Annotated in this window: 50 protein-coding genes (2 of these 50 cut by a window edge); 24 read left to right on the top strand and 26 right to left on the bottom strand. The window is 54.6% G+C overall.

The window, feature by feature from the left end:
- Nucleotides 1-427: the beginning of an ethanolamine permease gene (gene eat, locus ACKQAD_RS09345; RefSeq protein ID WP_409159918.1), read on the bottom strand. Its footprint begins 935 nt before the window's first position; only the first 427 of its 1,362 coding nucleotides appear in the window; it begins with the start codon at nt 425-427; the stop codon falls past the left edge of the window.
- A 258-nt stretch (nt 428-685) separates the two neighbouring features.
- On the opposite strand from eat, the gene ACKQAD_RS09340 reads away from it, so the two are divergent.
- Nucleotides 686-1,693, top strand: coding sequence for a phosphotransferase enzyme family protein (locus ACKQAD_RS09340; RefSeq protein WP_409159902.1), 1,008 nt, complete (start codon nt 686-688; stop codon nt 1,691-1,693).
- Between the two features lie 157 nt (nt 1,694-1,850).
- Nucleotides 1,851-2,909, top strand: a complete 1,059-nt coding sequence (qhpR, locus tag ACKQAD_RS09335) for an AraC-like transcriptional regulator QhpR (protein ID WP_409159901.1) — start codon at nt 1,851-1,853, stop codon at nt 2,907-2,909.
- Nucleotides 2,910-2,915: 6 nt separating this feature from the next.
- Here the strand turns inward: qhpR and bcsC are convergent, their stop codons facing one another.
- The 6 genes from bcsC to bcsR form a co-directional block, all read right to left on the bottom strand.
- Nucleotides 2,916-6,410: a cellulose synthase complex outer membrane protein BcsC gene (gene bcsC / locus ACKQAD_RS09330; RefSeq protein ID WP_409159900.1), complete on the bottom strand. Its 3,495-nt coding sequence runs from the start codon at nt 6,408-6,410 to the stop codon at nt 2,916-2,918.
- Nucleotides 6,392-7,507 (bottom strand): cellulose synthase complex periplasmic endoglucanase BcsZ, encoded by a 1,116-nt coding sequence (gene bcsZ / locus ACKQAD_RS09325; protein WP_409159899.1) that lies wholly within the window; start codon nt 7,505-7,507, stop codon nt 6,392-6,394. The genes bcsC and bcsZ overlap by 19 nt, the downstream gene beginning before the upstream one ends.
- A 6-nt stretch (nt 7,508-7,513) precedes the next feature.
- Nucleotides 7,514-9,832 carry a cellulose biosynthesis cyclic di-GMP-binding regulatory protein BcsB gene (bcsB, locus tag ACKQAD_RS09320; RefSeq protein ID WP_409159898.1) on the bottom strand — a complete coding sequence of 773 codons (2,319 nt, stop codon included), beginning with the start codon at nt 9,830-9,832 and terminating at the stop codon, nt 7,514-7,516.
- A 116-nt stretch (nt 9,833-9,948) separates the two neighbouring features.
- On the bottom strand, nt 9,949-12,606 hold the full coding sequence (gene bcsA / locus ACKQAD_RS09315) for a UDP-forming cellulose synthase catalytic subunit (RefSeq protein ID WP_409159897.1): 2,658 nt from the start codon (nt 12,604-12,606) through the stop codon (nt 9,949-9,951).
- Nucleotides 12,603-13,340: a cellulose biosynthesis protein BcsQ gene (bcsQ, locus tag ACKQAD_RS09310; RefSeq protein ID WP_409159896.1), complete on the bottom strand. Its 738-nt coding sequence runs from the start codon at nt 13,338-13,340 to the stop codon at nt 12,603-12,605. The genes bcsA and bcsQ overlap by 4 nt, the downstream gene beginning before the upstream one ends.
- A 2-nt stretch (nt 13,341-13,342) precedes the next feature.
- Nucleotides 13,343-13,552, bottom strand: coding sequence for a cellulose biosynthesis protein BcsR (gene bcsR / locus ACKQAD_RS09305; RefSeq protein WP_409159895.1), 210 nt, complete (start codon nt 13,550-13,552; stop codon nt 13,343-13,345).
- 331 nt (nt 13,553-13,883) lie between these two features.
- On the opposite strand from bcsR, the gene bcsE reads away from it, so the two are divergent.
- The 4 genes from bcsE to ACKQAD_RS09285 all read left to right on the top strand — a co-directional run bounded on the left by bcsE (nt 13,884) and on the right by ACKQAD_RS09285 (nt 18,890).
- Nucleotides 13,884-15,488, top strand: coding sequence for a cellulose biosynthesis protein BcsE (bcsE, locus tag ACKQAD_RS09300; RefSeq protein WP_409159894.1), 1,605 nt, complete (start codon nt 13,884-13,886; stop codon nt 15,486-15,488).
- On the top strand, nt 15,485-15,703 hold the full coding sequence (gene bcsF / locus ACKQAD_RS09295; RefSeq protein WP_409159893.1) for a cellulose biosynthesis protein BcsF: 219 nt from the start codon (nt 15,485-15,487) through the stop codon (nt 15,701-15,703). Before bcsE ends, bcsF begins: the two co-directional genes overlap by 4 nt.
- A gap of 1 nt (nt 15,704) precedes the next feature.
- Entirely contained in the window at nt 15,705-17,366 is a 1,662-nt protein-coding gene (gene bcsG / locus ACKQAD_RS09290; protein ID WP_409159892.1) for a cellulose biosynthesis protein BcsG, read from the top strand.
- Between the two features lie 378 nt (nt 17,367-17,744).
- Nucleotides 17,745-18,890 carry an adenylate/guanylate cyclase domain-containing protein gene (locus ACKQAD_RS09285; RefSeq protein ID WP_409159891.1) on the top strand — a complete coding sequence of 382 codons (1,146 nt, stop codon included), beginning with the start codon at nt 17,745-17,747 and terminating at the stop codon, nt 18,888-18,890.
- Nucleotides 18,891-19,101: 211 nt separating this feature from the next.
- Here the strand turns inward: ACKQAD_RS09285 and ACKQAD_RS09280 are convergent, their stop codons facing one another.
- The 3 genes from ACKQAD_RS09280 to ACKQAD_RS09270 form a co-directional block, all read right to left on the bottom strand.
- A complete protein-coding gene (locus ACKQAD_RS09280; protein WP_409159890.1) occupies nt 19,102-20,007 on the bottom strand; it encodes an SDR family oxidoreductase in 906 nt (301 codons plus the stop codon).
- 123 nt (nt 20,008-20,130) lie between these two features.
- Nucleotides 20,131-21,021 (bottom strand): SDR family oxidoreductase, encoded by an 891-nt coding sequence (locus ACKQAD_RS09275; protein ID WP_409159889.1) that lies wholly within the window; start codon nt 21,019-21,021, stop codon nt 20,131-20,133.
- Between the two features lie 66 nt (nt 21,022-21,087).
- Complete coding sequence (locus ACKQAD_RS09270; protein WP_409159888.1) at nt 21,088-21,849, bottom strand: SDR family oxidoreductase; 762 nt, start codon at nt 21,847-21,849, stop codon at nt 21,088-21,090.
- Between the two features lie 240 nt (nt 21,850-22,089).
- Here ACKQAD_RS09270 and ACKQAD_RS09265 point away from each other — a divergent pair, with 240 nt between their 5' ends.
- From ACKQAD_RS09265 to ACKQAD_RS09250, 4 genes are all read left to right on the top strand, one after another.
- On the top strand, nt 22,090-22,518 hold the full coding sequence (locus ACKQAD_RS09265; protein WP_409159887.1) for a winged helix-turn-helix transcriptional regulator: 429 nt from the start codon (nt 22,090-22,092) through the stop codon (nt 22,516-22,518).
- A gap of 386 nt (nt 22,519-22,904) precedes the next feature.
- Nucleotides 22,905-24,197 (top strand): dicarboxylate/amino acid:cation symporter, encoded by a 1,293-nt coding sequence (locus ACKQAD_RS09260; protein ID WP_409159886.1) that lies wholly within the window; start codon nt 22,905-22,907, stop codon nt 24,195-24,197.
- Nucleotides 24,198-24,560: 363 nt separating this feature from the next.
- Complete coding sequence (locus ACKQAD_RS09255) at nt 24,561-26,048, top strand: M16 family metallopeptidase (protein ID WP_409159885.1); 1,488 nt, start codon at nt 24,561-24,563, stop codon at nt 26,046-26,048.
- A 217-nt stretch (nt 26,049-26,265) separates the two neighbouring features.
- Nucleotides 26,266-26,430, top strand: coding sequence for a hypothetical protein (locus ACKQAD_RS09250; protein ID WP_409159884.1), 165 nt, complete (start codon nt 26,266-26,268; stop codon nt 26,428-26,430).
- 96 nt (nt 26,431-26,526) lie between these two features.
- Here the strand turns inward: ACKQAD_RS09250 and kdgK are convergent, their stop codons facing one another.
- On the bottom strand, nt 26,527-27,459 hold the full coding sequence (kdgK, locus tag ACKQAD_RS09245) for a 2-dehydro-3-deoxygluconokinase (protein ID WP_409159883.1): 933 nt from the start codon (nt 27,457-27,459) through the stop codon (nt 26,527-26,529).
- 146 nt (nt 27,460-27,605) lie between these two features.
- The gene (gene yhjD, locus ACKQAD_RS09240) at nt 27,606-28,622 is read right to left on the bottom strand and encodes an inner membrane protein YhjD (protein ID WP_409159882.1); all 1,017 of its coding nucleotides are present in this window, start codon (nt 28,620-28,622) and stop codon (nt 27,606-27,608) included.
- A 140-nt stretch (nt 28,623-28,762) separates the two neighbouring features.
- Between yhjD and ACKQAD_RS09235 the strand changes: the two genes are divergently transcribed.
- Nucleotides 28,763-29,959 (top strand): MFS transporter, encoded by a 1,197-nt coding sequence (locus tag ACKQAD_RS09235; RefSeq protein ID WP_409159881.1) that lies wholly within the window; start codon nt 28,763-28,765, stop codon nt 29,957-29,959.
- A 40-nt stretch (nt 29,960-29,999) separates the two neighbouring features.
- Here ACKQAD_RS09235 and ACKQAD_RS09230 read toward each other — a convergent pair whose 3' ends face one another.
- Together ACKQAD_RS09230 and ACKQAD_RS09225 are read right to left on the bottom strand one after the other, a co-directional pair.
- Nucleotides 30,000-30,566, bottom strand: coding sequence for a DcrB family lipoprotein (locus tag ACKQAD_RS09230; RefSeq protein WP_409159880.1), 567 nt, complete (start codon nt 30,564-30,566; stop codon nt 30,000-30,002).
- 185 nt (nt 30,567-30,751) lie between these two features.
- Nucleotides 30,752-31,429 (bottom strand): 7-cyano-7-deazaguanine/7-aminomethyl-7-deazaguanine transporter, encoded by a 678-nt coding sequence (locus ACKQAD_RS09225; RefSeq protein ID WP_409159879.1) that lies wholly within the window; start codon nt 31,427-31,429, stop codon nt 30,752-30,754.
- A 216-nt stretch (nt 31,430-31,645) separates the two neighbouring features.
- Here ACKQAD_RS09225 and tusA point away from each other — a divergent pair, with 216 nt between their 5' ends.
- Nucleotides 31,646-31,891, top strand: coding sequence for a sulfurtransferase TusA (gene tusA / locus ACKQAD_RS09220; RefSeq protein ID WP_409159917.1), 246 nt, complete (start codon nt 31,646-31,648; stop codon nt 31,889-31,891).
- Between the two features lie 116 nt (nt 31,892-32,007).
- On the opposite strand, the gene ACKQAD_RS09215 is transcribed toward tusA, so the two are convergent.
- Both ACKQAD_RS09215 and ACKQAD_RS09210 read right to left on the bottom strand, forming a co-directional pair.
- The gene (locus ACKQAD_RS09215; protein WP_409159878.1) at nt 32,008-34,374 is read right to left on the bottom strand and encodes a zinc/cadmium/mercury/lead-transporting ATPase; all 2,367 of its coding nucleotides are present in this window, start codon (nt 34,372-34,374) and stop codon (nt 32,008-32,010) included.
- Nucleotides 34,375-34,465: 91 nt separating this feature from the next.
- On the bottom strand, nt 34,466-35,095 hold the full coding sequence (locus ACKQAD_RS09210; protein ID WP_409159877.1) for a lysoplasmalogenase: 630 nt from the start codon (nt 35,093-35,095) through the stop codon (nt 34,466-34,468).
- A gap of 193 nt (nt 35,096-35,288) precedes the next feature.
- Between ACKQAD_RS09210 and ACKQAD_RS09205 the strand changes: the two genes are divergently transcribed.
- Together ACKQAD_RS09205 and ACKQAD_RS09200 are read left to right on the top strand one after the other, a co-directional pair.
- Nucleotides 35,289-35,609 (top strand): DUF1820 family protein, encoded by a 321-nt coding sequence (locus ACKQAD_RS09205; protein WP_409159876.1) that lies wholly within the window; start codon nt 35,289-35,291, stop codon nt 35,607-35,609.
- Nucleotides 35,609-35,968 (top strand): DUF2500 domain-containing protein, encoded by a 360-nt coding sequence (locus ACKQAD_RS09200; protein ID WP_409159875.1) that lies wholly within the window; start codon nt 35,609-35,611, stop codon nt 35,966-35,968. The genes ACKQAD_RS09205 and ACKQAD_RS09200 overlap by 1 nt, the downstream gene beginning before the upstream one ends.
- A 3-nt stretch (nt 35,969-35,971) precedes the next feature.
- Here the strand turns inward: ACKQAD_RS09200 and ACKQAD_RS09195 are convergent, their stop codons facing one another.
- Together ACKQAD_RS09195 and rsmD are read right to left on the bottom strand one after the other, a co-directional pair.
- Nucleotides 35,972-36,241, bottom strand: coding sequence for a DUF1145 family protein (locus tag ACKQAD_RS09195; RefSeq protein ID WP_409159874.1), 270 nt, complete (start codon nt 36,239-36,241; stop codon nt 35,972-35,974).
- A gap of 26 nt (nt 36,242-36,267) precedes the next feature.
- Nucleotides 36,268-36,846, bottom strand: coding sequence for a 16S rRNA (guanine(966)-N(2))-methyltransferase (gene rsmD, locus ACKQAD_RS09190; protein WP_409159873.1), 579 nt, complete (start codon nt 36,844-36,846; stop codon nt 36,268-36,270).
- A gap of 338 nt (nt 36,847-37,184) precedes the next feature.
- On the opposite strand from rsmD, the gene ftsY reads away from it, so the two are divergent.
- The 4 genes from ftsY to rpoH all read left to right on the top strand — a co-directional run bounded on the left by ftsY (nt 37,185) and on the right by rpoH (nt 41,547).
- Complete coding sequence (gene ftsY, locus ACKQAD_RS09185; protein ID WP_409159872.1) at nt 37,185-38,723, top strand: signal recognition particle-docking protein FtsY; 1,539 nt, start codon at nt 37,185-37,187, stop codon at nt 38,721-38,723.
- Between the two features lie 5 nt (nt 38,724-38,728).
- On the top strand, nt 38,729-39,400 hold the full coding sequence (gene ftsE / locus ACKQAD_RS09180; protein ID WP_225086445.1) for a cell division ATP-binding protein FtsE: 672 nt from the start codon (nt 38,729-38,731) through the stop codon (nt 39,398-39,400).
- Complete coding sequence (gene ftsX, locus ACKQAD_RS09175) at nt 39,390-40,358, top strand: permease-like cell division protein FtsX (protein WP_409159871.1); 969 nt, start codon at nt 39,390-39,392, stop codon at nt 40,356-40,358. Before ftsE ends, ftsX begins: the two co-directional genes overlap by 11 nt.
- A 331-nt stretch (nt 40,359-40,689) precedes the next feature.
- Entirely contained in the window at nt 40,690-41,547 is an 858-nt protein-coding gene (gene rpoH / locus ACKQAD_RS09170; protein ID WP_409159870.1) for an RNA polymerase sigma factor RpoH, read from the top strand.
- A 90-nt stretch (nt 41,548-41,637) separates the two neighbouring features.
- On the opposite strand, the gene panM is transcribed toward rpoH, so the two are convergent.
- Nucleotides 41,638-42,084: an aspartate 1-decarboxylase autocleavage activator PanM gene (panM, locus tag ACKQAD_RS09165; protein WP_409159869.1), complete on the bottom strand. Its 447-nt coding sequence runs from the start codon at nt 42,082-42,084 to the stop codon at nt 41,638-41,640.
- A 404-nt stretch (nt 42,085-42,488) separates the two neighbouring features.
- Here panM and ACKQAD_RS09160 point away from each other — a divergent pair, with 404 nt between their 5' ends.
- The 6 genes from ACKQAD_RS09160 (at nt 42,489) to ACKQAD_RS09135 (ending at nt 48,747) form a co-directional block, all read left to right on the top strand.
- A complete protein-coding gene (locus ACKQAD_RS09160; protein WP_409159868.1) occupies nt 42,489-43,601 on the top strand; it encodes a branched-chain amino acid ABC transporter substrate-binding protein in 1,113 nt (370 codons plus the stop codon).
- A 155-nt stretch (nt 43,602-43,756) separates the two neighbouring features.
- Nucleotides 43,757-44,683, top strand: coding sequence for a high-affinity branched-chain amino acid ABC transporter permease LivH (gene livH, locus ACKQAD_RS09155; protein WP_409159867.1), 927 nt, complete (start codon nt 43,757-43,759; stop codon nt 44,681-44,683).
- Nucleotides 44,680-45,954, top strand: coding sequence for a high-affinity branched-chain amino acid ABC transporter permease LivM (locus tag ACKQAD_RS09150; protein ID WP_409159866.1), 1,275 nt, complete (start codon nt 44,680-44,682; stop codon nt 45,952-45,954). The genes livH and ACKQAD_RS09150 overlap by 4 nt, the downstream gene beginning before the upstream one ends.
- Nucleotides 45,951-46,721 (top strand): high-affinity branched-chain amino acid ABC transporter ATP-binding protein LivG, encoded by a 771-nt coding sequence (gene livG, locus ACKQAD_RS09145; protein ID WP_336848271.1) that lies wholly within the window; start codon nt 45,951-45,953, stop codon nt 46,719-46,721. Before ACKQAD_RS09150 ends, livG begins: the two co-directional genes overlap by 4 nt.
- Before the next feature lie 5 nt (nt 46,722-46,726).
- Entirely contained in the window at nt 46,727-47,428 is a 702-nt protein-coding gene (gene livF / locus ACKQAD_RS09140; RefSeq protein ID WP_409159865.1) for a high-affinity branched-chain amino acid ABC transporter ATP-binding protein LivF, read from the top strand.
- A 128-nt stretch (nt 47,429-47,556) separates the two neighbouring features.
- Nucleotides 47,557-48,747 (top strand): aminotransferase-like domain-containing protein, encoded by a 1,191-nt coding sequence (locus tag ACKQAD_RS09135; RefSeq protein ID WP_409159864.1) that lies wholly within the window; start codon nt 47,557-47,559, stop codon nt 48,745-48,747.
- Nucleotides 48,748-48,831: 84 nt separating this feature from the next.
- Here the strand turns inward: ACKQAD_RS09135 and ACKQAD_RS09130 are convergent, their stop codons facing one another.
- The 7 genes from ACKQAD_RS09130 to ltnD form a co-directional block, all read right to left on the bottom strand.
- On the bottom strand, nt 48,832-50,511 hold the full coding sequence (locus ACKQAD_RS09130; protein WP_409159916.1) for a methyl-accepting chemotaxis protein: 1,680 nt from the start codon (nt 50,509-50,511) through the stop codon (nt 48,832-48,834).
- 429 nt (nt 50,512-50,940) lie between these two features.
- On the bottom strand, nt 50,941-52,608 hold the full coding sequence (locus tag ACKQAD_RS09125; protein WP_409159863.1) for a methyl-accepting chemotaxis protein: 1,668 nt from the start codon (nt 52,606-52,608) through the stop codon (nt 50,941-50,943).
- A 366-nt stretch (nt 52,609-52,974) separates the two neighbouring features.
- On the bottom strand, nt 52,975-54,333 hold the full coding sequence (locus ACKQAD_RS09120; protein WP_409159862.1) for a GntP family transporter: 1,359 nt from the start codon (nt 54,331-54,333) through the stop codon (nt 52,975-52,977).
- Between the two features lie 177 nt (nt 54,334-54,510).
- Complete coding sequence (gene otnI / locus ACKQAD_RS09115) at nt 54,511-55,293, bottom strand: 2-oxo-tetronate isomerase (protein ID WP_409159861.1); 783 nt, start codon at nt 55,291-55,293, stop codon at nt 54,511-54,513.
- Nucleotides 55,294-55,311: 18 nt separating this feature from the next.
- On the bottom strand, nt 55,312-55,968 hold the full coding sequence (gene otnC, locus ACKQAD_RS09110; protein ID WP_409159860.1) for a 3-oxo-tetronate 4-phosphate decarboxylase: 657 nt from the start codon (nt 55,966-55,968) through the stop codon (nt 55,312-55,314).
- Entirely contained in the window at nt 55,965-57,239 is a 1,275-nt protein-coding gene (gene otnK, locus ACKQAD_RS09105; RefSeq protein ID WP_409159859.1) for a 3-oxo-tetronate kinase, read from the bottom strand. Before otnK ends, otnC begins: the two co-directional genes overlap by 4 nt.
- On the bottom strand, nt 57,236-57,368 hold the final stretch of the coding sequence (gene ltnD / locus ACKQAD_RS09100) for an L-threonate dehydrogenase (RefSeq protein ID WP_409159858.1). Its footprint extends 782 nt past the window's final position; 133 of the gene's 915 nt are visible here — the last part of the coding sequence; its start codon lies beyond the right edge, outside the window — the gene reads right to left on this strand; its stop codon occupies nt 57,236-57,238. The genes otnK and ltnD overlap by 4 nt, the downstream gene beginning before the upstream one ends.

Genomic DNA, 57,368 nt, shown 5'->3' with positions numbered 1-57,368 from the left:
CCAGCTTCACGCCGAGAATGTTCAGGCTCATGAAGACAAGGTATGCGCCAACGGCCGCGAATTTGGGATTCAGTTCGGGGTATTGCACGTTCAGGTACGCGCCAATCGCCATCGAAATGGCAGGCGGTGCGAAAACAAATTCAATCAGCGTAGCCATGCCGGCAATCAGGCCGCCCAGATCGCCGAACGCGAGTCGGCTATAGGCAAAGGGGCCGCCAGCATGGGGGATCGCCGTGGTGAGTTCGGTAAAGCTAAAAATAAAGCAGGTGTACATGGCGGCGATGAACAGCGTCGTGACCAAGAATCCTAACGTGCCCGCGACGCCCCAGCCGTAGCTCCAGCCAAAATATTCACCAGAAATTACCAGTCCTACCGCGATACCCCACAAATGCAGGGTGCCCAGCGTGGGCTTTAATTTGCTCGTCATCATATTATCCCCGTCAGTCTGCTCATGGTTATTCGGGGCCAGTACGGCAACCCCTGTTGGCTTGTGTAGCGATAATGCCCACGCTTGTTGGTGGAAAACTTGACGCTGGCGTATCGAATGCTGCGCGCTGAAGTCAACTTTTACGGTTGGTGTCGTCCTTGCGCCTTCTGGGGTCAAACAGGGGTGATGGGGCGTCAAGTTTCTCTGCACGACACACGCCATGCTGAACGCTCTTTGATTCGCGTCGGAGTGGGAACCATGAGTGCTAAACAATATGACACCTTAAGTAATGCAGAAATGACCTCGCTGGCGCACCGGGCGCTCGCCTGCTATCCGGCGGTACTGCAAGGGGAACTGCGGCTGCTATGTCGTTCGGAAAATGCGACGTTTCTTGTTGCGTCGGCAGGTAAGCGTTATGCACTGCGGTTACATCGCAGCCATTACCATCAGAAAGCGGAAATTGAAAGCGAGTTACAGTGGCTGGACGCATTGCGTGATACGGGGATTGTGGTGCCGGAAGCCGTACGTGATGCGGTGGGGGAACGAGTACAGTCGCTGGATCTCCCTGACGGCTCCTGCCGCTACGCCGTGCTGTTTCACTGGATTGACGGTGATATGCCGACCACCAGTGTCGATCCACGCGCGTTCCGGCAACTGGGCGAAATCACCGGCCGGTTGCACCAGCACAGCCGTCAGTGGCAAAAGCCCGACGGTTTCCGGCGTATTGTCTGGGATCATCATACGATGGTGAGTGCGCAGAGCCACTGGGGGAACTGGCGTGACGCGCCGAATTTGTCGATGGCGGAGCACGGCATTGTTGAAGAGGCGATTGAGCGAATGGGGGCGGAGATGGCGGCATTTGGCAAAGCGCCGCAGCGCTATGGCCTGATTCACGCCGACCTGCGCCTGACCAATCTACTCTTGCATCGTGGTGAAACGCGTGTGATCGATTTTGATGATTGCGGCATGGGGTGGTATCTGCACGATCTGGCTGCGGCGATTAGCTTTGTGGAGCACCATCCGCGTGCGGCAGAGTGGGTTGAAAACTGGCTGTGTGGCTACGAACGTGTTGCTCACGTCAGCGATGAGGAGCTGGCGCTGCTGCCGACGCTGCTGATACAACGGCGTGTCCAGCTTACCGCATGGGTGGGTTCGCATGCAGAAACGGAGATGGCACAAAGTCTCGGCGCTGACTGGGCAAAGCACAGCGTGCGCCTGTGTCGTCGCTATCTGGAAACCAGCGATTTGCCGATTGGCGTGGCCTGAATGCACCACGGGCGGGCAGCCTGCGCGATGATAATGCCCGCCCATTGCATGCACGGTTTATAACCCATTGATTTCATGTGAGTGCGGACTGGTACGAAACTTGCTGATCGTTTCATGACCCGTTGGCGGGCAGAGTGATACGGCGAGGTGAAAGGAAATGGAAAATGTGACGTACTCTTCGGCACTGAACGCGGCATTCTCCTGCCACCGAGGTGTTTTGGCGGCGGCCGCGACCGGGCTTGGCGACTTTATTCATGATAACGGCGGCGATGCCGATCGTATCTTTGGCATTAGCGGCGTCGATCCAGAACAACTTGCCAGCCCGACACTCAGTCTGGGACTGGTGAATTATTGTCGGGTGATGGAGGAAGCGGCGCGTAATTCGGGTGTTGATAATTTCGGTTTACACTACGGCAAGCAGTTTAAACCGCAGTCATTAGGCCTGATCGGCTATATCGGCTTATGTTCAGACACGCTGGAGCAGGCGCTGCACAACGTGGTAAAAGCATTTCCCTGCCATCAACACGATACGCTGACGCGTATGGTGGACAAAGGAGACTGCTGGCGGCTGGATTATCAGGTCCGGCACGGCGCCATTTTACACCGCCGTCAGGATGCCGAACTGACGCTCGGCATGTTTCTTAACCTGATTCGCCATGTTCTGGGTCGGCACTGGGCACCACGCGAGGTGCATTTTGAGCATCCTCGTCCTGAAATGTGGCATGAGCACTGCAAGGTGTTCGATGCGCCGGTTTACTTCGATCAACCCTACAATTCCCTGCTGATCCCCAAACATCAGCTGATTCGTACCATGCCGGATCGCGATATGACGCTGTTGCTAGTGATGCAGGATGCCATTCGCCGACTGAACGAAACATCACCACAGCAAAGCATCGTCGATCAGGTGCGTACGCAGGTGCATCTGTTATTGATGCAGAAAGAGCCGACGCTGGAAGAGGTGGCGGAAAAAGTCGGTCTGTCCAGTTGGTCGCTCCAGCGTCGCCTGCGGGAAGAAGGACTCAGTTTTTCGCTGCTGGTTGATAAGCTACGCTGTGAAATGGCGACGCACTATCTCCAACAGAAGCAACTGCCGATTTCGGAAATGGCGCTGCTGCTCGGCTATTCCGAGGTGAGCGCCTTTTCCCGGGCATTCCGGCGCTGGTTTGGTATCAGCCCCCGCCAGTGGCGCAAAGGCGAGGCTCTCAACCTCGCCTGATGCGGATTATTTAAAGTCCGCGTACGGCGTGAGCGGCTGTGGTGGGCTATCGAGATCGCCTTGCCAGCCGGAGGCGGAGTAGCGCAGGTAGATGAGGCCGTGGCTTGGGGTGTAGTCCTTCGCCTGTTGAATGTCGATACCGACACCTAGCGTCCAGTGTGAGCTGAGGCGGCGTTCGACGACGGCACGCGCCGTATAACCGAAGCCGGAACTGCGGCTGCCTTGTTCGATGGTTTCTCTGTCGGTGAGTGTGGCGTTACCCAGCAGGCCAGTCAGCGGGTAGCGACGCTGATCTTTGGTAGAAGCACGAGACCACGATAGCGATCCGCCGAGTTCCCACGACCAGTTTTCCGTCCTCTGCCGATAGTTCACTGGCACGCCCAGCGAGAAGTATTGCTGCGGGCTGTAGTAACCGCCCTGACCGAGCGAGTAACCGCTGAGATCCTTCTGATAGCGCCACCACATGCTGTTCAAACCGACCGTGACGCGTCGATTATCCTCGTTAATCAGCTTGTAGTAATACCCCGCCATAGCGCGGGCGCGGTCATTGTCGGCCACGTTCTTACCGGTGATCTGGTGGACGCTGAAATCACTCCAGACGCCGTGCGCTTCGCCCCGGTCGTAGCTCAGCCCGAGGCTAACGCCTGTAGCGCGCACGCCGCCCCAGGTGACACCGGTGCCAGGGTCTTTGGTGCCGCCGAAGGCGAGTAATGAGCTGGAGATGGGGCGGCGCGATGCCGTCGCGGTCCAGCCGATTTGCCGCCAGTCACCGCTGTAACTTGCGCCACCGACGATATCGACGACGTCGAAGCCGAGCGGCGTGGTGCCGATATCCGCTGACCAGCGATCGTTTTTCCAGCCTGTGGCGACGCTGGTGCCGGTCGTTTTCTGCGATTTACCGCTGAAGCAGTCCTGTGCGGCGCAGGTGCCGAAGGTTTCCCGGTAGGCACCGTTGCTGCCCGTTGAGAAGGCACCAGCGTTCATCTGCATGGTATCGGTGCGGAAGAAGGCGCGGCCGTCGTACAGCGGCATCTCGATCTGCAACATGGTGTCGTGGGCGCTCAGATCGGAAATCCCGCCGGTGCCGCTCGAACTCCAGTAATCGTGGTCAAGCGTGACGGTAATATCCTGCTGACGATACTGATCCGCCGCCTCGGCGCGGATGCCGCGTTGCAGCCAGTCATCTCCTGCATGGTTGCGCGTCAGTCGGGTATAGTCATCGTCGGTTTGCGGCAGCGTAGGCGTGATGCCGCTGGCGACCATCGCCTGCTTATAGTCCTGCTGCGCCTGTTCAGGCTGAGACTGCTGCTGCTCAATGCGTGCCGCATCGCGATAGATCAGCGCTGTCGTTTGATCGATAGGCGTCTGGCCGACGGGCGCTTTTTGCACATCGATTTTTAGCTGGTGGAAAAGCGCCGTCGATTTTTGCGGATTGCCTACCGCTTGCCAGGCGTTGGCGATGCGCCGCTGTGCGTTGAGGGTGTCGGCTGCCTGCGCGGGGAGCTGGTTCAGACGTTGGCGTGCCTCATCTTGCCGACCCTGCGCGATAAACGCATCGATCTCACCCAGCTGTGCATCGGGGTTCTGTGGTTCTCGTGTGCGGATGCGTTGATAATCCGCCAGCGCCGTCGCATATTCACCCCGTGCCAGCGCCCAGTCTGCCAGCAACAGATCGATACGGGTGTCAGATGGTTGCTGGCGGAGGAAAGCAATGGCGGCGGGTTCGTTACCCGCATCGCGCATTGCTTCCGCTTTTGCCAGCGTGGTCTGTATCGTCAGACGCTGGGACAAATCACGCATGTCGTCGCTCCATTGTGCTGCGGGCAGCGTGTTCAGGTGAGCGAGCGCTTGCTCATCGCGATTGGTGGACGACAGGTAAAGCGAGTAAACGTAGTTCTTCTCCGCGCTGGCTGGTGGCACGGCGGTCGCACGCTGCACCACACTGTCTGCCTGCTGCGTTTTCCCCAACTGGCGCAGCGTTTGGGCATAGTGATAGGCCAGCCACACATCGTTTGGATTCTGCTGGTTTGCCTGACGGTACTTCTCCTCAGCCTGCGCCCACTGCTGCTGTTCTGCAAGTTGGTCCGCCTGCTGTTTCAGGATATCGAGTTGCAGTGCGGCAAGCGTTTCCCGCATTGCATTCTGCTGGCTGCGCGGCAGGCTGTTGAGGTAAGCGAGCGCTTTCTCCGGCGACTGCCGTTGATAAATACCAACCAGACCGCGTAAGGCGTTGTCGTTGCCGGGTTCAAGGTGTAAAGCCTGCTGATAGAGCGGCAGGGCGACGGCATCGTTTTGGCTGGCAACGGCGACATCGCCCAGACCAATCAGCGCATAGGGATTGGTGTTATCCATCTGGCGCGCCTGCTGATATTTCTGCCGTGCCAGCGGTAGGTTATTGGCCTTTAGCGCGTTGTCGCCTTCCGCAATGGTGATCCAATATTGCGTGCTTTGAATCAGTCCTTCCCATTTGCCGCTGTTCAGGTGATTAACATCCGCCTGCAATGCCTTCTGAAACTGTGCCAACGCTTTTGCCCGATCGCCCGTGCGCAGGTAAACCAGACCTATTGCGCCGATTAACTCAGGGTCGTTTGGCGTGGCGGCCAGCGCCTGATTTAACTCACCAAGCGTGGCGCTGTTGCCGCCGCCGCTTTCAACCTGCGCCAGACTGCGGAGGCGCCCCTGATAGATCGGATCCGCTAACATTTCCTGCTGGTGGCTGAGTGCTTTGCGTGCGGTTTCCGCTTGTTCACCGTCATTAAATACTGTCAGGAAACGGTTGAGCTCCGCCACGCTTTGCGGCGTGATGGGCATCCGGTCAATGATTTCTAGCCATAGTGACGCTGCCTGACTGCGTCCGACAGGGTCAGTAGAAAGCTGTTTCAGTAAAGGATAGGCCTGTTCGTTGCGATCCTGGCTGAAGAGCAGGCGTGATAACACCATACGCAGCGGAACGTTGTTAGGGTAAATCTGATCCAGTGTTTCCAACTGTTTAATCGCGATCGGTTCCTGATTCGGTAAGCGAGAAACCAGACGCCAATATTCCACGGCGAGATCGAGTGTTGGCGGCTCACCGTGAAAAAGGGTGTCGTACTGCGCTTTGGCTTCCGCATAACGCCCAGCGGTAGACAGCAGACGCGCCCGCTGTAATTGCTGACGCATGGTTTCCTGCGTCAGCGCCAGTGTCATTTCTGCCTGCCGATAAACGACAGAATCGGGAGCCACGGCCTTCAGCTTGTCCAACTGCTGGCGTGCCTGTGCCTGATCGCCTTGACGCAGCGCCAGCCGCAGTTTGGCGGCGATAACGTCGGGATTATCTGGGTCGATCAGTTCCAGTCGATAAAGTGACTGGCGCACGAGGTCGTCTTTGTTGCTGGCTTCTCCCAGACGCACCTGTTCCATCAGAAATTGCTCTGGCGACGCGGTTTCCGCGCTGGTTACCTGCGGCGCAGCAACCAGCAATAACGGGAGGAGGCGCAGCCAGTTTACGGTGTTGTTGTGCATTGGCTGCCCCGAGACGGTAAAAGTTGGCCTTGTGAAGTGAAGCGATAGCGCTTCTCGTCCCATCCCTGACCAAAGAGCGTCAGAGAGGCGGAGAAATAGGCATCGTCACCCGGTGGATGGTCGGCGAGCCGTTGCCGCTGGATGGCTAGCGCTTCTGTCTGGTGGGATAACATCGGCAGCAGCGAGGCGGAAAACCCGGCCGATCCCTGTCCGGTGACGGCACCTGTCGCGGTATTTGTTTTTTCGGGCGGCAGACCTTGCTGGATGGTTTGCTGAATCATTGGCTGAAACTGTTTGATCAGATCGGTTTTCCCTCTGCTGCCGTCGGCCATCATCCCCGCCCACAGATAGACGCGGATGGCATCGTAGCTGCCGACGTTGGGTTGAGTGGTATCGGGCTGCCACCCCTTATCTTTTTGCCAGATGACCCAATCCGGCGAGAATCCTTTCGGCGCGGTTTCCAGCAGCAGGCGTTGCGTGGTGCGCTGCATGGCTTTCCACGTCTCACCCAGCGGCGCAAATCGAGCCAGCAACTGTGGCGGAAGGTAGCTGGGGTTTACGCGCCAGTGCTCTTCCTCTGCGAAGCCCACTTTGCCGGGCAGCAACATCACGCCCAGCCCTGGAATATGCATGACCTCTTCTCTGGCGATACGGGCGAGCAGGGCAGTTCCTACTGTCTGATAGCGTGCTTCTTTCCACAGTCGACCGGCTTCAAGCAGGCTATAGGCAATCCACAGGTCGGCATCGGAAGCAGAGTTCGGATCCAGCACCGTCCACTGCTTATCCTTGCTCTCTCCCCATAGCCAGGCGGGCAGATGAGCGCCCAAATCTCCTGCGGACAGGTTGTTTTCCGTCCATTGCAATAGCCGATCAAACATCACGCGATCGTTGGCGACCAGCGCAAAGAACATGGCGTAGCTTTGCCCTTCGGACGTGGTGATTTTATTGAGTGTGGAGGTATCAATCACCCGCCCTTCCGTGCTGATGTAATGCTGCTTGTACTGCTCCCAGGCAGGCCAGTCGCAGACGGCGGCGGTGGCGAGGGAAGCCCATAGCCACAGCAGCGGGGGGATCAGGTAGCGCAGCACGTATGGCATGATGCGTTAATCCCTTTCATCCGGCGACAGGCGACGGCGGCTGAAGAATTTCAGACCACGCCATAGCAACCAGGCAACAATAATGACGGTCAGGGTTGATATGATGGCCAGCCAGATGGGATGTTGCGCCAGAGCGTGCCAGATGCGTTCCCACCACGGCAGGTGGCCGACGTAATAAATGTCCCCGACGCGGAGATTATTGATGCCCGATTCGCGGATGACGGAAACGGAGCCGAACAGCGACGCTCTTTTTTCGCTGTCGATCAGCGCGTTATTGAGTAGCGTATAGCCCTGTGGGCTATCGGCCAGCAGCGCGACAACGCTGCGCTTGTCGTGATACGGAGACTGGAAGCCGATAATGGCCGACATTGCGCCAGCACTGCTAACGGTGGTTTTGCTGTCTGGCTTCGCATCTGATTCAGGCGACCCCGTATCCGGGACTGCGGTCTGGCGCGTCGGTTGCTTGATCCAGCTTTGCGTTTGCTCGACCAGCAGGTTGATTTTGCTTTCATCATGCAGCGCTGGCGGGATAGCGCCGATCATCAGAATATCGCTGTCCTGCTTGTCGATTTGCGTCCAGTCATCGCTGAGCTGTACCGCCAACGCCGGGTAGCCGGTTTGTGCCCCAATGTTACCGATGGCGTTTAGCATAGCGCTGACCTGAGCCGGCTGTGGCTGCTTGTTTACCAGCACCAGCGTTTGTGACAGATCAGCCAGTCGGCTGAATGGGTAGCCGGCATTGGCAAAGGCACGTAGATCCGGCATCGCCATAAAGTGCCGGTAGCCAGAGAAATTAATCGTCGAGTTGCTGTCGATAACGGCGTGATTCACAATCGGCGTATAGGTTTCACAGCGGTCGGCGGTGCCGCTGGAGAGTTGCGTGGTGTAATTGAAGTCAAAGCGCAACTGGTTGGTGGTGCCCAGTTTCAACGCCGGAATGGACAGACTCTTGTCGGAATCCCATAGCCCCTGCGTCAGCGGCAGGCGCATTAACAGGGAATTCTGGTCGTGCTCCGGCACCAGCGAGAAGGCTTGTACAAACTGGTTGTTCAGGTTGATGCTCAGACGTGAACCATCCTGAACTTGCGGCGCGGTGTAGCGGTATTTCAGGCGCATATCGATGCCCTGACTGCGGATCAGGAACAGGTCGGGCGGCAGGTTCATGGTGAGTGAAATCGGTCGGGGCACGATACCGTCGGTTTGCAGTTGTTCGTTATATTGCTGAAGCTCGGCGAAGGTCATCGGGCGGTCGGTGCGAACCCAGTTGGGCGCATCATACGGCTGGCGTGGCGCAAGCTGTTCCACCTTATCAATAGTGACACTTTGCCCACGGAACAGCGTGTTCCCCTGAGCGATGCCTTGTACGGCGGTGAGCAACTCATTGTCATCACGTCCCTGAACCAGCAGCAACTTGATGTGCGGATCGTTGGGGTGGCCGATGATAGAGACCGTTGGCCCGTTCACGGCAGGCGTATCGCGCAGGAAATCCGGTCGCTTCTCGTTCGTGGCAAACACAATGCCGTGGCTCTCCGGCAACTGGTTGAAGAGCGCCGGGAAGGACTGTCCTCGCCATTGTGCTTTGCTGCCAAACCAGGAGGCGAGCATGGCAGCGGCACGTTGTTGCACGAGATCTGGTTGGCCGGCAAAGACGATGGGCAGCGTCAGCGGGCGGGTATCGCGGCTGTCAAAAAACGGTGCAGGGAACGGCGACAGATCGTCTTTCAGCGTCAGCTTCTGGACTTGCAGATTGAGCGTGCTGGCTTTACTGACATCCAGCCACAGGCTGGTACTGGCCGGATTTTCACAGATGTTCTGATAATGACCGACGAACACCAGTTGCAGGCGGTTAAAGTCCGTGATGTAGCGCGGATCGAGGGGAATACGGACGCGGTTGGATGTCCCTATCTGCTCTTTGCCAAGTGGCGTAACGCCCATGAGCTCATCGTTTAGGTAAACCTTGAGGTGAGACTCGGTGGGGATCAGCGCCGGTGACGGGGTAAATTCGAGATCGAGAGAAGCCTGTGTGACCACCTCGTCGCTGCGAACGCCGAACTCAATTTGCCCGTCGGGGTCGATGCCGCGTAATGCAAAGGTGCCCGGGGCCGGTGCGATTTGCGCAAAGGGCAGCATCACGTTGCGCACGGCAGCGTTGGTCGACGGCGGCGCCAGTGGAACCGCAGGCATGGTCGTCGCGGGTGTTGCGGTGGCCGGTGGCTGGGTGGCGTCCCCCGTTGCCGGAGTCGCTGCGTGGGGAGCGGTGACAGCCTGAGATAATGAGCTGACGCCTAAAGCCAATGCGGTGAACCAGATTATTTTTTTCGTCATCGTGTCATCATCAATGTTATGGGTCTTTCTCGTTGTCGTGAGAAAGACCGTTGATCACGGCCTGTGAATGGCAATTAATTCACTGTTTTTTCTGTAAATAGGTTCTCTTGTGCAAATCACGTTTCATGGGCAGACGACGTCTTACCCTGATGAATGGCTTGCTCAGGCAGCGCAGCGCTCGACTGGTCTGGTACGGTGCGTTTTCCTACATAGCGTGGGATGAATGACACAACCCAGACCACGATATTGAGGAAGGCCAGAATAATGTTGCGTATAACGGGCGGTGCATAATCCGCCAGACGCAGGTAGCCGCGAAAGCCGAGGGACAACACATCAACCAGACTTTCGACCGGTTTATCCTGCGGGAAACTGTCTTGCCAGAGCGCCCAGGTATCGGCGCGGGCAAAGGTACACTGAATGAAATCAATATGCTGGAGGATGGTCAGACTGGCCATGCGCAGGCCGATCTTGTTATCGAACGCGCGGGTGACGCTAAAAGGGAAGGCGTACTCCTGCTGTCCGCGTTTTAGCAACAGCGAGACGTTATCCCCGACCTGAAGAATGCCTGATTCACGGGCTTCAACACCGACACCACCATCGGAATAATCGCGCAGGACGCAGGGAAAAAGATAGCCATCAGCGCGCAGAAGCGCGGCGGACATCGACATCTCCACCCGATGCGCTTGACGAACCTGTTTGGCCTCCACCGCCACCGCGACGGCTCCGCCTAAAATGGTCATGTTGTACGCCACCCAGACCAGGCTGATGAGCACTGTCATGATCTCGTCGGGCGGCCCGTAAATCAGACGCCAGATGCCATACGCCACGCCAGCGATATTCAGCAGCACCAGTGCCAGATAAGGCCGTGTAATCACCCAGTCAACGTGCTGTTCTTCAACCAACCCACCTTTGGCCGTCACGTTGAATTTCCCTTTGTGGGGGTTAAATAGCGCGACGGTGGTGGGGCGGGCGATGTACCACGCCAGCACGGTTTCATAGATCTCACTCCAGAACGAGTGGCGGTACCGCCCCTGAACGCGTGAGTTGGTCAGGCTGGCATGCACCATGTGCGGCAGCACGTAGAGCGCGATCGCCAGCGCCGGGGCGAAAATGATATAGGCGTGCAGCAGCAGAAATGCCAACGGTGCTGTCAGGAAGATCAGTCGGGGAATACCAGACAGAAAGTGCATCATGGCATTGGCATAACACAGCCGCTGCCCGAGCTTCAGTCCTTTGCCGAACAGGGGATTATCCAACCGGAAGATTTGCACCATCCCGCGCGCCCAACGAATACGCTGCCCAATGTGGGCTGAGAGGCTCTCTGTCGCTAATCCTGCGGCCTGCGGAATGCGGATATATGCCGAGCTGTAACCACGACGATGCAGGCGCAGCGAGGTGTGGGCATCCTCCGTTACCGTTTCGACCGCAATGCCGCCGATCTCATCCAGCGGTTTACGTCGCAGGATGGCGCAGGAACCGCAGAAGAACGTGGCGTCCCACATGTCGTTGCCGTCCTGAACCAGACCATAAAACAGCGTGCCTTCATTGGGGGTGCGGCGGAAGCGCCCCAGATTGCGTTCGAACGGGTCGGGCGAGAAGAAATGGTGCGGCGTTTGTAGCATCGCCAGCTTTTTGTCTTTGAAGAACCAGCCCATAGTTAATTGCAGGAAGGAACGGGTCGGGACGTGGTCGCAGTCAAAAATGGCGACGAACTCGCCTTGCGCCTGTTTCAGGGCGTTGTTGATGTTCCCGGCTTTGGCATGTTCGTGCGTGACGCGGGCGATGTAATGGACGCCGACTTCTTTTGCAAAGGCTTTAAATTCGGCGCGCCCGCCGTCATCCAGAATATAGATGTTGAGCTTATCTTTAGGCCAGTCGATGCCCAGCGCGGCATACACCGTCGGCTTCACGACGCTCAATGGTTCGTTGTAGGTCGGGATCATCAGATCGACGGTCGGCCAGGTTTTGCTGTCTTCCGGCAGTGAAACCGGGTGGCGGTTCAACGGCCAGATCGTCTGGAAATACCCTAGAACCAGCACGACCCAGGCATAGGTTTCCGCCGCCAGCAGCAGTAGGCCGCACACCAGGCTGAGGGGATCGTCCCAGTTCAGCGTTTCGGTGTAGCGCCACCACAGGTAGCGGCAGGAGACCGTGAAGGAAAGGGCGATCATCATGAGCGTCGGCATGCGTCCCGGCATATTGCGGACGAGCATGGCGATGCTCCACAACAGCACCATAAAGATAAACTGAGAAAGCAGATCAAACGGCTGGGTGATGCACAGCAGCGCCAGCGCCGCGCACAGCAGGCTCAGCACGACCGTGACTAGCCGCTGAACGCGATTCGCCCTGACCGTCCCTGACTCACTGTCTTCGCGATCGTCAGCATTCGTGTGGTTAAAGCGGGCAAACAGCCTTTGCAGTGTGTTTATGTAGCGTTGCCGCCAGCGGGGGAGCGCGGAGAAGTCATTGCGACGTGATGTGGGCAACTGACCATTTTTGATGGTCAGCAGCCAAATCCCCTGCGTTAGATAGCGAAGCATATCGGCCGGGCGCGGGCGTTGCGGCGAAATGTGCGGAAACCAATAGGTTCGTTGCGCGCGTATCTGTTGCCATCCTTCAGACTCCAGCCGCAGGACGATCCAACCGAGTATCGCAAACAGCGTGGCAAAAAAGGCGGCAAAGGCGGAAGCACCCCGCTGACGATAGCCTCGGTAGCGCTGCTGTATCGCCTGTCTGGCGGGGGGAACGAGAAAGAGGTGTAGGATCCCGCTCATACGCCGCTTTCCTTGACGTGAATCAGGCACCAGTTTGCCAGTGTCATGATTTCTTCTGCTGCTACGCTGTCCGGGCGGCATTCACCCAGCGGCTGTTTCAGCATCAGTGATTCTGCCAACGCCTCATCGCGGTGTACCACCAGCGGCAACAGGTGTGAAAGCGTGTGCAGCCAGAGCTGGTGTAAATCCTGCTGGAGCGTGCTGAGGGGGGAAAATTGATTAACCAGAAAATGACACTGACGCGGTAATACCTGCTGATGTAAGCGTGAATGGCAGTTGGCATCGGCGACTACCACCTGAAAAACGGTGTTCGCGGTGGCTAACGCCTGTCGCGTGAGTGGGCTATTGTCTGCTGGCACATCGATCAGTATCCAGCGGTGGCGGCCTGCCGCACTAATCTGTGTCAGGTTGTTTTGCCAGGTCGCGGGGTGCTGCTGGTAATACTGTTGAAGCGTGGCGACCTCCTGCGCGTTCAGACGACCAAACGGCAGAAAATCCAGATCGGGCAGATACTGCATGGCACCAGTTTGCCACTGCGCACCGTCGGCTTCCGCCCGAGCCCAGCCGCGGCGTTGTTCAAACGGCATATTAAAGTGAATGCGCAGCAAATTGTCTGGCGAGAAATCAATCACCAGTGCGGATTCGCCCAGCCGCTGGAAGGCCCAGCCCAGTGCGGCGGCTATCGACGTTGTGCCCACACCGCCGCGGATCCCCTGCAATGCAATCACGGGCATCGTCAGTCGCTCCCGGTCGGTTCTTTTAATTCATCCAGCAGCGGCCAGCGAGCCATCATCTGGCTCAGTCGTGCCTGACGGGCGATATCGATATAGTTTATTTCAGGTAAAGAAAAGGCCTGACTGAGAACGTGTAGGTCGTCATCGGCTCTTGCATTTTCGGTTAAATCGGCGCGTGCGCTGGCATCTCTACGAGTCGGTTCGTTATTCATCCCATGCCTCTGAAATAGGCTATCCGTTATCATTGAGAGCGATAAAGGGACACATCTGAGTGGCAGATGTAGTGATTCTTTTATTGCACCCATAACGGACAGTCAGGCTGGTGAATGCTCACGTCTCTGCTGTTTTTTAATAATGCAGTCAGGTGTGCAAATTAACTATAGCAATGAATTCACGATTGCAATGTGTAGTGGGGAAAATAGTCACGGGTGATTTATCAACGGTCAGGAATAATTCATAACGGGCAGTTGTGATCCCTCTGCGGGCTGCTAGAGTTTATTTTGATTGGCGTCCTTCCGCCATTAACGGAAAAGAAATCAGTCTATGAAGCAGAACTTTTCATTAGGTATTCGTGACCTTTGGGATGAGCTGGCTACGCTCCAGCAGGCTGGCTTTTATTGGGTGAATATTGATCGCCAGATTGATGCTGCATTATTTTGTCAGCAGGTCATGTACAGCCAAAATAATGACGCGAAACGGGCGTTAATAGGCTGTGGAGAAAGGTCTGATCCACTATTGACGGCATTGTTTGCTGACGAAACAACCACAAATAAAACAAAACAATTATTTTGCTATTTTTTGCCGGAAAATAAAGCCGCGTTACTAAATTTAACCAATGATTTAATGCGCGCATTACGCCCGAAAAATCGTCTGTTAGTGCTTTATGCGCCAGCCAGTTTGTGGCGGGATATCTCGCCGGAAGGACTACAGCGTTGGGTCGATGACACGGCAGCATGGTTACACCAGCGCCAGTGTACGCTGGTGGTGATCGGCCACAGCAGCGGTGTTACCCGCTTGAGGAATATGCTGATTTCCCAGCATCGCGGGCTTTATGGTTTAGCCAGTCTGCAATGGCAACAGGATCGTGCTCAGTATCTGGTGTCGTGGTGGGCAACGGAAAGAGGGATTCGGGCTAATCAGGTACAGATGCTGCAACCCGGTAATGACGGGTGGCAAATGCTGACGGAAGAGGCGCCCGCCCTCATGCCGTCTCTGAATGACGATGGGCTCTTTCTGATGGAAAAGAGCGTGATGGAAGGGGCGCCTGCGCTGTCAGAAAACTGGCAACTGCTGGACGATAACGTCATGTTGGTACAAACCGGCATGCTGACTAATGCGGCCACTCTCGTTTTTGCGCTCAACCAAACCAGTCAGGTAGATACGCTCGTCAAACAGGTTCATAGCCTGCGGCGGCAGCGTGGTGAATTGCTGAAGATTGTGGTGCGCGAAATGAAGCCTTGCCTGCGTGCCAGCGACGAGCATCTGCTATTGGCATGTGGCGCGAATATCATTGTCTCCCATTCTGAGCCGCTATCCCGTTTTTTGACGCGGATTGAAAGCGTGCAGGGGCAGCGTTTTACCCGGCATGTTCCTGTCGATGTCGAAGTCTTGCTGACCACCATGCGGCCGCTACAGATTAAGGGCTACCAGCCTCCTGAGGCCTTTCGGCAGTCTGTGCAAATGTTGATGGATAGCACGATTATGCCGGAAGGCAGCAAAGGCCTGCTGGTCGCATTGCGTCCCGTGCCGGGCGTGCGGGCCGCGCAGGTATTGACGCTGTGCTCGCTGCGCCGCTTTGGTGATGTCGTCACGATCGCACAGGGGCGCCTGTTTTTGTTCCTATCCAATTGCCGTTTGAATGAGCTGGATATCGCGTTGAAATCCATCTTACGTCTGCCGGTGGAGGAAGTGTTCAGTAATCGAATTGTCTGGTCACAAGATTTACAGATTCTGGCGGAAATCAAATCGTTGGAGCAGAACGATACGCGGGGTCAGGAACAGCAGAGTAACGATTATGCTCAATTGCAGCCGGCTGAATCTGCGCCACGCAGCCAGATGCCGCGGCGTGAACCTATTGCGATTGATTTACTCCCCCCTGATTTACGAGAACCTGGCGTACTGGCTTGCGCACCGGGAGAACCGTCATGAACCTGATTGATATCGTTCAACTGGTGTTATTGAGTGCGGTCATTTTCTTTACGCTTGGCTATCTGGCGCATCGTGTGATTCCCAATTGGTTTCAGGACTGGAAAAACAGGCTGCTGTCGCCGCGTTATCTGAAGCCTGCGAGTGTCTGGATGCGTAACCCTTCTTCAACAAAGACGATCTCAACCAAGCCGACTTCAGCAGAGACTAAAAAATAAAATGGACGAAAGAACACGTACGCAAAAAAACCATACGCAAAAACAGCAGAACATATGGCGCTACTGGCGTGGACTCGGTGCCTGGAATGTGTATTTTTTGCTGAAATTTGCCCTGCTATGGTTTGGCTACCTGAATTTTCATCCGCTGCTTAATCTGGTCTTTCTGGCGTTTCTGCTGTTCCCCATCCCCAATGTCACGCTGCACCGCTGGCGGCATATTATCGCTATTCCGCTCGGTATCGGGCTGTTCTATCACGATACCTGGCTACCGGGCATCAATAGCATTCTCAGCCAGGGAACGCAGGTTGCTGGCTTCAGCACGACCTATTTGCTGGAACTGGTAAATCGCTTCATTAACTGGCAAATGGTGGGGGCGGCGGTGGTCATTAGCGTGGCTTACCTGTTCTTCGCGCAGTGGATTCGTATTACGGTGTTTACCGTGGCAGCGCTGGCATGGTTAAACATCGTCAATCTGGCGGGACCTGCCGTTTCACTGATGCCCGCAGCATCGACAACGAACTCCTCGTCGTCGGCCGCTTCTCCAACGAGTGGCGGTGCCGCGTTGCCCGAAGCGACCTTACCGCCAACGAACGCGAACCTAACGGCTTATCTGAACCAGTTCTATACGCGAGAAAAAGCGCGAACCACGACGTTCCCTGCCACGCTGCCGCTGGATGCCCAGCCTTTTGACCTGCTGATTATTAATATTTGCTCTCTGTCGTGGTCAGATCTGGACGTCGCACAGTTGGACAATCATCCGCTGTGGAAGAAATTCGACATCCTGTTCCGTCAGTTTAATTCCGCCACTGCTTATAGTGGGCCTGCGTCAATTCGCCTGCTGCGCGCAAGCTGCGGCCAACAGTCCCATACCGATTTGTATCAGCCAGTGAACCAGCAGTGTTACCTGTTCAGTAATTTGGTGAAACTGGGCTTTGAAGAGCAGTTGATGCTCGATCACTCCGGTGTCTTTGGCAATTACCTGCGTGAGGTGCGTGAAGAGGGCGATATTCAGATCCCAATGCTGTCGCAGGAGGGCATCAGCCACCAGATTACCTCGTTCGACGGCGAGCCGATTTATAACGATCTGGAGCTGTTAAATCGCTGGTTGGGCGAGCGTGATAAAGCGACGACCACGCGTAGCGCGACCTTCTTTAACCTGATTCCGCTGCATGACGGCAATCGCTTTGTCGGCACCAACCAGTCGGCGGACTATGCGCCACGTGCGAAGATGCTGTTTGACCAACTGGACGCTTTTTTTGACGTGCTGCAAAAATCTGGTCGTAAAGTGATGGTGATTGTGGTACCAGAGCATGGCGCGGCATTGGCCGGCGATAAGATGCAAATGCCTGGACTACGTGATATTCCCAGTCCGAGCATTACGCATATTCCTGTCGGCGTGAAACTGTTTGGTCTACAGGCTCCACATCAGGGTGACGCGCTGGAAATTACGACACCGAGCAGCTATTTAGCGATTTCGGAGCTAGTGGCGCGACTGGTTGACGGTAAAGTGTTTAACGCACCTGCTGTCGACTGGCAAACGCTGACGAGCGCGCTGCCGCAAACGGAAGCGATCTCGGAAAATGAGAACGCTATCGTGATGCAATATCAGGGAAAACCCTATATTCGTCTGAACGGTGGAGACTGGGTACCTTATCCGCAGTAACGTCATCGCATCACGCGTCGGGCAGGCGAAGCGTCTGCCCGATTATGCTCCTGACATCATCGGTTCCTCTCGGTTTGCACTTGAATAGCTGCGCTGGCTTATACAAGGGATATCCCCTATTCTGAGGCCGCGTTACCGCTGTTGCCGAGCGTTGCCTAGGATTAAGATGAAATCCCCCGAACATCAGCAGAAAACAGCGTTGAGGCGGCGATAAGCTGCCTTATACTATTTGCCGCGCGTATCCGTGTGTAACGCGTGCGCGTTTTTCGCGTTGTCTATTCCTCACCTGTTTTTATCTGGTGGGTCAGGTATTCAGGTCTGCATAAAGGTTGACGGAGAAAGCGCTTGCGGCTCAGACGTTCATTAACGATTAAACAGATGACAGCCGTGTCAGCCGTGGCACTGGTGACGATCAGCCTGTTTATCGTCATACAGCTCTTTCACTTCGTGCATCAGCGCCGTGAAGATTATGCCAGGCAACTGGAGAGCATCGCGCATTCTGTACGCCAACCGCTGACGGATGCGGTGCTGCAAGGGGAAGTTCAGCGGGCTGGCAATATTCTTGATAGTTTATTACCGGTTGCCTTTCTTAGCCGGGCAGATGTGTTGCTGCCGGATGATTTCCAGACGCTGCATGCGAATTTCCCAAAAGAACGTCCGGTGCCAGACTGGATTGCACGGGTCTTTAAGCTGCCGATCCGCATTTCCATTCCGCTCTATTCCCCGCCGCAGACGCAATATTCAGCGCCGCTGGCGCATTTGGTTTTGCAGGCGGATTCCTACCGGATGTACCAATTTATCGTCAGTACGTTTTCAACCATGTTGGCGACGTATCTGCTGTTGGCGTTGATCATGTCGATCGCCATTACCTGGTGTATTAATCGGCTGCTGATACACCCGCTGCGTGGAATTATTGTCGAGTTACAGAATTTACCGCCAGATGTCATACTTCACCGTCAGCTCACGCTGCCGCCCTGGCATCAGGATGATGAGCTGGGCGCGCTGGTGCGCAGCTATAACCGCAATCAACAACTGCTGGAGCAATCGCTGTCTGTTGGAGCCGAAGGCGTGGGGCTGCCGGATAAAGCACATTTTATACGACGGCTCGAACAGCGTCTTGCCGATGCCACACCGTTCAGTCTGCTGGTGTTCGGGCTTGATTCCTCTGCCTGCCCGCAGAGCGATATGGCTACGTTGGCTAAGCAGTTCATCACGGTGATTGAAGAACAAAACGAGTCGGGATCTATTTATCTGGCGCACCTGGATTGTGATGAGTTCGCCATTATCGGGAAAACGCTGGAGTCTGCCGCACAAGCACAGCTCTGGGCGCAAAACATCATGCTGGCGATCAACTCACCCTTTTTATCTGCGGATTCTCAGCCTGCACGAGCGGTCAGTGTGGGTATTCTCACGATTGCCGAGCCTCGACCAGATGACGCAGCGCTGCTTCTGGCACAGGCGCGTTTTGCTATGCAGATGGCGCGACGGGATAAGGGCGTTAAGTCCCAAACCCCCGTGACATAGTGCCCGACATTATTTGCGCGGCAGTTGGTTAGCGGTGTGTCCCACGTCGCTTGCGGGAAACTCGTGGCAGAGGCGCAGCGATGTGCCGGATACCGCCAGTGCCGCTTTTCAGTCGCGTTGTGGGCGTCTCCTCGTCATTGAGTTGTCACTCCCTTCGTCGGGGGGATATGACAGCCCGTTGCGCCAGCAGAACCTGCTGGCGACGCAGCCTTTAAATGATGCCGCCGTTGGCAAACACAGTTTGGCCATTGACCCACCCGCCGTCATTGCTACACAACGCCGAGATCACCTGCGCAATATCTTCCGGCTCACCCAAACGCTTGTGTGGGGTTCGCTGGGCGAAACCGGCGATTTGTTCTGGTGTTTTACCGTCGGTGAACAAGGTCGTGTTCACTAAGCCTGGCGCGACGGCATTGACCGAAATGTTGCGGCCTTCTAGCTCTTTGGCCAGTATGTTGGCATAAAGCTCCTGCGCGGCTTTGGACGCGGCATATGGGCCATAGGTAGGGCTGCGTAGTTTGGTTATGCTGGAAGACAACGTGATGATCCTGCCACCATCGCGCACCTGTTGGGCCGCCTCACGCAGCACGTTGAAGCTACCTTTGATGTTCACCGCGATCATGCGATCAATGTCGGCGTCGCGCATCAACCCAAACGGTGACAGACGCATTATACCTGCATTACTGACCACCACATCAATGCCGCCAAAGGCTTGTTGGGTGGCCGCAAACAAGCGGCGTACCGCCTCTGTCTCGCTAACATCAGCCTGTACGCTGATCGCCTTACCGCCCGATTGGGTGATCTGTGCCACTATCGCCTCGGCCAGCGCCTGATTGGTCAGATAATTGACGGTTACGCTGTAGCCGTCGGCGGCCAGTTGCTTGGCTGTTGCGGCACCAATACCACGCGAAGAGCCCGTGATCAGCGCCACTTTGCCAGTGGCTGGTTTAGAGGCGCCATTCGCGGTGGCACCCGCGGTACCGGTTGCCGCCGTTGCGCTACCCGCGGCCATCAACAGTGCGGCAGGCGCCGCTAAGGCGGCGGCGCACAGCAGATTGCGACGCGAACGATTGGCATGTTCAAGCTCGGAGGGGATAGGGGGCATGTGCTTTTTCATGGCGGTTCCTCATAGTTTCAAGGGTGTGAGAAAATAGTCTCAAGGGCGTGAGAAATTAAGCAACGCGTGGCGCCTGCGATGCGATCTCTGTGGGTGCCGACTTGCGCAGAGGCGCAGCGCGACTTACACCAAACCGCCATTGGCATTGACGACTTGGCCACTGATCCACGCACCTTGTTCGCCAGCCAGAATCGAGGCTACTTGGGCAATATCTTGCGGTTCGCCAAGGCGTTGATGTGGTGTCTGCCGGGCAAAACCCGCGATTTGCTCAGCCGTTTTGCCATCAGTGAACAGCGGGGTATTGGTCGTGCCGGGTGCTATGGCATTAACGGAGATCATCCTGCCAGCCAACTCTTTAGCCAGTATGTTCACAAAGACATCCACCGCCGCCTTGCTCGCGGCATAAGGCCCGTAAGTGGGGGGACGCATAGTCACTGTGCCTGAGGACAGAGCCATAATGCGCCCGCCATCCACCACGCGCCGCGAGGCCTCGCGTAGGGTGTGAAAACAGCCTTTCATGTTGACATCGATCACCCGGTTGTAGTCGGCATCGCTTATGTGTGCAAATGCACCTAACCGCTGAATCCCCGCGTTGGCCACCACGACGTTCAGTGGCCCGAACGCCTCTTGATGGGCATCAAACAGACGCTGTATTGCGTCGGGATCGCTAACATCGGCCTGCACATAAATGGCTTTGCCTCCGGTGCGAGTGATCTCGCGCACGACTTGCTGTGCGAGATCTCGATTGTTCAGGTAGTTGATGGTTACTGCATAGCCATCTTGCGCCAGCCGCCGGGCGATAGCTGCGCCGATGCCACGCGACGATCCTGTCACCAACGCCGTTTTAGCATGGTTGACATCAGACGATGCGAGCGTGGCGGCTGTCGCCGTCGTGACACCTGCGAGCAGCGCGGCAGGCGCGGCCAAAGCGGCGGCGTACAGTAGATTGCGACGGGTCTGAGCGGCACTGGTCAGGCTTGTTACGTCATGCGGAGTGAGTTCTTTGTGAGACATGTTGCGCTCCATTATGGGATTGATAAAACCAAGGGAAACGAATGTCATTGCCTTGCAGTGGATGGTTTAGCGGTGCTGTTGAGCGGCATGTGCGTTGATACGTTCGAAGACCTGCTCAAAGCGACCTTCACACTCGGCCAGACGTTGCAGGCGGGCACGTTCCACCACGATCTCGCTCGGTGTGGGGTGCGCGCAGAACAACGTCATCACTTCATCGATGAAGGCGTTCAGCGGCATATAACCATCGCGACTGGATTGGCCCGGCGTGAGCTCAGTCTGGATGGCAGGCGGCACCAATTCGATCACGTCCACCTGACCAGCCAACTGTTGGCGCAAGCATTGGCTGTAGACATGTACCGCGGCTTTGCTGGCGCTATATACCGCCGCATCGGTGCGCGGCACAAACGCCAGCCCGGATGACACGGTCATGACCACCGCGTTGGTCTGTTTCTTGAGATGGTCAACTAACGCATTGGTCATGCGGATAGTGCCGAGCAGATTGGTGGTGATTTGCGCCTCGGCATCTTGCAGGTCACTGTGTGTACTCAGATCTTCATAGCGCATGATCCCAGCGTTATTTATCAACACATTGAGCGCTGGGAACTGTACCAACACCTGCTGGGTAAATGCCGTGATGGCCTGTGGATCATCGATATCCAACGCCAGCGCATGCATGTTGGCTTGGCCTGTAATGGTTGCTTGTAGCGCGTCGAGACGGCGGCCGGTGACGATGACCGTGTTGCCCAGCGCGTGCAAACGCCGCGCGAGTTCACGGCCAATGCCGGATCCGCCACCGGTAATCAGGATGGTGTTTTCTGTGGTCTGCATAATCGTTCTTCCTTTGAGAGCGAGGGGAGGATGGACGCTGTATTGCCACATGACAGCAAACCATCGCTGGCCCTGTTATTTGTATCTGGTCATAGGGCTTGCCATCGGTTAGCGATAGACGAGACAGAGGTTAATTCCTATACTCTCTTTTGGAAAGAAGGCACTAAAAAGTGCTATACAAACCTCTTGGTAAGAAATGTAAGAGTGAACGACAGCCACACCGTGCACAGAGGAACACGTATGAGTATCGATTTCGTCAAACACGCGCAAGTGCAAGCCAAACTGGCCGCAGAGCAACCACCGGACCCGCGTGTACAGGCATTGGTAAATGAAGTGATCGCGCGAGTGGCCGACAAATGGACGATGATCATCCTCGATGTACTGGCCGAATATGGCACGTTGCGCTTTACTCAGTTGGCTGACAAAGTCACCGGCATCAGCCAGAAAATGCTGACCCAAACGCTGCGCGAAATGGAGCGTGAGGGGCTGGTGATTCGCACTGTCTACCCGGTGGTGCCGCCGAAAGTAGAGTACCAACTGACCGATTTGGGCCTTGGCCTGGGTGCGGCGTTTTGCGGCGTGTGGGTCTGGGCAGAACAGAGTCTGGAAGTGATCGAGCAATCTCGTGCGGCTTATGACCAGCGCAACAGCAAAAGAAACAACCAATAGCTGTCCACTGGGTGTCCTGAATCTCTGCGAAACAATGACAGTTCGGAGCCTTGCAGAATGTGCCGGAAATATTTACAGGTAACGTAAATGTTACTTTTGTAGCGATGTTTCCTGAAAACTCGCTTTCCCATATGACGGGGATTTGAGGGCTTTTTGAGGGAAATTTTCTGCTGTGAAAATGTGCATCTGTTACAAGTAAATTGCATTAATGTTTCTTTATCATTCTTGCTGACGTGATTCAGCTCTTGTTTTTAACCTGTCGTTCACAAACTAAACTTATAAAACATTCTCAGCTTGTTATTGCAATGTTACTTTCCGGCGCAATCACAGGAGGCATTTTCGTACCCTATTTCCCTCCTGTGTTTTCCCCACCATAGGACGTATGTATGAAAACATCAATTTTAAAAAGTCTTTATTTTCAGGTTCTTGCCGCTATTACGATAGGGATACTGCTGGGGCATTTCTACCCTCAGCTTGGTGAGCAAATGAAGCCGCTGGGCGATGGGTTTGTTAAATTAATTAAAATGATTATTGCGCCGGTGATCTTCTGTACGGTCGTCACCGGTATTGCAGGGATGGAAAGCATGAAGTCGGTCGGTCGTACTGGTGCGGCCGCCCTGCTGTATTTTGAAATTGTGAGTACGATCGCGCTGATTATCGGCCTGCTCGTGGTCAACATCGTGCAGCCTGGCGCGGGCATGAACATCGATCCAAGTACGCTTGATGCGTCTGCGGTGGCGGTTTATACCCAACAGGCTTCGCAACAGGGACTGATCCCGTTCTTGATGGACGTGATTCCGGCGAGTGTAGTCGGAGCATTTGCTAGCGGCAATATCTTGCAGGTTCTGTTGTTTGCTGTGATGTTTGGCTTTGCGCTGCACCGCCTAGGGCCAAAAGGCAAAGTGATTTTTGATGTGATCGACAGCTTCTCCAAGGTCATTTTCGGCGTCATTAACATGATCATGAAACTGGCTCCATTGGGTGCATTTGGTGCAATGGCTTTCACCATCGGTAAATATGGTGTCGGTACGCTGGTGCAACTGGGACAGCTGATTGCCTGTTTCTACATCACCTGTGTTCTGTTCATCTTCCTGGTGCTGGGTAGTATTGCCAAAGCGACGGGCTTCAGTATCTTCAAATTCATTCGCTACATCCGTGAAGAACTGCTGATCGTACTGGGGACGTCCTCTTCTGAATCCGTTCTGCCACGTATGCTGGAGAAGATGGAGAAGGTCGGTTGTAAGAAATCTGTCGTCGGTCTGGTTATTCCTACCGGTTACTCGTTCAACCTTGACGGTACTTCCATCTACCTGACGATGGCGGCGGTATTTATCGCTCAGGCGACTAACAGCCACATGGACATTTGGCACCAGATTACTTTGCTGGTGGTGCTGCTGCTGTCCTCTAAAGGCGCAGCGGGCGTGACGGGAAGTGGATTCATCGTGCTGGCGGCAACGCTGTCTGCCGTGGGCCATCTGCCTGTTGCTGGTCTGGCGCTGATTCTGGGTATTGACCGTTTCATGTCCGAAGCCCGTGCGCTGACCAACCTGATTGGTAACGGCGTTGCGACCATCGTGGTAGCGAAATACTGCCGCGAACTGGATGAGAAGAAACTGGAGGCTGAGCTGTCCGGTACGAGTAAGAACGATAACGCGACCACACCGACGGCACAATCATAATTTCAGTGTATGCAGTGATAATCTCGGTATAGTTTTTCTCAATCAATTCCCCACGGTGTTCTGCTCCGTGGGGAATTTTTTTGTCTGCAAATGCGCCGAGCCAAACCGCTTCCCGCCTTATCCCGAACCGCCTTGAAACGTAAAAATATTGTTAAATATGACTATTTTTACCTTTTTTGCAGATTATTTCGCCTTTTGAAGTGACATAGATAAAAGCGCGCTGTCAAAGGGGATGGTACACTTCGCGTCTTCAATTTTTTCCGTGATATATCCACGAGAGTGTGCGGTGGCAGACGCAAGGTCACCATAATGATCAACAATAACCACATTATTTATGTTGGATAGCTATGAGTAGGGGTTCACATGCAGGGCACCAAAAAGGCGCTTTTCGTTGGTGGTTTGTTGCTGGCCGTCGTCAGCAGCAGCGTGCAGGCTGAAGCACTACAGCCCGATCCTGCCTGGCAGCAAGGTAAGCTTGATAATGGTTTTACCTGGCAGTTATTAACCACGCCACAGCGCCCCGGTGATCGGGTTGAGCTGCGTCTGGTTGTGAATGCCGGGTCGTTGCTGGAAAACGCCCAGCAAGTAGGTTTTGCCCATTTTCTTCCTCGTTTGGCCTTAGCGCCCGGCGATAAATTGTCCGCAGCCCAGCGGCCTTCCATGTGGATGCGTGACGCGAATGATTCTCGCGTCCTGCCTCCGGCAATTATCTCGTACGACTTCACGTCGTATAACCTGAGTTTGCCGAACAATCGTCCCGAACTGCTGAAAGAAGCGCTGACGTGGTTGGCCGAAAGCGCAGGGCAGATGACGTTCGACGAAAAAAGCCTACAGGCCGCGCTGAAGGTGCCCGATCAGGTCGCAACCTTTCCGATTAACCCACAGGATCCGAGCTGGCGCTATCGCCTGAAAGGCTCGCCCCTGCTGGCGCACGATCCTGCTCAGGACGTAAAGCCGCCGTTAAATGGCGAGCAACTCCAACAGTTTTATAAAACCTGGTATACGCCAGATGCGATGACGCTCTACATCGTCGGCCATGTGGATAATCGCAGCGTGATTGAGCAGATCGGGAAAGTCTTCTCCCCGCTGGAAGGGAAACGTGAAGCGCCCGCGCCTTTACCGACGTTAAGCCCGTTACCGACGCAGGCGATCAGCCTGATGAATAACAATGTTCAGCAGGATACAGTGTCGCTAATGTGGGATGCCCCGTGGCACCCGATTCGTGAATCGCAGGCGCTGGTTCGCTATTGGCTGGGCGACATGACGCGGGAAGCGATGTTCTGGCACTTGCAGCAGGCGCTGGAGAAGAGCCCGCTGAAGGGCAACAACCTCCGCTTCGACTGTAATGTGTTTTATACCCGTTCGCAGTGCGCGATTAATATGGATGTGCCGAATAGCGAGGGTGTTGAGCCGGGCGTGACGTTTATCGCGCGTGAGCTAGCGACGCTGCGTGAAAAAGGGCTGACACAGCAAGAGTTCGATGCGCTAATGGCGCGCAAGACGGACGAGCTGAACAAGCTGTTTGCCACCTATGCGCGTACCAGCACGGATATCCTGATGGATCAGCGCCTGCGCTCCCAGCAAAATGGTGTTGTCGATATCGCGCCCGAGCAGTACCAGAAACTGCGCCAGAACTATCTGTCCTCGCTGACGCTCGATATGCTGAATCAGGAACTGCACCAGCAGTTGGTGCAGGATACGACGCTGATGCTGATCCAGCAGCCCGGAGAGCCGGAAGCAAATATGAAGGCGTTGCAGGAAGCCTACGACCGGATTATGACACCAGCCGCTGAACCTGCTGCCAGCGCCGCGACAGGGCCTGAAGCTGAAAAATCACCTGCCGAGCAGTAGGGCCAATCGCCTTTGGGTATCGGGACGATGAGTAGCGGTTTGTTGCTACCGATAGGGGTAAAAGGCAACGTATCGTAAAATACGGGATATCGTTAGTAGAACGTTAGATAATGTAACTCTTTATTTATATGGGGATTTTAAGGAAAAATCTCGTTGTTGCTGCCTTTCTCCACCTCTATTATCCCCCATGTTTTATAAAATGTACCGAGGGATAAATATGAGTCGTATCCTTAAAGCTGCGGGGGTGGTTGCGCTGGTCGCGATGTTGAGTGGTTGTCTGTTCCCTCCGCCGGGTGGCGGTCGAGGAGGTGGTCCTGGTCCTGGCCCTGGTCCACACGGCGGTTTCCAGGAACAGCCGATGAGCCCGCCGGGACCGCGTTAAACCGCAAACGCATAGGTAAGGCAGAGTTCTACCACCGTTATGAATCATACCTTAAGGCCGCCGTTGCGGCCTTAATATTGATGTGATGCACGGTGTTTATGCAGGCATTGCCTCAAGCGGGATAATCGCGCCACGGTATTGAATGACCGTGCTGGCCGTCAGGTGGCCGCGCTGTGCCGCTTCCTGTGTGCTGCCGCCATTCAGGCGCACTGACAGGTAGCCCGCGCTGAACGAGTCACCTGCTGCGGTGGTATCAACCACTTTCTCTTTTGGCAATTTGATCGCCGGGACATCAACCAGCGCTTGTCCACGCTCTGACACGATGCAGGAATCGGCACCGCGTTTGATTACCACTTCGCTAACACCCAGATTGTGTGTCCGCTCCAGCACTGCTTCCAGCGGCTTCTCGCCCCACAGCATGTCTTCGTCATCCAGCGTCAGGAAGGCAATATCGGTACAGGACAGAATGTCGGTGTAGGCCTGTTGCGTCTCTTCCTTGCTCTGCCACAGACGTGGACGGTAGTTGTTATCAAAAATCACTTTACCGCCGTTGGCGCGGCAGGCGCGCAGCAGGGCGAGGAGACGCTGACGGCTTTCGGCGTTCAGAATCGCCAGACTGATGCCGCTCAGGTAGAGATAGTCAAAGTGTGCCAGCGACTGACCGATTTTTTCTGCTTCTGGGCTGTCCAGCCAGTAGCGGGCTGCGGCGTCATTGCGCCAATAGTAGAATGTACGCTCGCCGCTTGCGTCGGTTTCAATGAAGTATAAACCGGGCAGCTTGTTGTCCAGTCGCTGAATCAGGTTGGTTTTCACCCCTTCTTTTTGCCAGGCGGCAACCATCTCGGCACTGAAGCTATCGGTGCCGAGTGCGGTCACGTAATGCACGTCCAGCTTATCGGCGTTTACCTGACGGGCAATGTAAACGGCGGTGTTCAGCGTATCGCCGCCAAATCCACGATTAAGATCCGTGCCCTTTTGCGACAGTTCGATCATGCATTCGCCGATTACGGCAATGTTAGTAGTTGTCATCACTTTTGGCCTGTTTGAAAAGCTGGGTATAAAAACGCGAAAATTAACATCAGTCTCAACATTACGTGAGACTGAGTCAATAGTCTTGAAACGATGTTTTATTTTTTCATGACGCAGATCGGAAAATCAGTGCTTTCCTGCGGTGTTTAGTCGGAAGAGGGGGGGGGATTCTCCTGCTCATTCTTGTCTGTTGAGGTGTCGCCTTTATAGTTCGCCGTGGCGATCCAGGCGGCGCAGAAGAGCGTCAGACGCGCGAAGAAATAGAAGAACGCCATCAGGCCAATAACCGAACCGAACGCGGCGCCGGAAGGTGAACTGGCCAGTTTAGGCAACGCCACGGTCATCGCGAACTTGATGACTTCAAAGCCCACGGCGGCGATCAGTGTGCCGCGAAAGAGCGCTTTGCGTTTAGGTTTATGGCGCGGTAACACGAAGAATATCCAAAGGAATAACAGATAGTTGGCGAAGATGGAGATGGATAGGGCAATCAGTGTCATCGCCGGGCGTAACCACTCAATGCCATCCAGCCCCAACGCGGTCACAATTATGTTTTGCGCGGTGCCGGCAACCGAGGTCAGGAACAGCGTAATAATCAGCGCAATGACCAGGCCTGTCAGCGACAGGAAATCCCGCGTGTACTGAAAGTAAATTTTCTCTTCATCTTTCGGGTTTCGTTCCCACACGTCGCGCGATTGGGCGCGAATCGCTTCACGCAGGTTTCCCATCCAACTGACGCCGGAATAGAGGGCGATCAGCAAACCGGTCAGCCCAACGGTGGTACGCTGCTGTACGGCCGTGTTGACGGTATTTTTCAGCGTATTAGCCAGATTCGGATCGCTGATACTGTTAACGATGCGGTTAATCAGCCCCGTCAGCAAATCGGGGTTGGACGCCAGCACAAAACCGACGGCGGCAAAAGACACCATGAGAATGGGGATCAACGACAGAAAAGAAAAGTAGGTAATCGCCGCGCCAAACTGGTTGCCCATGCGGTCGTTGAAACGTTCGCCCGCGCGCATCAGGTGGGCCACGCTGGGGATCGCCTGAATACGGGCAGCCAGACGTTTAGCCTTGTCCAGAAGCGAGAGAGGTTGCTGCGGCGATGTGTCATTCGCAGGGGGTGATGAGGTTGACTGGCGATCCGGGTCTGCCGGTACAGGCATTGCGTTTCTCCTGTGTTCGGGATTAATTTATTGATAGAGGCAAGATATAAGTTTGATTATAACCAACAATATAAGAATGTAACTTTTTGATGTTTTTCTGAACGTACGTCATATACGGACGTTAAGTGAGAGAATGTTCCATGCCAACACCGTCCCCATCCGAACCGTCTCTGAGTGGTCTGCGTCTTAATCTGCGTATCGTTTCCATTGTGGCGTTCAACTTCGCCAGCTATCTGAATATTGGTCTGCCGTTAGCGGTGCTGCCAGGGTATGTGCACGATCACCTTGGCTATAGTGCGTTCTGGGCCGGGCTAGTGATCAGCCTGCAATACTTCTCCACGCTATTGAGCCGTCCCCATGCGGGTCGCAGCGCCGATGAAAAAGGGCCGAAGAAAATCGTCGTCTGGGGGCTGGCTGGCGTCATGCTGAGTGGAGGGTTTTACCTGCTGGCCGCCTTTAGCGACGCCTCGCCAGTGATGACGCTATTGCTACTGTGCCTCGGGCGTATCGTTCTGGGGGCTGGACAGAGTTTTACTGGTACAGGCGCAACGCTCTGGGGTGTCGGCGTGGTGGGTTCCCGACACATCGGACGCGTGATTTCATGGAATGGCATTGCCACCTACGGCGCGATGGCGATTGGCGCACCGCTCGGCGTCTGGCTCAACCATATCGGTGGGTTAAAACTGCTCTCCGTGTGCATTATCCTGATCGCGGCGGTGGCGATTCTCTTCGCATTTCCGCGTCCGGCGGTGCAGGTGGCGCCGGGGAAAAAGATTCCCTTTCGCGAAGTGCTGGGGAAAGTCTGGGTTTACGGCATTATTCTGGCGATCGCCTCTGCGGGTTTTGGCGTGATCGCCACCTTCATCACGCTGTTTTATGCTGATAGAAACTGGGAAGGCGCCGCGTTAACGCTGACCATTTTCAGTTGTGCTTTTGTCGGCGCACGATTGGTCTTTCCTAACAGTATTCAGCGGTTTGGTGGGTTACGCGTGGCGATGGCCTGTTTTGTGGTTGAGATCGTGGGGTTGCTATTGGTCTGGGGGGCGACGCAGCCGCTGATGGCGGAAATCGGTGCATTCCTCACGGGGGCGGGCTTCTCTTTGGTGTTCCCGGCATTAGGTGTTGTCGCCGTTCAGGCTGTATCGCCGCAGAATCAGGGCAGCGCGCTGGCAACCTATACGATATTCCTCGACTTGTCGCTGGGTATCGTCGGGCCCGTGGCGGGCGTATTGATGAGTTATACCGGCATCGCCTCGATTTATCTGGCGGCAGCGCTGCTGGGTTTAGGCGGCCTGGCACTGACGTGGCGGTTGACTCAGCGCATGGCAAACGGGTAAATCAGCCACCGAAGTGGCTGCTATTTGGCGATAACACCGATTATTTCAGCTTCAGCGTGTGGATGATGCCTTCCGCTTCGGTTTGCGCCTGCTGCTGATTGCTGGCTGGCAGCGTGATCTGCAACGTCAGCAGTTGGTTTTCCACTTTGCCCAGCACGACAGAAGAATAAGCCTGCTGCCCGCTGCTGGTAATAATACTGTCGAGCTGTTGCAGTTTCTTGCCGTCAACGTCGATGGTTTTGTTGGTCACGACCTGGAGGTTGGCATCACGCGTGCGTTGCTGATCTTCCATACGCTGCGCCAGTACGGTCAGTTCTTCCGTGGTGTTATCGCCCAGAATCACGATGACCGCTTTCTGGCCATTGTCATTGGCGTAAACGTGCATGTTGTTCGCCTGCGTCCCTACTTTGCCGCTCTGGTCACGCATGTCGGCGGGCAGAGTAAACGCAATCTTGCCCTCCATTAATTCAATATTCTGACCTGCGCTGGCTTCTGCGGCAGGTTTATCTTGTGCGCCCGATTTTGCAGCGTCATCCGTTTTGCCATCACAGGCAGCAAGCAGACCGACAAGCAAGCCGACACCGAGGTATTTGATTACATTCGACATGGGATCCCTTTCTCTCGTTTTTGAACAGGTCATCTTTTGAAACAGGTAATAACAGTATGGCACCCTATTCAGATAGCAAAAACAAGCGTTTTGTTGTTGCAAACCGTTGTGGGAACCTGCGTTATTTTTACAAAGCGATGAGTGAATTAGCGGGAAAAGGCGGCGTGAATAGCCGCCAATTGGCATTAATGGTGGCTGCTAATGGAACGGTAGTCGGTCGAGTCTTTCTGCTCGCTCAGTCGTTTGAGTACCATGTTTAGCATCACGCCGTACATCGGCAAGAAGAATATCAGGCTGATCAAAAGCTTAAAGGTATAATCTACCATCGCAATTTCAACCCAGTTTGCGGCCATAAAGGCATCGGTGCTGTGATAAAACGCGATGAAGAAAAAGGCCAGCGTATCGCTGAAATTACCAAACACAGTCGATACGGCCGGAGCGACCCACCACGCGCGTCTCTGGCGTAGCCGATTGAAGACGTGAACATCCAGAATCTGACCCAGAACATAAGCCATGAAGCTGGCGCAGGCGATACGTGCCACAACGATATTCACCTGACTTAACGCCTCGAACGACTGCCACGATCCCTGATAAAACAGGGACGACACCAGATAGGAAATCACCAGTGCAGGCACCATCACGGTCAGAATGATACGACGCGCCAGCGGTGCACCGAAAATCCGTACCGTCAGGTCAGTCGCCAGAAAAATAAACGGGAAGGTAAACGCGCCCCAGGTGGTATGGAAACCGAAAATCAATACTGGGAGCTGGACCAGATAATTACTCGACGTAATGATCAGGATATGGAACAACGATAGCCAGATCAGCGCCGTAAGCCGCTGCTGGGGAGTAAAACGATACATAATGTGACCTTTTTGGTTATTGGGGTTAGGGAACCCAAGAGATAACGTGCAGATTTATGCTGCAACGCGGCGGCATAATACGCAATTGCTTTGCTAATGCAACGTGTTTTGCCAGGAAAGTATGGTTGTTTTATGCGCAAACGTTGTCGTCGCTTGCGTCGGGAAATCCTCAGCGTAAACTAGGGCGGTTTTTTGATTCCAGCACTGAGAACGTTGATGACCGATCCCTTTACCAACCCGGATAAAACCCTTGATGCGCAGGGGCTACGCTGCCCTGAGCCTGTGATGATGGTGCGTAAGACGGTACGCCAGATGGAAATCGGGCAAACGCTGCTGATTATCGCCGACGATCCGGCCACCACCCGCGATATTCCCGGTTTTTGCGTCTATATGGAGCATGAGCTTCTGGCGCAGGAAACCGAACAGCTTCCCTATCGGTATCTGCTGCGCAAAGGCCAATAATCATGCTGAGGTTTGTTATTAGGAGAAACACGGGGATGAGGTTCCCGTAGGGAGGCCTCACCCCGTGGTCGCTCCGTGTATCTCGATCCTTCAACCAACAGCCAGCAACGGTAATATCAGTCCCGTTTTCTCAGCAGCCGCAGGGCGTTAGCGGTGACCAGCGCCGTTGCGCCGGAATCGGCCAGCACGGCGAGCCACAGCCCGGTAATGCCCAGAATGCTGGTGACCAGAAAGACCGCTTTCAGCCCCAGCGCGATGGCAATGTTCTGACGAATATTATGCTGCGTTGCCCGCGACAGGCTAATCATGGCAGCCAGCCCGGTCAGACGGCTGTGCGTGAGTGCCGCATCGGCTGTTTCCAGCGCCACATCCGTCCCGCTTCCCATCGCAATCCCGATCGTCGCGGCTTTCATTGCTGGCGCGTCGTTGATACCGTCACCCACCATCGCGACGGGATGCTGCTTGCTCAACTCGCTGACCGCCGTGACCTTATCGGCAGGAAGCAGACTGGCGCGGTAATCGATCCCTAATGTCGCTGCAATCGCCGCCGCTGCGCGAGGATTATCGCCCGTGAGCATCACGCCTCGGATCCCCAACTGCTGCAAGGCATCCAGCGCTTCACGTGCATCATGGCGTAGGGTATCGCTGAGCGCCAGCAAACCCAGCAACCTGTCGTCTTCTTGTACGACTACGACGGTTTTCCCTTTGTTTTCCAGCGCGTCAATCTGTTGCAGCCAATCGGCGTCGAGCAGGTCGGAGGCAACGCGAGTCGGCGCACTGACCTGAATCCGTTTGCCGCCTATCGTGCCTTCAACCCCGACGCCCGCCAGTGCCTTACGGTTTTCCGCCAGCGGCAGGAATGTACTGCTGGACAACGCATGCTGAACGATGGCTTTGGCAAGCGGATGGTGCGAACCCGATTCCACCGCGGCGGTGCGCGTCAGCAGCGCCGTTTCGCTAATGCCTGCGGCGGGGATCACGTCCGTCACCTGCGGCTTGCCTTCCGTCAGCGTGCCCGTTTTGTCGAACGCGATGGTCTTGATGCTGCCCAGAGATTCCAGTGCTGCACCGCCTTTAATCAGCGCCCCACGGCGCGTGGCCGCAGCCAGCCCGGACGTAATCGCCGCGGGCGTTGAGATCACCAGCGCACACGGACAGCCGATTAACAGCAGCGTCAGACCGCGATAAATCCATTCTTGCCACGGCTGCGCCAGCAGTAGCGGCGGCACCAGAATCACCAACAGCGACAGCAGCATGATGGCCGGCGTGTAATAGCGGCTGAACTTATCGAGGAAGCGCTCTATCGGCGCACGGCGCCCTTCCGCTTCTTCTATCAGTTGCAGAATGCGGTCGATCGCGCTGTTGCCCGGTTGTGACACGACGCGCAATTGCACGACCCGATCGACACATAGGCTGCCCGCCGCAATTTTTTCACCGGGCGTACGCTCAATGGGAACGGATTCGCCGGTCAGCGCGCTTTCATCAAAACTGGCATCGTTATTCAAGAGCTCCGCATCGGCGGGAAGCCGCCCACCGGGTGCGACTTCAATCACATCGCCGGGAACCAGACTGGCGACAGGCACGAGACGCCTTTGCCCGTTGACGATTGTCGTGGCGTCTTCGGGAAGCAGTGCCATCAGTGCCGTTACCCCCCGTCGTGCACGGTTTGCCGCGTAAGACTCCAGGTATTCGCCCAGCATAAACAGCAGTAAAATGACCGTGGCTTCGGTGGTGGCGCCAATTAAGAGCGCCCCGATGGAAGCCACGCTCATCAGCGTTTCAATTGCGAAGGGGGTACCGGAGCGAATGAGCTGCACCGCTTTTTTCAGGATCGGAACCAGCCCGACAATCGTGGTCGCGATAAACGCGATCTGCCCGCCGCGCTCGCTGAGCAGGGAAAATCCCCAGCTTGCAGCAGCCAGCAGAGTGAAAAGTAGTAAGAAACCATATTCATGTACGAAACGACGTACGGTCGACGTATCGGATGGTGTGAGGGGGAGTGCGGTGTCCTGCAGGGTGAACCCCGCTTGATGAACGGCATGTTGAACCTGAGGGCGAATATCGGAGTAGGCATCAACAACCAGTTTTTCGGTGGCGAACAGCACGTTGGCCTGTTCAATTCCGGTGAGACCTTTTACTGCATTTTCGATTTTACGTGCACAACTGGGACAATCCATCCCGCTGATTTTCCAGCTGAAACGCTGGTTTGATCGGGGCCTATCGCTGTCTCCGCCGTCGGGGTCGTCTGAATCCGCGCTACCGCCGCCGTCTGACGAATGCTGCTCTGTGCCACAGGCGGCCTGTCCCACGGCGTCAGACACGTGTTTGGTTGAACAGCAGCTGTGGTCTGCGTGATTCGAATGCTGCGAGTGTTCATTGCAGCAGCTTTTGGTGTTATGTGTGTTACGGTGCGGCGCGTGATGAACGCCGCTATTGCAGCAGGCTGATTTCTCAGCGCTGTGGCTATGCTGATGAGAGTGCATCTCTTCCTCCTGTGTTAGTGATAGCGATTCTCATAAAGAACTGTACAACGCCGCATAATACGGCGCCAGTATTTCAGTTATGTCATCAACCTTAAAAATAGAGAGAGCGAACGATCAGGAAGTGACCGCCAAAATAGCTCGCCGCCACCATCGCCTGATGGGCGCGGAACGGGAAACGATAGTGGTGAATCAGCCAGGCAGCATGGGCGATAAACAGCAGTACGGTACCCGTCAGCAAAGAGAAATTCGCGTTTGTCCCCAGCGCAAAATACCGCTCACCGGCAATCCAGACCATCATTGTCGTCATGATGATAAACGCGCAGGCGGGCCAGCGCTGTGCTTCCAACCGTCCCCAGATAATCGCGATCAGGATCGCGGCCAGAATGACGAGCGTTAATGCCAGCGGCCAGAAGAATGTGAGCGCGATTTGTCCGGTAAAAAAGCTAATGGTGTATAGCAGATGGGAGAGGAAATAAGCGCCAAACGCGTAAAGCAAACGCTGGGTTGGCAGCAACAGCAGGGTGTCTGCGACCAGTGTTGCCAGCAGCCCCAGCACAATCAGATAGCCCGGCACGCCGAGCAGCGGCGTCTGCCAGGCAAGTGCCAGCAGCAATAGCATCGTGACCGGTTTGAATAACCAACGCTGCCACGTTGGTCCACGGTAGCTGGCATCCACATACAACCAACCAGAAAAAAGCACAGCAATAAATGACCAAAGCATAGCGTGTCCTTTTTGTGTTTTTGTTTGTGTCAGAATAAAGATAAGCCGTTCTTTATTCAGTGTAGGGGATTGTGAGGAAGTTAAACAACATAGGGGCGAGACGGATGCGCCTTCTGTGAGCTTCATGTTATGTTGTCGCCTGTTTTTATTGTAGATGGGCGCCGTGAAGTCTCTGAAGGGAGCATTGTGTTGAATGAGTAATGAGTCCTCGCTTTATCGTATTCAATTTATAAACAACGGTAAGAATTACCAGCTTTACGTGCGTGAGCTGGTTCAGAGCAGCCTGTTCGGCTTTATTGAAATTGCCGACTTCGTGTTTGATAGCCAGTCTGCGGTATTGGTTGATCCGTCAACGGAGAAACTGAAAACGGAATTCTCCGGCGTGAGCCGCAGTTTTATTCCTCTACAGGCGATCATTCGCATTGATGCGGTGACGGAAAAAGGCAGCGCCCGTATTTCTGATTTAGGCGCTAACGTGACCGCGTTCCCTTATCTTCCCGGTAAGAAACCCTGATGAATGACTTCCCCTGGCTGTTGGTGTTGGCCGTTGGCGCGATTCTGGTGCTGGCGGCGCGGCAGTATCGACGCCAACGTGAGCGGGAAGCGCAGAATGATGCCGCTCCGCTGCGTATTGTGGCCGCAGAGGTGAAACACAAACGCGAATTTCCCCGTCATCGTCGTCGTGCGCGTGAGCATCAGGGGATGGCTGTCGAGGACATGCTTTATGAGGTTACGTTCAGGCCGATTGTCGGCGGCGCAACTATCACGCTGCGCCTTGAGAACGCGGATTATCACCAGCTTGATACCGGTATACAGGGATCGTTGCAGCTAAAGGGCACGCGCTTTATCCGCTTTGTGCCCCAGCAGAAGTAGCGGTTACGGCTTAGGCTGCTTTCTCTGCCACGCCAGCAGTTCAAACACGCCAAAAAGAAAAATACGAGCCTGAAGCGCGCGGTTCAGCGCAGGATTGTCTTTCGGCTGGCTGGATTTTAGCAGCAGTAGTTGGAAACCATGCATCAGGATCATAAACACCATCGCCACGGTCATGAAGATATTTAACGGCCTGGGAAACGGCTGAACCAGGTTAAGCAACAAAAATCCCCACACGCCCAGCATCAGTAGCCTGCCAAGGTTAATCAAAATCATCTCTTACCCTTACGCTGCTGCGAAGATCATTGACGGATGTATAAACGATAGGCGACCTGACCCGCAATTTTCTCACGGTGCAGTTGCCAATTCTCCGGGATGGTCAGTTGCGCATTTTCCGCCTCGGTTTCCACGTAAATCCATGCGTCTGGCGTCAGCCAACCCTGTTGTTCCAGCAGGGCAAGCGTGTTGTTCAGCAGCGCTTTGCGAAACGGCGGATCGACAAACACGACCTCAAACGGCGTACCCGGCCGCTGCGCCAGCCAGCTCAGGGCATCTGTATTGACCACCTCGGCATTTTCCGCCCGCAGCAGCGCCAGATTTTGCGTTAATTGCTGGGCGACTGCACGTTCCATTTCCAATAATGTGGCGTGAGCAGCATAACGGGATAAGGCTTCCAGCCCAAGCGCGCCGCTGCCAGCAAAGCAGTCCAGACAGCGTGCCTGTTGAATGATGGGAGCCAGCCAGTTAAACAGCGTTTCCCGCACGCGATCGGTGGTGGGACGTAAACCGGGACTATCAGGAACCGGAAGTTTTCTGCCGCGCCATTGACCACCGATGATTCGGATTTGTCCGGCGGCTGACGATGCAATTTTTTTAGCCATAGCTCACAGGGTTATTGTTGTGCCGCATCATCATAGGTGGATACGGGCAGAAATTTCTGGCGCTATTCTAGCGGCGGTTACGTGTCGAGGGAATGTTAAGATGGATGTTAAGGCGTTTAAGCCAAAATTTTGTGCGGTCTGCTGTCTTCCGGTAACGCGCGGCGTTTGACACACTTCGTTACGGACATTGCCTTTCGTTACGAAGATTGCAGCTAACGAGTCGCATTGTCTGCCATTGCCTCCGTGTTGCTGTCGGCAGGAAAGTGTTAAACTTGTTGTTTAAATATGATTTTCATTGATTGATTCGCTGCGGTGAGCAGCGTGGAGCGCGATCGCACATGTCAAAAGAAAAGAAGCGCGGTTTTTTTTCCTGGCTGGGATTAGGGAAACAGGAAGAAAAACAACAAGAGCAGCCGCAAGAGAAGCCGATTGTTCAAGAGAAGATAGTTGTGGAAGAACAGCCGTCAGCGGCGGAGTTGGATGCCGCAGCATCGGCTCATCAGACCGTTGAGCACGCGCCGGAACTGGTAGCGAAACCACTGCCGGAAGAGCCTGTCTTTGAAGAAAAGATAAAGGCTGAAGAAGCGCCAAAGGTTGAAGCGGAAGCGCTGACCCAATCGGTCGCTGAGCGTGATGTTACCGCAGCGGCAGACGAGTCGGCCCTCGCTGTCCCGGAAGCTAACGTTTCTGAACCTATTACCTCTGAACCTATTATCTCTGAACCTGTTGTTTCTGCCCCCATCATTACCCCATCAGACGATCGTGATTCGTTCGATCATGATGTTATCGATCGCGGTGTCGCCGATCCGATCGTTGAGAGTGAGATCGCCGAAAGTACGACAGTGTCTGACGCGGAGCCGGATGTCGCGCAGCAGGAAGAACGAGCATACGAAGAACAAGAACCTACGCAGCCAGAGGATGTTCTGGTTGCTGCACAAGAGCAGGAACGTCCCACTAAAGAGGGGTTCTTCGCGCGCCTGAAACGCAGTCTGGTAAAAACACGCCAGAATCTCGGTTCAGGATTTATCGGATTGTTTCGCGGTAAGAAAATCGACGACGATCTATTTGACGAGCTGGAAGAACAACTGTTGGTCGCGGATGTCGGTGTCGAGACGACCCGCAAGATCATCACCAGCCTGACAGAGCACGCCAGTCGCAGCCAGTTGAAAGATGCTGATACGCTTTTTGTGAAGCTGAAAGACGAAATGGCGGAGATTCTTGCTAAGGTGGACGCCCCGCTGAATATCGAAGGCAAAACGCCTTATGTCATTCTGATGGTGGGTGTTAATGGCGTGGGCAAAACCACCACCATCGGGAAACTGGCGCGCCAGTTCCAGGCGCAGGGCAAATCCGTGATGCTGGCGGCGGGGGATACCTTCCGCGCGGCGGCGGTTGAGCAGCTTCAGGTCTGGGGACAGCGCAATAACGTGGCAGTAGTCGCGCAACATACGGGTGCAGATTCAGCATCGGTAATTTTTGATGCGATTCAGGCGGCAAAAGCGCGCGGTGTTGATGTCCTGATTGCGGATACCGCCGGTCGCTTGCAGAACAAAGCGCACCTGATGGAAGAGCTGAAAAAGATCGTGCGCGTAATGAAGAAGCTGGACGAAGACGCGCCGCATGAAGTCATGCTGACGTTGGATGCGAGCACAGGTCAGAACGCGGTGAGTCAGGCCAAATTGTTTAATGAAGCGGTTGGGCTGACTGGCATAACGTTGACTAAGCTGGATGGTACCGCGAAAGGCGGGGTGATCTTCGCCATTGCTGACCAGTTTGCTATTCCTATCCGCTATATTGGGGTGGGGGAAGGCATTGATGATTTACGGCCCTTCAAGGCCGATGATTTTATTGAGGCACTTTTTGCCCGAGAGGATTAAAACGGATGATTCGTTTTGAACAGGTCAGTAAAGCTTACCTCGGTGGGCGTCAGGCATTGCAAGGGGTAGATTTCCATCTGCGCCCTGCGGAAATGGCGTTCCTGACTGGCCATTCCGGCGCAGGGAAAAGTACCCTGCTGAAACTGATTTGTGGCATTGAACGTCCCAGTGCGGGTCAGATTTTGTTTGGCGGTCACAACATTAGCCGCCTGAAAAAACGTGAAGTCCCGTTCCTGCGGCGTCAGATCGGCATGATCTTTCAGGATCACCATCTGCTGATGGAACGTACAGTTTATGACAACGTCGCGATGCCGCTTATCATCGCGGGTGCCAGCAGTGAGGATATCCGTCGTCGCGTCTCCGCCGCACTGGACAAGGTGGGTCTGTTGGATAAAGCGAAAAACTATCCTATCCAGCTGTCCGGCGGTGAGCAGCAGCGCGTCGGCATTGCGCGTGCGGTGGTGAATAAGCCCGCAGTCTTGCTGGCGGATGAACCGACCGGCAACCTGGACGATGCGCTGTCAGAAGGCATTTTGCGCCTGTTTGAAGAGTTCAATCGCGTTGGCGTCACCGTCCTGATGGCGACGCATGATACCGGGCTGATCGCCCGCCGTAATTACCGTGTGCTGACGCTGTCGGATGGCCGCATGGTGGGGGGAAACCACGATGGCGAATAACGTCCGTAATGCGAAAAAGCCTGTCGCGAAAGCCAAAGCGCTGCGCGGCGGTTGGCAGGAACAGTGGCGCTATGCCTGGACGAATACGCTGGCGGATATGTTGCGCCAGCCGCTGGCGACGTTCCTGACCATCATGGTCATCGCTATCTCTCTGGCATTGCCCAGCATCTGCTATCTGGTGTGGAAAAACGTCAGTCAGGCTGCCTCGCAGTGGTATCCCTCACCGCAGTTGACGGTGTACCTGGATAAATCGCTGGACGATAACGCGGCGCAGGCGGTGATCACGCAACTTCAATCTGAAGAGGGCGTGGATAAGGTCAATTACCTGTCGCGCAACGAAGCGATGGGGGAGTTCCGTAACTGGTCTGGTTTTGGTGGCGCCCTGGATATGCTGGAAGAGAATCCTCTGCCAGCGGTAGCCATTATCACGCCGAAATTGAGCTTTCAGGATTCCAACACGCTGACGACGCTGCGCGATCGGGTGGCAGCGACGCAAGGGGTCGATGAAGTACGGATGGACGACAGTTGGTTTGCTCGGCTGGTGGCGCTGACCAATCTGGTTGGACAAATCTCCGCGACGATTGGCATCCTGATGGTGATTGCCGTCTTTTTGGTGATCGGCAATAGTGTGCGCCTGAGTATCTTTAGCCGTCGTGAAACGATCAACGTGATGAAGTTGATTGGTGCGACAGACGGCTTCATTCTGCGCCCGTTCCTGAACGGCGGCGCGGTGATGGGGGTGGGCGGTGCGCTGCTATCGCTGATTCTATCGCAGGCGCTGGTCTGGAAGCTGGATACGGTAGTTGCACAGGTCGCCTCCGTCTTTGGTACGACGTTCGCTGTCAAAGGGCTGAGCTGGGATGAATCCCTGCTGCTGCTGTTAGTGGCTGGCATGATTGGCTGGTTGGCCGCCTGGCTGGCAACGGTGCAACATTTACGCCGCTTTACACCGCAGTAAGCGTTTTCTGGTATCATTATCCCCTGTAATTCAGACCGTATTGCAGGGGAAATCTCCTCAGCGACATCTCTGCTTTGCGCTTCCCGCGATGTTTTCCCCTTGGTTTCTGGTGCGTTAACGGTTCGTTTTTCCCCGCTTGATCTCTGGCATGGGGTGAATAAAATGATAGGAACTTGCGAGCGAAATCACAGTCTGAATAGACAGCGTTTAGGATTTGAGTCAATACGCTTTTAAGATGCCGTGTGTTGCCATTTTCGCGCAAAACACGGCGGCAAAGCAGTGCTAAGATAATCGACTGCAATATGACGAGTAGAGCAACTGAGAGGGTTGAATGACCAAAGATATGCAAACTTTCGCTTTAGTTCCCCAGGGCAGTCTGGAAGGGTATATTCGTGCCGCCAATGCCTATCCGATGCTGACGGCGGAGGAAGAGCGGGCGCTGGCTGAACGGCTGCATTATCAGGGCGATCTGGATGCGGCTAAGCACCTGATTCTGTCACACCTGCGTTTTGTTATTCACGTTGCCCGTAATTACGCCGGCTACGGTCTGCCGCAGGCGGACTTGATTCAGGAAGGGAACATCGGCCTGATGAAAGCGGTACGTCGCTTTAACCCTGAAGTGGGCGTGCGTCTGGTCTCTTTCGCCGTGCACTGGATCAAAGCAGAAATTCATGAATACGTGCTGCGTAACTGGCGTATCGTGAAAGTCGCGACCACAAAAGCGCAGCGTAAGCTGTTCTTTAACCTGCGCAAGACGAAAACGCGCCTCGGTTGGTTTAATCAAGACGAAGTCGAACTGGTGGCACGTGAACTTGGCGTGACCAGCAAAGATGTGCGCGAAATGGAATCCCGCATGGCGGCGCAGGACATGACGTTCGATCCCACGCCGGAAGAAGATTCGCACGATGGTAAGGCGATGTCGCCGATGCTTTACCTACAGGATAAATCGTCTGATTTTGCCGATGGCATCGAAGAAGATAACTGGGAAACGCATGCGGCGGATAAGCTCACCTATGCGCTGGAAGGTCTGGATGAGCGTAGTCAGCATATCATTCGCGCGCGCTGGCTGGATGATGACAACAAATCCACCTTGCAGGAACTGGCCGATGAATACGGCGTTTCCGCAGAGCGCGTGCGTCAGTTAGAAAAGAATGCGATGAAAAAACTGCGAGCGGCGATAGAAGCCTAATTGCGCTTATCGTCTCTTTCTGTAGCGACCGGGTAATGCCCGGTCGTTTTGTTTTTTGTCTGCTGTGAATGTCAGGCTGTAGCACTTTATTTATGGTTTATTTGGATTGATCTCGTCAAGAATCAGCCGCGTTTCTTTCCTGCGAATATAGCGCCAACCGCCGGATACCGGTGAGAAACCGCAGGAAACCATAAACCGCGCCAGCACTTCCTCTTTGATTGCGGCATGATTTGCCGTGGCCAACCACCATTCGTTCACTTCAGGCAATTGACGACGCGCTTCATCAATCAGAAACTGTCCTATACCCCGCCGCCTTGTGACTTCACGTACCATCAGATCACTCAGTTCCGCGTAGTCCCCTGCAATTTCGACCAGCATACCTCCAAGTAACCGATCGTTAAAACGAGCGGCAAAGAGTCGTCGAGTCGGTTTTAGTCCTGCTTCTAATAAATCAATGTTTTGATGCGGCCAGATTTTTTCCAGGTCAATTTTGTCCTGGGGGCTGAATTGGGTGAGGCATTCAACGGTGAGTTTCATTTTTATCGGCACTCCATCATATGAGTGAAGAATAATGTAGTTGTTTTGTAGTAGATCAGTTGTGTAATTTGATCGCTATGGTTAATAGGTCAAATGTTTTTCTTGTTCTTTGTTTTTCGAGTAATCCATCAACAATTAATGCATAAAGTAGAATGTATGACTATATATAAATTAAATTCTGGATTTTTAATCTAGTGTTTTGTGCTGTTTGCTCCGCTTGTTTCTGACAGTGTGAGTTGATTTGCAGCATAATATTCCTGTTTAATAATATGAAAAATAAAGCCTTATTAGAAATCATTACTAATAATAACCTAAGCCTTTCTTACTTATAAGAAAATAGCGGGTTATGGCAGAAGGCGGTCAGGTTTTCGGCAATATCCATAATGACAGATGGGGTAAAAAGAATGAAATTCAGTAAAGGTAAAGTATTGCTGATGGGTTGTATGGCTGTGGCGTTTAGCCATGCGGTCAATGCTGCCGATATTAAGGTTGCGGTTGTTGGCGCAATGTCTGGCCCGGTTGCCCAGTATGGCGATATGGAGTTTATTGGCGCGCGTCAGGCTATTGCGGATATCAACGCAAAAGGCGGCATAAACGGTAACAAACTGGTTGGCGTTGAATATGATGACGCGTGCGATCCCAAGCAGGCGGTTGCCGTAGCGAACAAGATCATCAATGACGGTATCCGTTATGTGATTGGCCATCTGTGTTCCTCCTCTACGCAGCCTGCGTCTGATATTTATGAAGAAGAAGGTGTGATCATGATTACGCCTGCGGCAACCAACGCCGATCTGACCACGCGCGGCTACAAAATGGTGCTACGTACGACGGGGCTGGATTCCGATCAGGGACCTACCGCGGCCAAGTACATCGTCGAAACCATCAAACCTCAGCGCATCGCTGTCGTTCATGACAAGCAGCAATATGGCGAAGGTCTGGCCCGCTCTGTTCAGGATAGCCTGAAAAAAGCCGGTGCGAATGTTGTACTGTTTGAAGGTGTGACGGCGGGTGACAAAGATTTCTCTACGCTGGTTGCCCGTCTGAAGAAAGAGAACGTCGATTTCGTCTATTTCGGCGGCTACTACCCGGAAATGGGGCAAATTCTGCGCCAATCGCGTCAGGCTGGCATGACGACCAAGTTCATGGGGCCGGAAGGCGTGGGTAACTCCTCGCTGTCCAACATCGCGGGCGATGCGTCTGAAGGCATGTTGGTCACGCTGCCGAAGCGTTACGATCAGGTGCCTGCTAACCAACCGATTGTGGATGCGCTGAAAGCCAAGAAACTGGACCCAACGGGTCCGTTCGTCTGGACGACCTATGCCGCGCTGCAATCGCTGACCACTGCGATGACACGTACGGGGAGCGATGAGCCAGAAAAACTGGTTGCGGATCTGAAAGCGAAATCCGTGGATACCGTAATGGGACCATTAAGCTGGGATGCAAAAGGCGACCTGAAAGGGTTTGAATTTGGCGTATTTGAGTGGCACAAAGACGGTACGTCCAGCGCAGTGAAATAATCACCATGCCGTAGGCGGGTAACGGATGAATGTGCCGTTGTCTGCCTCTTCGGCGCGAGGAGCATTCTCCGCCCTCTGCGTGTGTACTAATAATAATTCCTCAATACCGAGCCCCCGTTGCCGCAAGGCGCGGGGGCAGCATTTAAGGTTAAGGTATGTCCGAGCAGTTCCTTTACTTTTTTCAGCAGATGTTCAACGGCCTGACGTTGGGCAGCACTTATGCGCTGATCGCCATTGGCTACACCATGGTTTACGGCATTATCGGCATGATTAACTTCGCGCACGGCGAAGTGTATATGATCGGTAGCTATGTCTCCTTTATTGTGATTGCGGCCCTGATGATGATGGGCATTGATGCTGGCTGGCTGCTGATTGGTACCGCTTTCATTGCCGCCGTGGTCATTTCCAGCGCCTACGGCTGGAGTATCGAACGGGTGGCCTACCGGCCGGTTCGAACGTCAAAGCGCCTGATTGCGCTGATTTCCGCCATCGGGATGTCAATTTTCTTGCAAAACTACGTCAGCCTGAATCAGGGCTCACGTGATGTGGCGTTGCCGAGTCTGGTGACTGGCCAGTGGGTGCTGGGTGAAAGCAATGGCTTTGCCGCGACCATTAGCGCCATGCAGTTGATCATCTGGATTGTTACGTTCCTCGCCATGCTGGCGCTGACGTTGTTCATTCGCTATTCCCGTATGGGACGCGCCTGCCGCGCCTGCGCGGAAGACCTGAAAATGGCGAGTCTGCTGGGTATCAGCACCGATCGCGTCATTTCCCTGACCTTCGTTATCGGCGCGCTGATGGCCGCCGTTGCCGGTGTGCTGCTGGGGCAGTTTTACGGCGTCATCAACCCCTATATTGGCTTTATGGCCGGGATGAAAGCCTTTACTGCTGCGGTACTGGGTGGGATCGGCAGTATTCCTGGCGCGATGATTGGTGGGCTGATTCTGGGCGTAGCCGAAGCGCTGACGTCCGCGTACCTGAGCACGGAATACAAAGATGCGGTGTCATTTGCGCTGCTGATTGTGGTGCTGCTGGTGATGCCGACTGGCATTCTGGGTCGCCCGGAGGTTGAGAAAGTATGAAACAGCTCAACCTATTTAACGCGCTGGTTTCCGCGTTCATGCTGCTGGTGCTTGCCTCGTTCTTAATGGGCATGCAACTGGCGCTGGATGGCACCAAACTGGTGGTGCGCGGTGCCGATGAAGTTCGCTGGTACTGGATTGGCGCAGGCTGTATCGTGGTGTTCTTCTTCCAACTGATCCGCCCGTTCTTCCAGCAAAGCATCAAGAAATTTTCCGCGCCGTCGCTGGTGCTGCCGAGCTTTGATGGCAGTACGCCGCGACAGAAGGTATTGGCTGCGGCCTTGATTATCGCCGCTATTGCCTGGCCGTTTCTGGTGTCGCGCGGTACGGTGGATATCGCCACTCTCACGCTGATTTACGTGATGCTGGGTCTGGGTTTGAATGTGGTGGTTGGCCTGTCCGGCCTGTTGGTATTGGGCTATGGCGGGTTTTACGCCATCGGCGCGTATACCTATGCGCTGCTGAACCACTATTACGGATTGGGCTTCTGGGAAAGCCTGCCGCTGGCGGGCATGACGGCGGCGCTGTCCGGCTTCCTGCTCGGTTTCCCGGTGCTGCGTTTGCGCGGCGACTATCTGGCGATTGTAACGCTTGGGTTCGGCGAGATTGTTCGTATCCTGTTGCTGAATAACACCGAAATTACTGGTGGCCCGAACGGCATCAGCCAGATCCCTAAACCGACGTTCTTTGGTCTGGAATTCAGCCGCAGCGCGCGCGATGGCGGTTGGGATACGTTCCACAATTTCTTCGGCCTACAATATGACCCCAGCGACCGTATTATCTTCCTGTATCTGGTTGCGCTGCTGCTGGTCGTGCTGACGCTGTTTGTGATTAACCGCCTGCTGCGGATGCCGTTGGGGCGTGCGTGGGAAGCGCTGCGTGATGATGAAATCGCCTGTCGCTCTCTGGGCCTGAGTCCAACGCGCATCAAGCTGACGGCCTTTACTATCAGCGCCGCGTTCGCAGGTTTTGCCGGTACGCTGTTTGCCGCGCGTCAGGGCTTCGTCAGCCCGGAATCGTTCACGTTCGCTGAGTCTGCCTTTGTGTTGGCCATTGTCGTACTGGGCGGAATGGGATCGCAGTTTGCGGTCATTCTTGCGGCAGTCCTGCTGGTGGTGTCCCGCGAACTGATGCGCGATCTGAATGAATACAGCATGTTGTTGCTGGGTGCATTGATGGTTCTGATGATGATTTGGCGTCCGCAAGGTCTGCTGCCGATGAAGCGTCCTGAGATGAAGTTGAAAGTCGCGAAGAAGGAAGAGCAAGCATGAGCACGCAGCCACTATTATCAGTCAGAGGTCTGATGATGCGTTTTGGCGGCCTGCTGGCGGTCAACAACGTTGAAATGGATATTCATGCTGGCGAAATCGTCTCGTTGATCGGCCCGAACGGGGCGGGGAAAACCACGGTCTTCAACTGCCTGACCGGTTTTTATCGCCCGAGCGGCGGCACCATCATGCTTCGCGATCGTCATCTGGAAGGGCTACCGGGACAGGCTATTGCCCGCATGGGCGTGGTACGTACGTTCCAGCACGTTCGCCTGTTTCGTGAAATGACGGTGGTGGAAAACCTGCTGGTGGCGCAACATCAGCACCTGAAAAGCGGCGTGTTTGCCGGGCTGTTGAAAACGCCGGGCTTTCGTCGTGCGGAAGTGGATGCGCAAGAACGCGCCGCAGTATGGTTGGAGCGTATCGGCCTGCTGGATTTAGCGAACCGTCAGGCGGGGAATCTGGCTTACGGCCAACAGCGTCGGCTGGAAATTGCCCGCTGTATGGTGACGCGGCCTGAGCTGCTGATGTTGGATGAGCCTGCGGCCGGTCTGAACCCGAAAGAAACTGACGAGTTAAACCAGTTGATTGCGGAACTGCGCGATAGCCATCAGGTATCGGTGCTGTTGATTGAACACGATATGAAGCTGGTCATGGGGATTTCCGACCGGATTTATGTCGTCAATCAGGGCACGCCGCTGGCACAGGGTACCCCAGCTGAAATTCGTAACAACCCGGATGTCATTCGTGCCTATCTGGGTGAAGGATAACGTTTATGCTGTCATTACATCAGGTTTCGGCCCACTACGGAAAAATTCAGGCGCTGCACCAGGTTAGCCTGCATATTCATCAGGGCGAGATTGTTACGCTGATCGGCGCGAACGGCGCCGGTAAAACCACGCTGCTGGGCACGCTGTGCGGCGACCCACGCGCGACGGAAGGTACTATCACGTTCGACGGTAAGGACATCACGAACTGGCAGACCGCGCAAATTATGCGTGAAGCGATCGCGATTGTGCCGGAAGGTCGTCGCGTCTTTTCCCGCATGACGGTGGAAGAAAATCTGGCGATGGGGGGATTCTTTGCCGATCGCGAGCAGTATCAGGAGCGTATTGCGCGTGTCTACGATCTGTTCCCACGCCTGTATGAGCGCCGCGCTCAGCGTTCCGGTACCATGTCCGGCGGTGAGCAGCAGATGCTGGCGATTGGCCGTGCGCTGATGAGCCAGCCGCGTCTACTGCTATTGGACGAACCATCGCTGGGACTGGCGCCGATTATCATTCTGCAAATCTTCGATACCATCCAACAGTTGCGTGAAGAGGGCATGACCATCTTCCTGGTAGAGCAAAACGCCAATCAGGCGTTGAAACTGGCTGACCGAGGTTATGTGCTTGAAAACGGCCATGTCGTGTTGGAAGATACCGGTGCGGCATTGTTAGCTAATGAAGCGGTACGTTCGGCCTATCTGGGCGGATAATAATTAGAGCAGATCGACCCTGAATCATTCGGGTTGCGGAAAGCCAACGGGCATACCGCGTGAAGGATGACGGGAGAATCGCTATCGGGCCGGTTTACCGGCCTGTTTCGTAAAAGGGTTAAGAAGATATGGCCATTGAAGGGTTGCTCGCGCACCGCATCGCTCAGTTGAAAAGTTCCGCCATCCGTGAGCTACTGAAACACAGCAAGATGGAAAACATTATTTCGCTGGCTGGCGGAATTCCATCAGATGCCTTGTTTGATTTCGAAGGGTTAAATCAGGCCACGCAGTTAGCGATTACCGAACAGCCGAAAACGGCATTTCAGTATGGTTTAACGGAAGGCAGCAGCGTGCTGCGCGATCGCATTGCCGATCTGTGCGCGGTACGTGGGGTAAAAACGCGCGGCGACGATATCGTCGTGACGGCAGGTTCGCAGCAGGCGTTGGACCTGATTATGCGCGCGATGGTCGATCCAGATGACGTGTTTGTCGTTGAGCGCCCGACTTATTTGGCGGCGCTGCAAACGCTGGAACTGGCGCAGGCGCAGGTGATGTCTGTATCATCCGATGCCAACGGCATGGTGGTCGATGAGCTGGAGGCACTGCTGAAGAAACAGCGCATCAAAGGCGTTTATATCGTCCCTAATTTTGGTAACCCAAGCGGTGTTACGCTGAGCTATGAACGTCGCCTGCAACTGATTCAGTTAGCGGAACGCTACGGTTTTGTCATCATCGAAGACGATCCCTACGGCGAGCTGCGTTTCACCGAAGAGCGCAACCCGACGCTGTTCCAATTGGCGCAAGATAAGCTGGGTAGCACGGAATACGTGCTCTATACCTCTACCTTCTCGAAAGTGCTGGCTCCGGGGCTGCGTCTTGGCTGGGCGATTCTGCCGGATTGGCTGCTGCACAAAGTGGCGATTATCAAACAGGCCGCTGACCTGCACGCTAGCTCATTGTCGCAGACCGTCGCGGAATGCTATCTGGGGCTGGGCCGTCTGGATTCGCAGATCGAGAAGATTCGCCACGCCTATAAACACAAGGGCGAACTGCTGGCACATCTGGTCGAGAAGGAACTGGGGGATGTGATCACCTTCAACCAGCCGAAAGGTGGAATGTTCCTGTGGGCGAAATTCCGTCAGGACGATTTCAACACGACGGAATGGCTGAAGAAGACGCTGGAGCAGGGCGTTGTCTTTGTTCCGGGCGAGTTCTTCTTCCCAGACAATATTGATTACTCAACGCTGCGTCTGTCCTTCGCGACGGCAACGGATGAGCAAATGCATGAAGCGGTAGCACGCCTGCGTCGCGCGCTGTAAGCGCCGATAACGGGTTGCCTGTTAATGTGAAAAAACCGCTGATATTTCAGCGGTTTTTTATACGCGTAGCGCTAATCGGGAACGTTAAAAGGTTTCCCAGTTTTGGCTATCGTTCCCAGTGTTGCGTTTAGGGTTTGCGAGAGCGTGTTTTGCGCTGTCAGGTGTTTTCAACGGCGGCGCAAGGCGCTGTGACGATCCGCCTTCAACGATGAAGACTCTCATCAGTTCAACCAGATGGGCCGCCTGATCGCTCAGGCTATCGGCGGCGGATGCGGATTGCTCAACGAGCGCGGCGTTCTGCTGCGTGACCTGGTCGAGTTGGTTCACGGCATCATGAATCTGCGAGACGCCGGACTCTTGTTCTTGAGTCGTGACGCCAATTTCGTTAATCAGATCGGCAACGTGGCGTGCCTGACGAACCAGTTCTTCGATTGTCGTTCCGGCATCGCTGACCAGTGCAGAACCCGCCTCAACTTTCTCGACGCTGTGGCCAATCAGCTCTTTGATCTCTTTAGCGGCGGTGGCGGAGCGCTGTGCCAGAGAACGAACTTCGCCTGCGACTACGGCAAAGCCACGGCCTTGCTCACCTGCCCGTGCGGCTTCTACCGCGGCGTTGAGCGCCAGAATGTTGGTCTGGAAGGCGATGCCGTCAATGACGCTGATGATGTCGCCAATTTTATGCGAGCTGTCGGTAATTTCTTTCATAGTGACAACGATATTACCAACGGCTTCACCGCCTTTAGCCGCCGTATTGCTGGCGGCTTGCGCCAACTGAGCGGCATTACGCACGGTATCTGAATTCTGACGTACGGTTTGGCTCATCTCTTCCATTGAGGCGGCGGTTTGTTGCAGATTGGCCGCCTGCTCTTCCGTACGCTGGCTAAGATCGGTACTGCCTGCGGCGATCTGGCTGGCGCCGGTGGCGATAGATTCACTGCTCTCACGTACCTGTTCAACAATGCCGCTCAGGCTTTTGCGCATCGCATTCATAGTGGCCAGCATGCTGTGGTTATCGCCGGGACGCAGATTGATCGCGGCGGCCAGATTTCCCTGCGCAATGGCCTGTGCGATCTGAGCGGCATAAGCCACTTCGCCCCCCAATAGCCCTTTAATCGTGCGGGTAATCAGCACGGAAACCAGAATACCGACCAGCACCGCAATCGCGGCGAAGATAATCAGCGTGTTACCGTCTCGATGTGCTTCCTGCATGGCGTTTGTCGTCATGTCCTGCGTCCGCTTTTTCTGGAATTGCGCCATGCTATCCAGTGCGGCGAAAACCGGTACCTGCCTCACCTGCATCTCATTGACCATGATCTGCACAGCACGCGCTCTTTCTTCTGCGTTTTCGGACAAGCCGAGTTCAACCGCTTTATTCACGGCATCCCGATAAGCCGGGCGAGCCTGCGTCAGACTCTCCAGCGAGTTGCGGGTTTCTGGTTCGGATAGATGCTCATACAGCTTGGTCAGCGTTTCAGTATTGCGGGCAATTTGCTGATCGATCAGGCGCTTTTCTTCCTGAATACGGTTCCTGTCATCGGTCAGGCCAATATTACGCACGGAACGTGCCACGGCATCAAAGCCGCTCTTGGCATCGTGTATCAGGATGAGGCTGGCCAGATTTTTTTCGGACAGCGATTCAATATCTTTACCTAGATCGACCAAATTGAAGCGCCCCAGAACGGCGACCATCAGACCGATGATGATGACAGAGGCGAAGCCGGTACCCAACATGGCGCCGAGCTTCATTTTTTTCAGGAGAGTCAGCATATTCCTCAAATCCTTTTTCTTGTTATGGGTAACACGTTGTTTGAAATAGGCCGTACGAACTATTTCGATCGCGATAGCGGAATTCAGATTGATATACACGCCATACGTCAAGTTGACAGTACAATTGGCGAGGTAAACACGTTGCCGCCGCGTTGCAACTGGTATAGAACAGTGGTTTAGGCTAGACAGATACATTATTCCATTAGCTATTGTATAGGATTTCTTGTTTCATCCACTTAGAAAGCATGGCGGTAAATTTGCGGCAATTGTTGGCATTAAAGGGGGGACAGATAGGATAAGGATCAATATAAAAAGAAGGATAGTTGGCTAATTTTACAGTTTAATTTAATGGTGATCAGGCGAAATAAGTGGTGCTTTCCCCGCACCTTAAACAATGCGGGAAGAGCGCCGTTTGGCATCAGAGACTTAAAACGATTCCCAATCCTGCGAATTGTTTTTCCCAACAGTGTGGGGAGCCAGTCTCAGCGTCTGTGTGGCCTGGTACGGTGTTTGAGGTCGTACGGTCTGAACGGGCGTGTTACCTAAACGGAAAACGCTCATCAGTTCGACCAAACGACGGGCCTGTTCGCTCAGGCTGTCAGCGGCTGTCGCCGACTCTTCGACGAGCGCCGCATTCTGCTGGGTGACAGCATCTAGCTGATTCACTGCATCATTGACCTGAGAAATACCCTGTGACTGTTCACGGGTCGTCACGCCAATCTCATTAAGCAGTTCCGCAACGCGATGCACCTGCTTGACGATTTCACCCATCGTTACACCTGCGTCGTTGACCAACAGAGAACCCGCCTCGACTTTAGCTACACTTTCTTCGATCAGCTCTTTAATCTCTTTCGCTGCGGAAGCGGAACGCTGCGCCAGAGAACGCACTTCTCCTGCTACAACCGCAAAGCCACGTCCTTGCTCGCCCGCTCGGGCGGCTTCTACGGCGGCGTTGAGTGCCAGGATGTTGGTTTGAAAGGCGATACCATCAATAACACCGATAATATCGCCAATTTTATGCGAACTGGCGGTAATATCTTCCATTGTGGTCACAACATTGTTGACCACATCACCGCCTTTACTGGCTGTCGTGCTGGCTGATTGCGCCAGCTCGGATGCCAGATTAACGGTATCCGTGTTTTGTTTAATTGTCGTATTCATCTGCTCCATCGATGCGGCCGTCTCTTGCAGGTTAGACGCCTGCTCCTCTGTACGTTGGCTGAGATCGGTATTACCGGTAGCAATCTGATTTGCGCCCGTTGCGATGGATTCACTGCTTTGTCGTACCTGATCTACTGTCTGGCTTAAGCTGTCACGCATTTGTGCCATTGCTGCCAGCACGCTGCGGTTATCGCCGGGAGTCAGTTCGATGGCGAGCGCCAGATTACCTTGTGCAACCTGCTGGGCAATCTCAACGGCGTAAACAGGTTCGCCGCCGAGCTGTTTCTTGATGCGTCGCGTAATGCTCCAGGCAATCAGCGCACCTAAAAGTGCTGCCAATCCAGCAGCAATCAACATCAGCGTCCCGGCATTGGTTGCCTGGCGATCCGACGTATCCGCGGTTTCTACGGTTAAATTTTTCTGAACGGCGATCATCTCATCAAGCGCTTTAAATACGTCGTCTTGTGTATCGCGCATTTCGGTAAATATCATCTTGCGTGCGGCTTCGCTTTGTCCCGAAAGGCCCAGATTGATGGCTTTGTTCAGTGCCTCACGGTAGGCCGGACTGAGCGACATCAAATTCTGAACGTGTTCGCGTGCTTCTGGAGAAACTGCGCGAGTGTATAACGCCTCCAGTATTTCCAGGTTTTGCTCTTGCAAGCTTTCAATTCGCTGATGTTCTTGCTCCATTTCATGATGGTTGTCCATCAACGCAATGTTTCGCACGGCGCGTGAAATCGTATTCACATTGTCTTTGACGTCCTGCATTTGCAGTAGGTTGGTGAGGCGAATCTGCGACAGAAGCTGGATATTGCCGCCGAGCTCGGATAGCTGCATACGGCCAAACAGCGCCACAAGACAGCCAACAATAATGACAAAGGTGAAACCCGTACCGAGCATCGTTCCCAGTCTCATATTTTTTAACATATTCATCGTATTCCTTGGTGGGTAATTCTGTTTACAGAAAGAAATCTATTTCTTTTCTACGAAAGCGTGTTGTGAAAATGCCTGTAAGGGTAGTTCGAAAAGAAGCAATCGGTGGCTTTATCTCTGATTTATTCTTCTGGCTGAGAATTTGATGTGCTAATGCAGAGCTGATCTATCACTATAAGGTGGTGAGAAAAAAGACGAGGGTTGGATAAGCGGGTAAAATGCCCATTAATCGTTAGATTGATAGTTATTATTTATTGTATGTATTTTCTTGATCGGAAATTGCTATTGATTTGATGATTTTCAGAATGAAAATATTTTCCCCCTAAAGGGAACCGCCAGCGACGATGCGTGCTGGCGGTATTATGCTTAAAATACCAGCCACAATGACCAAGTAAAGAGGAACCCGGCCAGGCCGAGGATCGTGGTCAGCACCGTCCAGGTGCGCAGGCCATCGGCGACGGACAGCCCCAGATACTTGGTGACGATCCAGAAGCCGGAGTCATTAACGTGTGACAATCCCAATCCACCAAAGCAGGCAGAGAGCGTCACCAGTACCAGTTGCATCTGGTTCAGACCGCTGACGGCTTCGCTCAGCAAGCCACAGGTGGTGAGAATGGCGACAGTGGCGGAACCTTGTGAAGCACGCAGCGCCAGCGACAGAATAAAGGCAGCAGGCACCAGCGGCAGGTGAATGCTGGTCAGCGTATCCGCCAGCGCTTTACCAATGCCCGACTCCACCAGCACTTTACCGAACACACCACCCGCACCGGTCACCATAATGACCATCGCGGCGGCAGGCATGGCATCGCCCATCACACCGCTGGCTTTCTCCAACGACCAACCGCGACGCAGGGCAATCAGCCAGAACGCCAAAGCCAGTGCAATCAGCAGCGCCACGGCGGGAGAACCGACCAGCGACATCACATTACGTACCGGGTGTCCGGCAGGCAGAATGGTCGCGGACACGGTGCCGAGCATAATGATGGCGATAGGAATCGCGATCAGCGCGGCGATCAGTCCAGCCGAGGGAGCCGATACGGGCGCGGTGTCAGGCGTCGTATCTTCCGGTTTTGCCAGCTGTAACTGCTCTAGCACTTCGACGGAAAGTGCGTACTTGCGGCGGTTCATGGCTTTGGCAGCCCAGTAGCTGATGATGCCGACAGGAATCGACACCAGCAGACCAATGATGGTCAACCAGCCGATATCCGCATTCAACAGGCCAGCGGCAGCAACCGGGCCGGGGTGAGGCGGCAGCGCGACGTGCACTGTCAGCATCACGCCTGCGACGGGCAAACCGAATTTAATCGGGGAGACTTTCGCGACTTTCGCAAAGCCGTAAATAATCGGAGCGAGAATAATAAAGCCAACATCGAAAAAGACCGGAATACCCAGAATAAAGGCGGCGATAGTTAATGCCGCCACCATTAATCCCGGCCCCATTAATTGGGCAAAGCGGTGCGCTAAGGATTCCGCGCCGCCGGACACTTCGATCATTCTGCCCAGCATGGCACCGAGGCCGATAATAATCGCCACCGAACCGAGAATACCGCCCATGCCGGAAGTAATCACTTTCATTACGTCGCCAGTGGGAATACCCGTTGCTAATGCGACGAGCAAGCTGACGACCAGCAGCGCGACAAAGGGCTGAATTTTAAATTTAATGACCATCAGCAGCAGGAGTAATACCCCGGCGATAGCGATGCAGAGTAAGAGCGAGGTGGCCATATTCTTATCCTCATTGACCCATTTTGCAATTCAGAGGCTGAAAAGGTAGTGGGTTATTGTTTTATTTGAAGAAAAGGGTGACCTGACTCCCGCACTGAAATAATGCGGGAATCTGACCTTTTCTCGTATTTTATAAATATTTCTCTGGTGTTTATTTGTTATAAAAAGAGCAATGATTTATTTATTCAGATAGGGTTTAGCCCATCCCAACCCGTCTTCGGTTTTACCGCGTGGGTTATATTCACAGCCAACCCAGCCGGCATAATTCACGCGATCCAACTCGGCAAAGATGAACGGATAATTAATTTCTCCTTCATCGGGCTCATGGCGGGCAGGCACCGAAGCAATTTGAATATGTCCGATGCGGCCATCCAAATCGTGAATAATTTGCGTCAGGTTGCCATCGACAATTTGCGCATGGAAGAAATCCAACTGGATGTAAACATTAGGCCTATCGATCAAATTGGCTAATTCCAGCGCCTGATACTGGCTGGCGAACAGATAATTGGGTTTCACCTTCGTGCTCAGTGCCTCAATCATGATATTGATGCCGTGCGGCGCAAACTTATCGGCGGCGTAGCGCAGGTTATCGATAAAGGTTTGCTGGTAGGCGGCGCGGTCTTCACCGGGTGGGACGACGCCGCCCATCACCAGCACCGAAGGGCAATTCAGCGCCAGCGCATATTCCAGAGCGTTATCGATATCCCGGTGAGCATCTTCAATACGGTCGGGCAGGGCTGAGACGCCCCATTCGCCTGCGGCAACATTGCCGGGCGCAGTATTGAACAACACCTGCTTTAAGCCATTTTCCCGCAGTTTTTCCGCTAGCAGTGGTGCCGGATATTCATAAGGAAACAGGTACTCGACCGAGGTGAAACCTGCATCGGCAGCGGCTTTGAAACGATCGAGAAACGGCACGTCGGTAAACAGCATAGAAAGATTGGCAGCAAACTTAGGCATGGTTAACTCCTCGGCTCATCAAGAGAGCTCGGTAATTTCGTCAGCGGTGAGGTAGCGAATTTTTCGATCACCGAGAATAAAAATCAGCTTGGCGGTTTCTTCCAGCTCTTCCATGTTGTCCGCCGCCGCACGCAGATCCTTACCGGTGACGACGGGGCCGTGGTTAGCCAACAGGAACGCTTTATAGCGCGAAGCCAGCTTCGCCAGATCCTCGCCTAGCCGCGCATCGCCGGGACGGTAATAAGGGACGACGGGCACTTTACCAACGCGCATCACCACATAGGGCGTGAACGGCTTGATAACATCCTGCGTATCCAGCCCTTCCAGACACGAGAGCGCGGTCAGATAGGTGCTGTGCAGGTGTACGATCGCCTTGCACTCGGGATCGTTACGGTAAATCGACAGGTGAAAACTGACCTCTTTCGACGGTTTATCGCCAGAGATCCACTCGCCGTTCATGCTGACTTTGGACAGCCGATTTGCATCCAGTTCACCGAGGCAGGAGCCGGTCGGTGTTGCCAACAGCGTGCCGTCATCCAGTAGCAGCGAGAGGTTGCCCGCTGAACCGGTGGCGTAGCCGCGCTGGAAAAAGGACGCGCCCAGCTTGACCATTTCCGCGCGTGCGCGCTGCTCGTTGTTCAGCGCAGTTTCGGTGCTGTGGTGTTTTTCACTCATGCGGCAAACTCCTTTTGGGCGCGGGCAAAAAAGTCTTCATCACCAAAATTGCCGGATTTCAGCGCCAGCGAGAGCGGGTGATTGGTAGAACGCACCCACGGCACGCCGGGAGAAATGGATGGCCCGATATGGAACGCGTGAATGCCCAGCGTTTGTACCACGATGCTGGAGGTTTCCCCGCCCGCAATGATGAAGCGCTGGAAGCCATCCTGCTGAAGCTGGCGGGCGACGGCGGCAAACAGTTTCTCCACCGCCTGACTGCTGGCTTCTGCGCCCCAGCGCTGCTGAATCTGCGCCAGTTCGTCGGGTGATGACGTGGCGTATAGCAGCGGCGCGAGTGCGTCATCACGATGTGCTTTTACCCAGTCGGCCAGTTCCTGCACGTAGGCTTGCTGGGCATCATCGCTTTCCAGACAGCGAGCGACGTCAATCGCGCGACCCGCTGCCTGTTTCAAGTAATGAGCGACCTGCTTGTTGGTCATCACTGAGCAGGAGCCGGACAGCACAACGCCTGCGCCGGATTGTGGCTTGCCTGCCTCGGTGGCGGAACCGGTTTGTTTTGTTGAGTCTGCCAACTGACGTGCCAGACCAATCGCCAGGCCGGAACCGCCAGTGACCAGTTTCATGTCGCGCAGCGCTTCACCCTGTGTTAGCAGGTGTTGTTCGTTCAACGTATCCAGCACCACATAGCGCATACCCTGTTCTTTCAACTGTGCCAGCCGCTGTTTGACGGCTTCCACGCCCTGATCCATCACGGCATACGGCACCAGACCGCATTGCCCCGCCGCCTGCTGTTCCATGACGCGCATCAGGTTGCTGTCCGTCATCGGTGTAACCGGATGGTGGCGCATCCCGGATTCTGACAACAGCTGATCCATCACGAATAAATGCCCTTGATAGACGGTTCTGCCGTTCACCGGCAGCGCTGGAGAGATGATGGTCTGCGTTTCACCGAGCTGTTCCAACAGCGCATCGGTTACCGGACCGATGTTGCCTTTCGCGGTGCTGTCGAAGGTGGAGCAATATTTAAAGTAGAACTGCTGGCAACCCTGCTGTTGCAGCCACGCCAGCGCCTTGAGGGAATCCGCCACCGCCTGCTCCGCCGGGCAAGAACGCGATTTCAGGCTAATGACCACAGCCTGCGTCTCAACCTTAAAATCGGACGGCGGCACACCGTTGAGCTGTACGGTCGGCAGCCCGTTGTTCACCAGAAAGCTGGCGATATCCGTGGCACCGGTAAAATCGTCTGCAATTACACCTAGCTTGATCATGGCGCCTCCTTCTTTTCCGGCAGCGTAATGCCGTTGAAAATCTTGATGACCGCGCTGTCGTCTTCTTTACCGAATCCGGCATTGCTGGCAGCAGTGAACATGTTGAACGCGGTAGAGGCCAACGGCAGC

The sequence above is a fragment of the Pectobacterium artocarpous genome (assembly GCF_046159765.1).
Lineage (GTDB): Bacteria > Pseudomonadota > Gammaproteobacteria > Enterobacterales > Enterobacteriaceae > Pectobacterium.
The sequence above is the reverse complement of the archived record's forward strand: the minus strand, read 5'-3'. Positions and strand labels throughout refer to the sequence as shown.

What these genes read in the sequence shown, in the direction of transcription:
- ACKQAD_RS09340 (WP_409159902.1), top strand. Translation starts at nt 686, where the DNA reads ATGAGTGCTAAACAATATGACACCTTAAGTAATGCAGAAATGACCTCG.
- qhpR (WP_409159901.1), top strand. Translation starts at nt 1,851, where the DNA reads ATGGAAAATGTGACGTACTCTTCGGCACTGAACGCGGCATTCTCCTGC.
- bcsC (WP_409159900.1), bottom strand. Translation starts at nt 6,410, where the DNA reads ATGCACAACAACACCGTAAACTGGCTGCGCCTCCTCCCGTTATTGCTG.
- bcsZ (WP_409159899.1), bottom strand. Translation starts at nt 7,507, where the DNA reads ATGCCATACGTGCTGCGCTACCTGATCCCCCCGCTGCTGTGGCTATGG.
- bcsB (WP_409159898.1), bottom strand. Translation starts at nt 9,832, where the DNA reads ATGACGAAAAAAATAATCTGGTTCACCGCATTGGCTTTAGGCGTCAGC.
- bcsA (WP_409159897.1), bottom strand. Translation starts at nt 12,606, where the DNA reads ATGAGCGGGATCCTACACCTCTTTCTCGTTCCCCCCGCCAGACAGGCG.
- bcsQ (WP_409159896.1), bottom strand. Translation starts at nt 13,340, where the DNA reads ATGCCCGTGATTGCATTGCAGGGGATCCGCGGCGGTGTGGGCACAACG.
- bcsR (WP_409159895.1), bottom strand. Translation starts at nt 13,552, where the DNA reads ATGAATAACGAACCGACTCGTAGAGATGCCAGCGCACGCGCCGATTTA.
- bcsE (WP_409159894.1), top strand. Translation starts at nt 13,884, where the DNA reads ATGAAGCAGAACTTTTCATTAGGTATTCGTGACCTTTGGGATGAGCTG.
- bcsF (WP_409159893.1), top strand. Translation starts at nt 15,485, where the DNA reads ATGAACCTGATTGATATCGTTCAACTGGTGTTATTGAGTGCGGTCATT.
- bcsG (WP_409159892.1), top strand. Translation starts at nt 15,705, where the DNA reads ATGGACGAAAGAACACGTACGCAAAAAAACCATACGCAAAAACAGCAG.
- ACKQAD_RS09285 (WP_409159891.1), top strand. Translation starts at nt 17,745, where the DNA reads ATGACAGCCGTGTCAGCCGTGGCACTGGTGACGATCAGCCTGTTTATC.
- ACKQAD_RS09280 (WP_409159890.1), bottom strand. Translation starts at nt 20,007, where the DNA reads ATGAAAAAGCACATGCCCCCTATCCCCTCCGAGCTTGAACATGCCAAT.
- ACKQAD_RS09275 (WP_409159889.1), bottom strand. Translation starts at nt 21,021, where the DNA reads ATGTCTCACAAAGAACTCACTCCGCATGACGTAACAAGCCTGACCAGT.
- ACKQAD_RS09270 (WP_409159888.1), bottom strand. Translation starts at nt 21,849, where the DNA reads ATGCAGACCACAGAAAACACCATCCTGATTACCGGTGGCGGATCCGGC.
- ACKQAD_RS09265 (WP_409159887.1), top strand. Translation starts at nt 22,090, where the DNA reads ATGAGTATCGATTTCGTCAAACACGCGCAAGTGCAAGCCAAACTGGCC.
- ACKQAD_RS09260 (WP_409159886.1), top strand. Translation starts at nt 22,905, where the DNA reads ATGAAAACATCAATTTTAAAAAGTCTTTATTTTCAGGTTCTTGCCGCT.
- ACKQAD_RS09255 (WP_409159885.1), top strand. Translation starts at nt 24,561, where the DNA reads ATGCAGGGCACCAAAAAGGCGCTTTTCGTTGGTGGTTTGTTGCTGGCC.
- ACKQAD_RS09250 (WP_409159884.1), top strand. Translation starts at nt 26,266, where the DNA reads ATGAGTCGTATCCTTAAAGCTGCGGGGGTGGTTGCGCTGGTCGCGATG.
- kdgK (WP_409159883.1), bottom strand. Translation starts at nt 27,459, where the DNA reads ATGACAACTACTAACATTGCCGTAATCGGCGAATGCATGATCGAACTG.
- yhjD (WP_409159882.1), bottom strand. Translation starts at nt 28,622, where the DNA reads ATGCCTGTACCGGCAGACCCGGATCGCCAGTCAACCTCATCACCCCCT.
- ACKQAD_RS09235 (WP_409159881.1), top strand. Translation starts at nt 28,763, where the DNA reads ATGCCAACACCGTCCCCATCCGAACCGTCTCTGAGTGGTCTGCGTCTT.
- ACKQAD_RS09230 (WP_409159880.1), bottom strand. Translation starts at nt 30,566, where the DNA reads ATGTCGAATGTAATCAAATACCTCGGTGTCGGCTTGCTTGTCGGTCTG.
- ACKQAD_RS09225 (WP_409159879.1), bottom strand. Translation starts at nt 31,429, where the DNA reads ATGTATCGTTTTACTCCCCAGCAGCGGCTTACGGCGCTGATCTGGCTA.
- tusA (WP_409159917.1), top strand. Translation starts at nt 31,646, where the DNA reads ATGACCGATCCCTTTACCAACCCGGATAAAACCCTTGATGCGCAGGGG.
- ACKQAD_RS09215 (WP_409159878.1), bottom strand. Translation starts at nt 34,374, where the DNA reads ATGCACTCTCATCAGCATAGCCACAGCGCTGAGAAATCAGCCTGCTGC.
- ACKQAD_RS09210 (WP_409159877.1), bottom strand. Translation starts at nt 35,095, where the DNA reads ATGCTTTGGTCATTTATTGCTGTGCTTTTTTCTGGTTGGTTGTATGTG.
- ACKQAD_RS09205 (WP_409159876.1), top strand. Translation starts at nt 35,289, where the DNA reads ATGAGTAATGAGTCCTCGCTTTATCGTATTCAATTTATAAACAACGGT.
- ACKQAD_RS09200 (WP_409159875.1), top strand. Translation starts at nt 35,609, where the DNA reads ATGAATGACTTCCCCTGGCTGTTGGTGTTGGCCGTTGGCGCGATTCTG.
- ACKQAD_RS09195 (WP_409159874.1), bottom strand. Translation starts at nt 36,241, where the DNA reads ATGATTTTGATTAACCTTGGCAGGCTACTGATGCTGGGCGTGTGGGGA.
- rsmD (WP_409159873.1), bottom strand. Translation starts at nt 36,846, where the DNA reads ATGGCTAAAAAAATTGCATCGTCAGCCGCCGGACAAATCCGAATCATC.
- ftsY (WP_409159872.1), top strand. Translation starts at nt 37,185, where the DNA reads ATGTCAAAAGAAAAGAAGCGCGGTTTTTTTTCCTGGCTGGGATTAGGG.
- ftsE (WP_225086445.1), top strand. Translation starts at nt 38,729, where the DNA reads ATGATTCGTTTTGAACAGGTCAGTAAAGCTTACCTCGGTGGGCGTCAG.
- ftsX (WP_409159871.1), top strand. Translation starts at nt 39,390, where the DNA reads ATGGCGAATAACGTCCGTAATGCGAAAAAGCCTGTCGCGAAAGCCAAA.
- rpoH (WP_409159870.1), top strand. Translation starts at nt 40,690, where the DNA reads ATGACCAAAGATATGCAAACTTTCGCTTTAGTTCCCCAGGGCAGTCTG.
- panM (WP_409159869.1), bottom strand. Translation starts at nt 42,084, where the DNA reads ATGAAACTCACCGTTGAATGCCTCACCCAATTCAGCCCCCAGGACAAA.
- ACKQAD_RS09160 (WP_409159868.1), top strand. Translation starts at nt 42,489, where the DNA reads ATGAAATTCAGTAAAGGTAAAGTATTGCTGATGGGTTGTATGGCTGTG.
- livH (WP_409159867.1), top strand. Translation starts at nt 43,757, where the DNA reads ATGTCCGAGCAGTTCCTTTACTTTTTTCAGCAGATGTTCAACGGCCTG.
- ACKQAD_RS09150 (WP_409159866.1), top strand. Translation starts at nt 44,680, where the DNA reads ATGAAACAGCTCAACCTATTTAACGCGCTGGTTTCCGCGTTCATGCTG.
- livG (WP_336848271.1), top strand. Translation starts at nt 45,951, where the DNA reads ATGAGCACGCAGCCACTATTATCAGTCAGAGGTCTGATGATGCGTTTT.
- livF (WP_409159865.1), top strand. Translation starts at nt 46,727, where the DNA reads ATGCTGTCATTACATCAGGTTTCGGCCCACTACGGAAAAATTCAGGCG.
- ACKQAD_RS09135 (WP_409159864.1), top strand. Translation starts at nt 47,557, where the DNA reads ATGGCCATTGAAGGGTTGCTCGCGCACCGCATCGCTCAGTTGAAAAGT.
- ACKQAD_RS09125 (WP_409159863.1), bottom strand. Translation starts at nt 52,608, where the DNA reads ATGAATATGTTAAAAAATATGAGACTGGGAACGATGCTCGGTACGGGT.
- ACKQAD_RS09120 (WP_409159862.1), bottom strand. Translation starts at nt 54,333, where the DNA reads ATGGCCACCTCGCTCTTACTCTGCATCGCTATCGCCGGGGTATTACTC.
- otnI (WP_409159861.1), bottom strand. Translation starts at nt 55,293, where the DNA reads ATGCCTAAGTTTGCTGCCAATCTTTCTATGCTGTTTACCGACGTGCCG.
- otnC (WP_409159860.1), bottom strand. Translation starts at nt 55,968, where the DNA reads ATGAGTGAAAAACACCACAGCACCGAAACTGCGCTGAACAACGAGCAG.
- otnK (WP_409159859.1), bottom strand. Translation starts at nt 57,239, where the DNA reads ATGATCAAGCTAGGTGTAATTGCAGACGATTTTACCGGTGCCACGGAT.